Source organism: Amycolatopsis sp. cmx-11-51 (assembly GCF_047608665.1).
In the GTDB taxonomy this organism is placed as follows: domain Bacteria; phylum Actinomycetota; class Actinomycetes; order Mycobacteriales; family Pseudonocardiaceae; genus Amycolatopsis.
This window is the reverse complement of record NZ_JADNQO010000027.1, coordinates 1-46,164: the sequence shown is the minus strand read 5'-3', so window position 1 is coordinate 46,164 and position 46,164 is coordinate 1. Positions and strand designations below refer to the sequence as shown.

At 67.1% G+C, this 46,164-nt stretch carries 34 protein-coding genes, 1 tRNA gene and 1 pseudogene; 15 read left to right on the top strand and 21 right to left on the bottom strand.

The annotated features are described in order from the left end of the window. Nucleotides 1-257: 257 nt before the first annotated feature. On the top strand, nucleotides 258-626 hold the full coding sequence (locus tag ACM6LU_RS37835; RefSeq protein ID WP_414942679.1) for a hypothetical protein: 369 nt from the start codon (nucleotides 258-260) through the stop codon (nucleotides 624-626). Nucleotides 627-1,016: 390 nt separating this feature from the next. On the opposite strand, the gene ACM6LU_RS37830 is transcribed toward ACM6LU_RS37835, so the two are convergent. Together ACM6LU_RS37830 and ACM6LU_RS37825 are read right to left on the bottom strand one after the other, a co-directional pair. Continuing rightward, complete coding sequence (locus ACM6LU_RS37830) at nucleotides 1,017-1,685, bottom strand: S1 family peptidase (RefSeq protein WP_414942678.1); 669 nt, start codon at nucleotides 1,683-1,685, stop codon at nucleotides 1,017-1,019. Between the two features lie 78 nt (nucleotides 1,686-1,763). Next, nucleotides 1,764-2,786: an LLM class flavin-dependent oxidoreductase gene (locus ACM6LU_RS37825; RefSeq protein ID WP_414942677.1), complete on the bottom strand. Its 1,023-nt coding sequence runs from the start codon at nucleotides 2,784-2,786 to the stop codon at nucleotides 1,764-1,766. A gap of 272 nt (nucleotides 2,787-3,058) precedes the next feature. On the opposite strand from ACM6LU_RS37825, the gene ACM6LU_RS37820 reads away from it, so the two are divergent. The 3 genes from ACM6LU_RS37820 to ACM6LU_RS37810 all read left to right on the top strand — a co-directional run bounded on the left by ACM6LU_RS37820 (nucleotide 3,059) and on the right by ACM6LU_RS37810 (nucleotide 4,787). Then, nucleotides 3,059-3,142: transfer RNA gene (locus tag ACM6LU_RS37820), tRNA-Leu, on the top strand. Nucleotides 3,143-3,282: 140 nt separating this feature from the next. Beyond that, a complete protein-coding gene (locus ACM6LU_RS37815; RefSeq protein WP_414942676.1) occupies nucleotides 3,283-3,750 on the top strand; it encodes a hypothetical protein in 468 nt (155 codons plus the stop codon). After that, nucleotides 3,747-4,787, top strand: a complete 1,041-nt coding sequence (locus tag ACM6LU_RS37810; protein WP_414942675.1) for a tyrosine-type recombinase/integrase — start codon at nucleotides 3,747-3,749, stop codon at nucleotides 4,785-4,787. Before ACM6LU_RS37815 ends, ACM6LU_RS37810 begins: the two co-directional genes overlap by 4 nt. Nucleotides 4,788-4,872: 85 nt before the next feature. On the opposite strand, the gene ACM6LU_RS37805 is transcribed toward ACM6LU_RS37810, so the two are convergent. Together ACM6LU_RS37805 and ACM6LU_RS37800 are read right to left on the bottom strand one after the other, a co-directional pair. Next, entirely contained in the window at nucleotides 4,873-5,334 is a 462-nt protein-coding gene (locus ACM6LU_RS37805) for a hypothetical protein (protein WP_414942674.1), read from the bottom strand. Nucleotides 5,335-5,909: 575 nt separating this feature from the next. After that, a complete protein-coding gene (locus tag ACM6LU_RS37800; RefSeq protein ID WP_414942673.1) occupies nucleotides 5,910-6,320 on the bottom strand; it encodes a hypothetical protein in 411 nt (136 codons plus the stop codon). 398 nt (nucleotides 6,321-6,718) lie between these two features. On the opposite strand from ACM6LU_RS37800, the gene ACM6LU_RS37795 reads away from it, so the two are divergent. Then, nucleotides 6,719-7,960: an IS701 family transposase gene (locus tag ACM6LU_RS37795; RefSeq protein ID WP_414942680.1), complete on the top strand. Its 1,242-nt coding sequence runs from the start codon at nucleotides 6,719-6,721 to the stop codon at nucleotides 7,958-7,960. Between the two features lie 909 nt (nucleotides 7,961-8,869). Here the strand turns inward: ACM6LU_RS37795 and ACM6LU_RS37790 are convergent. Then, on the bottom strand, nucleotides 8,870-9,232 hold the full coding sequence (locus ACM6LU_RS37790; protein ID WP_414942672.1) for an NUDIX hydrolase: 363 nt from the start codon (nucleotides 9,230-9,232) through the stop codon (nucleotides 8,870-8,872). Between the two features lie 266 nt (nucleotides 9,233-9,498). Between ACM6LU_RS37790 and murG the strand changes: the two genes are divergently transcribed. After that, nucleotides 9,499-10,713, top strand: a complete 1,215-nt coding sequence (gene murG, locus ACM6LU_RS37785; RefSeq protein ID WP_414942671.1) for an undecaprenyldiphospho-muramoylpentapeptide beta-N-acetylglucosaminyltransferase — start codon at nucleotides 9,499-9,501, stop codon at nucleotides 10,711-10,713. Between the two features lie 26 nt (nucleotides 10,714-10,739). On the opposite strand, the gene ACM6LU_RS37780 is transcribed toward murG, so the two are convergent. The 4 genes from ACM6LU_RS37780 to ACM6LU_RS37765 form a co-directional block, all read right to left on the bottom strand. Then, a complete protein-coding gene (locus tag ACM6LU_RS37780) occupies nucleotides 10,740-11,390 on the bottom strand; it encodes a formyltransferase family protein (RefSeq protein ID WP_414942670.1) in 651 nt (216 codons plus the stop codon). After that, the gene (locus ACM6LU_RS37775) at nucleotides 11,387-12,598 is read right to left on the bottom strand and encodes a DegT/DnrJ/EryC1/StrS family aminotransferase (protein WP_414942669.1); all 1,212 of its coding nucleotides are present in this window, start codon (nucleotides 12,596-12,598) and stop codon (nucleotides 11,387-11,389) included. The genes ACM6LU_RS37780 and ACM6LU_RS37775 overlap by 4 nt, the downstream gene beginning before the upstream one ends. After that, nucleotides 12,595-13,599 carry a dTDP-glucose 4,6-dehydratase gene (locus ACM6LU_RS37770; protein WP_414942668.1) on the bottom strand — a complete coding sequence of 335 codons (1,005 nt, stop codon included), beginning with the start codon at nucleotides 13,597-13,599 and terminating at the stop codon, nucleotides 12,595-12,597. Before ACM6LU_RS37770 ends, ACM6LU_RS37775 begins: the two co-directional genes overlap by 4 nt. 67 nt (nucleotides 13,600-13,666) lie before the next feature. Continuing rightward, nucleotides 13,667-14,242: a dTDP-4-dehydrorhamnose 3,5-epimerase family protein gene (locus tag ACM6LU_RS37765; RefSeq protein WP_414942667.1), complete on the bottom strand. Its 576-nt coding sequence runs from the start codon at nucleotides 14,240-14,242 to the stop codon at nucleotides 13,667-13,669. A gap of 281 nt (nucleotides 14,243-14,523) precedes the next feature. Between ACM6LU_RS37765 and ACM6LU_RS37760 the strand changes: the two genes are divergently transcribed. Then, nucleotides 14,524-14,697: a hypothetical protein gene (locus tag ACM6LU_RS37760; RefSeq protein WP_414942666.1), complete on the top strand. Its 174-nt coding sequence runs from the start codon at nucleotides 14,524-14,526 to the stop codon at nucleotides 14,695-14,697. A gap of 172 nt (nucleotides 14,698-14,869) precedes the next feature. Here ACM6LU_RS37760 and ACM6LU_RS37755 read toward each other — a convergent pair whose 3' ends face one another. Beyond that, nucleotides 14,870-15,484, bottom strand: coding sequence for an HAD family hydrolase (locus tag ACM6LU_RS37755; protein WP_414942665.1), 615 nt, complete (start codon nucleotides 15,482-15,484; stop codon nucleotides 14,870-14,872). Continuing rightward, nucleotides 15,481-16,800 carry a helix-turn-helix domain-containing protein gene (locus ACM6LU_RS37750; RefSeq protein WP_414942664.1) on the bottom strand — a complete coding sequence of 440 codons (1,320 nt, stop codon included), beginning with the start codon at nucleotides 16,798-16,800 and terminating at the stop codon, nucleotides 15,481-15,483. Before ACM6LU_RS37750 ends, ACM6LU_RS37755 begins: the two co-directional genes overlap by 4 nt. A 182-nt stretch (nucleotides 16,801-16,982) precedes the next feature. On the opposite strand from ACM6LU_RS37750, the gene ACM6LU_RS37745 reads away from it, so the two are divergent. Beyond that, a complete protein-coding gene (locus tag ACM6LU_RS37745) occupies nucleotides 16,983-18,737 on the top strand; it encodes a tetratricopeptide repeat protein (RefSeq protein ID WP_414942663.1) in 1,755 nt (584 codons plus the stop codon). 873 nt (nucleotides 18,738-19,610) lie between these two features. Here ACM6LU_RS37745 and ACM6LU_RS37740 read toward each other — a convergent pair. The 3 genes from ACM6LU_RS37740 to ACM6LU_RS37730 all read right to left on the bottom strand — a co-directional run bounded on the left by ACM6LU_RS37740 (nucleotide 19,611) and on the right by ACM6LU_RS37730 (nucleotide 25,640). After that, on the bottom strand, nucleotides 19,611-20,162 hold the full coding sequence (locus ACM6LU_RS37740; RefSeq protein ID WP_414942662.1) for an SMI1/KNR4 family protein: 552 nt from the start codon (nucleotides 20,160-20,162) through the stop codon (nucleotides 19,611-19,613). Nucleotides 20,163-20,269: 107 nt separating this feature from the next. Then, nucleotides 20,270-24,334: a DNA/RNA non-specific endonuclease gene (locus tag ACM6LU_RS37735; protein WP_414942661.1), complete on the bottom strand. Its 4,065-nt coding sequence runs from the start codon at nucleotides 24,332-24,334 to the stop codon at nucleotides 20,270-20,272. Between the two features lie 343 nt (nucleotides 24,335-24,677). Further along, nucleotides 24,678-25,640: a hypothetical protein gene (locus ACM6LU_RS37730; RefSeq protein WP_414942660.1), complete on the bottom strand. Its 963-nt coding sequence runs from the start codon at nucleotides 25,638-25,640 to the stop codon at nucleotides 24,678-24,680. A 452-nt stretch (nucleotides 25,641-26,092) separates the two neighbouring features. Here ACM6LU_RS37730 and ACM6LU_RS37725 point away from each other — a divergent pair, with 452 nt between their 5' ends. Then, entirely contained in the window at nucleotides 26,093-29,131 is a 3,039-nt protein-coding gene (locus ACM6LU_RS37725) for an RICIN domain-containing protein (protein WP_414942659.1), read from the top strand. Between the two features lie 89 nt (nucleotides 29,132-29,220). On the opposite strand, the gene ACM6LU_RS37720 is transcribed toward ACM6LU_RS37725, so the two are convergent. Continuing rightward, nucleotides 29,221-29,634, bottom strand: a complete 414-nt coding sequence (locus ACM6LU_RS37720; protein WP_414942658.1) for a DUF6924 domain-containing protein — start codon at nucleotides 29,632-29,634, stop codon at nucleotides 29,221-29,223. A 279-nt stretch (nucleotides 29,635-29,913) separates the two neighbouring features. Here ACM6LU_RS37720 and ACM6LU_RS37715 point away from each other — a divergent pair, with 279 nt between their 5' ends. Continuing rightward, nucleotides 29,914-30,162, top strand: coding sequence for a hypothetical protein (locus ACM6LU_RS37715; RefSeq protein WP_414942657.1), 249 nt, complete (start codon nucleotides 29,914-29,916; stop codon nucleotides 30,160-30,162). 5 nt (nucleotides 30,163-30,167) lie between these two features. On the opposite strand, the gene ACM6LU_RS37710 is transcribed toward ACM6LU_RS37715, so the two are convergent. Further along, nucleotides 30,168-30,662, bottom strand: coding sequence for a hypothetical protein (locus ACM6LU_RS37710; RefSeq protein WP_414942656.1), 495 nt, complete (start codon nucleotides 30,660-30,662; stop codon nucleotides 30,168-30,170). Between the two features lie 182 nt (nucleotides 30,663-30,844). On the opposite strand from ACM6LU_RS37710, the gene ACM6LU_RS37705 reads away from it, so the two are divergent. Continuing rightward, a complete protein-coding gene (locus tag ACM6LU_RS37705; protein WP_414942655.1) occupies nucleotides 30,845-33,712 on the top strand; it encodes a BTAD domain-containing putative transcriptional regulator in 2,868 nt (955 codons plus the stop codon). Between the two features lie 674 nt (nucleotides 33,713-34,386). After that, nucleotides 34,387-35,607, top strand: a complete 1,221-nt coding sequence (locus ACM6LU_RS37700) for an AfsR/SARP family transcriptional regulator (protein WP_414942654.1) — start codon at nucleotides 34,387-34,389, stop codon at nucleotides 35,605-35,607. Nucleotides 35,608-36,850: 1,243 nt separating this feature from the next. Here ACM6LU_RS37700 and ACM6LU_RS37695 read toward each other — a convergent pair. Then, on the bottom strand, nucleotides 36,851-37,402 hold the full coding sequence (locus ACM6LU_RS37695) for a hypothetical protein (protein WP_414942653.1): 552 nt from the start codon (nucleotides 37,400-37,402) through the stop codon (nucleotides 36,851-36,853). 688 nt (nucleotides 37,403-38,090) lie between these two features. On the opposite strand from ACM6LU_RS37695, the gene ACM6LU_RS37690 reads away from it, so the two are divergent. Continuing rightward, on the top strand, nucleotides 38,091-38,327 hold the full coding sequence (locus ACM6LU_RS37690) for a hypothetical protein (protein ID WP_414942652.1): 237 nt from the start codon (nucleotides 38,091-38,093) through the stop codon (nucleotides 38,325-38,327). Between the two features lie 15 nt (nucleotides 38,328-38,342). Here ACM6LU_RS37690 and istB read toward each other — a convergent pair whose 3' ends face one another. Together istB and ACM6LU_RS37680 are read right to left on the bottom strand one after the other, a co-directional pair. Then, nucleotides 38,343-39,167 carry an IS21-like element helper ATPase IstB gene (gene istB, locus ACM6LU_RS37685; RefSeq protein ID WP_414942651.1) on the bottom strand — a complete coding sequence of 275 codons (825 nt, stop codon included), beginning with the start codon at nucleotides 39,165-39,167 and terminating at the stop codon, nucleotides 38,343-38,345. Beyond that, nucleotides 39,164-40,370, bottom strand: a pseudogene (locus ACM6LU_RS37680) (IS21/IS408/IS1162 family transposase). The gene istB and the pseudogene ACM6LU_RS37680 overlap by 4 nt, the downstream one beginning before the upstream one ends. Nucleotides 40,371-40,709: 339 nt before the next feature. Here ACM6LU_RS37680 and ACM6LU_RS37675 point away from each other — a divergent pair. Beyond that, nucleotides 40,710-41,633: a hypothetical protein gene (locus tag ACM6LU_RS37675; RefSeq protein ID WP_414942650.1), complete on the top strand. Its 924-nt coding sequence runs from the start codon at nucleotides 40,710-40,712 to the stop codon at nucleotides 41,631-41,633. 22 nt (nucleotides 41,634-41,655) lie between these two features. Here the strand turns inward: ACM6LU_RS37675 and ACM6LU_RS37670 are convergent, their stop codons facing one another. Both ACM6LU_RS37670 and ACM6LU_RS37665 read right to left on the bottom strand, forming a co-directional pair. Beyond that, the gene (locus ACM6LU_RS37670) at nucleotides 41,656-42,153 is read right to left on the bottom strand and encodes a hypothetical protein (protein ID WP_414942649.1); all 498 of its coding nucleotides are present in this window, start codon (nucleotides 42,151-42,153) and stop codon (nucleotides 41,656-41,658) included. Between the two features lie 449 nt (nucleotides 42,154-42,602). Continuing rightward, nucleotides 42,603-44,537: a hypothetical protein gene (locus tag ACM6LU_RS37665; RefSeq protein WP_414942648.1), complete on the bottom strand. Its 1,935-nt coding sequence runs from the start codon at nucleotides 44,535-44,537 to the stop codon at nucleotides 42,603-42,605. Nucleotides 44,538-45,123: 586 nt separating this feature from the next. Between ACM6LU_RS37665 and ACM6LU_RS37660 the strand changes: the two genes are divergently transcribed. Next, nucleotides 45,124-45,639: a hypothetical protein gene (locus ACM6LU_RS37660; protein WP_414942647.1), complete on the top strand. Its 516-nt coding sequence runs from the start codon at nucleotides 45,124-45,126 to the stop codon at nucleotides 45,637-45,639. The last annotated feature ends 525 nt before the right edge of the window (nucleotides 45,640-46,164 follow it).

Genomic DNA, 46,164 nt, shown 5'->3' with positions numbered 1-46,164 from the left:
TGATCGGTCAAACGACGCGCCCGAACTGGTTTTGCCATCCACCCAGACTGACGCCCCGACGATCACCCGCCACGAACGCCGACCGGCGTGTCGCCAACCCGGCCAACGTTCATGGACACAGCACTAGCCGCGCCGGGAATCCGGATGGGTGCCGGGGTGATTGTCATGGCGCGGCGTGGTCTGATCTTCCTTGTTCTTCGCATCACCTTGCTGGGGCTGGTGGCTCCGAATGCCTCAGCCGCCGGACCGGTCACCAGGTGCCGGAAGACTGGAACGGCACACTGGTGCTGTGGAGTCACGGCAGGTACTCCGTGGCCTATCCGGAGCCGGTTCGGATCGCGCTGGCCGCGTCCCAGTACCGCGCCGTACGCGGCTGGTCGATCGAGAAGGCACTGACCGACCAGATCCGGTTGCAAGGCTGGTTCGGCCGCACGGTCGGCCCGCCCCGCCGGACCATCGCGGCGGGCGAATCGGTGCGGGCGATCACCGCGACCTGCTCGCCGAGCGAAACCCGCGCCGGGCTGATGACCTTCTGCGGCAACCTTCCCGGCCGGGGCCGCGCTCTGGAACTCCGGGCTCGATCTCGGATACGCGCTGCCGCAACTGGCGCGGATCACCGATCCTGAGGCCAACGCGGGCAGGTTCGTCAAGGTGGTTCAGGCCGTCACCGAGAGGGCCGGGCCAGGCAAGCCTTGGCGAACGCGCTGGCCGAGATCCCCGGCTGACTGGACGCCACCCGACCCCGGCCGAAGGACGTCGCGGAGCAGGTTTTCTGGCAGGGCGCCTGGGATCGCTTCTCCCGTGCCGGCGCGCGTTCGGCATCGGCACCCGTCGCGGTGACCGGCGAAAGCTGGCCATCGACCGGCCCTGCCTCACTGAACGCCCAGGCGGGCAAGCTCGCCCCAGAGCACCAGACGATCTTCGACGCCGTCCGGGAAACACCGGTGACGACCGCCCTGGCGTTCGCGCGCCACTCCCCTCCCCCGTATCCGCGGGTCCTGCCCTCCCGACGACCGTCAGGAGGTTCCGGTGAGGAGAGTCAGCCGGTAGGCCGACAGGACCCGGTTGACCGGGAGGAAGTACGTGGTGCCGCCGCTGGAGCAGTTCCCGCTCCCGCCGATCAGCACGCCTTGGGCCTGCGTCCCGCTGACGAACGGCCCACCGTTGTCACCGGGCTCGGCGCAGACGGACGTCCGGGTCAGGCCGGTCAGCGTGCCCTCGGGGAAGGTGATCGTCTGGTTCTTCGCCTGGATGACGCCACACCGCCAGCCGGTGGTCGTGCCGTACTTGCACACCGAGGCGCCGACCGGGGCTTCGGTCGACCCGGTGATCGTCACCCGGCCGTCGGTGGGCGGGATCGATCCCACCAGCCGCCAGTCGGTCGTATTGGTCACCCGGATGACGATCGCGCCGTTCGGCGGGAACTGCGCCGCCGTGACCACCCCGACCACGCGGCCCGCGCTGCGGACGGTGTCACCAGGCTTGCCACAGACGGAACTCGCGATCAAGTAGCCGATGTTCCCCGAGACCGCGGCGAATCCGGCAGTGCACCGAGACGAGACGCTGGTCTGCAACAGGCTCCCGCCCCCGAGCGGAGCGGGAGCGTCCGCCCGAGCCAGGGGTGGCATAGCGAGGCAGAAGGCCAGGACCAGGCCGAGCAGACAGCGGAATCGGGGCAGTCTCATGGGACCCTCCGATGGGCAGGGAATACTTCGATCCTAACCAGGCCCAGCGCCCCTGCCCATCGGCCGAATCGCGCATTCTCAGCGCCAGCCGAGCTCCGGTGCAACGTGAGTGAGGATGCTCTCCAGCACGTGCGCGTTGTACTCGACACCGAGCTGGTTCGGGATGGTCAGCAGCAAGGTGTCCGCCGCCTGGATCGCCTCGTCCCCCTTGAGTTCCCGCACCAGCTCATCCGGCTCGGCGGCGTAAGAACGCCCGAAGATCGCCCTGGTCGTCTCGTCGATCATGCCGACCTGATCACGCGAGTCGCGGTCGCGGCCGAAGTAGGCGCGATCCAGGTCGTTGGTCAGCGCGAAAATGCTGCGGCTCACGGACACCCGCGGCTCGCGCGTGTGGCCTGCCTCTTTCCACGCTTCGCGGTAGGCCTCGATCTGCTTGCGCTGCTGGACGTGCAGCGGCTCACCCGTCTCGTCGTCCTTGAGCGTCGAGCTCTGCAGATTCATGCCCAGCTTCGCGGCCCAGACACCCGTCGCGTTCGAGCTGGAACCCCACCAAATGCGCTCACGCAGTCCCTCGGAGTACGGCTCGAGCCGAAGCAGCCCCGGCGGGTTGGCGAACATCGGGCGCGGGTTCGGCTGCGCGAAGCCCTCGCCGTCGAGCAGCTTGAGGAAGACCTCGGTGCGCTGCCGGGCCATGTCCGCAGCGGTCTCCCCCTCCGCCGGGCCGTACCCGAAGTAACGCCACCCGTCGATCACCTGCTCCGGCGATCCCCGGCTGACACCGAGCTGAAGCCTGCCGCCGGAAATGAGGTCGGCGGCGCCGGCGTCCTCGGCCATGTACATCGGGTTCTCGTAACGCATGTCGATCACGCCGGTACCGATCTCGATCTTCGAGGTCCGGGCACCGATCGCCGACAGTAATGGGAACGGACTGCCCGCCTGCCTAGCGAAGTGGTGCACGCGGAAGTAAGCGCCGTCGACACCGAGCTCCTCGGCCGCGACGGCCAGATCGATCGACTGATGCAGGAAGTCGGCGGCGGACCGGGTCTCGGAGTGCTCGCTCGCCGACCAGTGGCCGAACGAGAGGTAACCAATCTTCTTCACGCCACATGTAAGCGCCCGATGACCGGGTTTGATTCCCCTGCCCCGATGCCGTGTCACGCTCTGACCATCCGTGAATAGTAACCCTATGTAGCTGATGGTCACTTTAGGCTTTAATGGCTCTCGACCTGCAAACTACGGGCCAACTTCGCCGAACCAGAGGCCCTCACGCTGCCGGTCAGTAACTGATCATTGTCTCAACGTGAGCCGTCGTGACGATACGTACCCCCCCTGATTCAGGCCTCCTGGGCGACGTATACTCTCTTCATCAGCAAGTCCGAGTGGCGGAATGGCAGACGCGCTAGCTTGAGGTGCTAGTGTCCTTAACGGACGTGGGGGTTCAAGTCCCCCCTCGGACACACATTCATGGTGGATCTCCCACAGCACAGAGTAATTGGCCCGCTACGGCGGGTCTTTCTTGCGTTCCCGGCACGGCTAGGTCGGCTAGACTGATCATGGTCGCGCCCTCCCCGCGTGCGGTAGTCCGGGGAGGTGTGTCGTGACCCGACCGATCTCGTCGGTGTCCCTGCCCGGCACAGTCCCCTCTTCCGCGCGCGCCAGGCCATCGCTGTCGGCCCCGGTTCCAATGGAACTTCCCTCCCTGCGCACGCTGGACACGACCGGTGGTCCGCGGTTGTCGATCGCGGTGCTCGACGCCGGCGGTCGGCTGCAGGACCGGGGCGCGGTCGCGGCACTGGGCTGGAACACCGGTGACCGGCTGCTGATCACGCTCATCAAGACCACGGTGGTGATCCACCGGCGTGCCGACGGCGTGTTCGTCATGCCCCGCAAGCCCTATGTCTGCCTGCCCGCGATAGTCCGCAGGGCCTGCGGCATCGACGCGGGAGCCCGGATGCTCCTGGTCGCCGACGCCGAGCACGACGTTCTCGTCGTCCACCCCGAACCAGCGGTGCAGGCGATGCTCCGCACCTTCCACGCCACGCTCGCCACCGAAGAGGCGTCATGACCACCTCCGCCAGCCCGCAGGACCTCGAAACAGCCCGCCTGCTGCTGAACCGTCTCGGTGTCGACCCCGCCGAACTCCTCGCCGCCGGCCCACCGCCCGGGGACGAGGCGTCGCGGCCACGACCCATGCCGACCATCCGGGAATGGATCCCCGTCGTCGCCGCGCTCCTCTCGCCCAGCACCGCCGCCTCCTACGGCTCGTACTGGGCGAAAGCCGACGCGGTGTGGGGCGACCGGCCCATGGACACGATCACCGCCAGCGAGATCAAAGCCCAATCCGAGATCGCCCGCACCACCGCCGTGGTCCGCCGCAACTCCCGCGGCGGCCGCAACGCCGCCGAGAACTTCATCGCCGCGATCCGCTGCCTCTACAAGCACCTGGAGAACGACGGCCGGATCGATCAGCACCTCAACCCCGCCCGCAGGGTCACCAAACCACGGCGCAACGCCTCCACCCGCCGCGCCCTGCCCAACGCGCAACTGTCGGAACTTAACGACGTCGTCGCCAGCACCGGCGACGACCCCGAACTCGACGCACTCCTCTGCCGTCTGCACGAGGAAACCGCCTGCCGCCGCGGCGGGGCGCTCGCGCTGCGCCGCCGTGACCTCGACCCTCGGCAATGTGTCATCCTGCTCCGGGAAAAAGGCGGGACTGAACGCTGGCAACCCGTCTCCCCCACCCTGATGCGCCACCTCCTCGCCAACAGCGACGAGCGTGGCAGCGGCGACCCGGACGAACAGCTCCTGCGCTACGCCAACCGCAATCCCATCACCAAACGCCGCTACGACTACATCTTCCGCCGCGTCTGCGCCGAACTCGACTGGGCCCGGGCCCTGCAGGTCAGCGCCCACTGGCTCCGGCACACCACCCTGACCTGGGTCGAACGCAACTTCGGTATCGGGGTAGCCCGCGCCTACGCCGGACACGCCGACACCGGCAGCGACCTCACCACCACCAGCTACGTCAAAGCCGACATCACCGAAGTCGCCGCCGCGCTCGCCGCACTCACCGGCGAACCACACCCACTCGCCGTCTAACCCAGGCTCACCCGAGCGGCCACCGGTGCTAGAGGTGGTGCTGACGGACACGGATCATGCCTGTCAACACCACCTCCAGCGGCTGTCATTCGCCCTGCGGATCACGGCTACGGAGCAGCGACTGGTGAAAACCCGTGACCATCGTGTGCAGGACGTGCTGGGGATACACCACTAGCAGATCGTGCTCGATCAACGACGCCAGCAACACCTGCTCCCCCGTCCTCATCCGGCACCGCGACCGCAAACGCGCGGGCAGCACCACACCCATCTTCGACGGAATGCGCGCGGTCGCGTGCTCGCCCGCGCGTGCCACCACCAGAAGACCAGCGGACACCTCGAACCGGATCAACTGACCAGCGGACCAAGCCACCTGAGACAGAGCAACCTTCGCGGCCACAGTGCCCGTGTCATCGATCCGGACAAGACTGAACCCGACCGAGCCACTCTCGACCAACGCACCGAGCTCAGCCATCGGCGGAGGAACCGCGTCCCGACGGCCAGAATCTCTGACAGGCATCAGCAATGACGCCACGATCCTGTCACCCACCGGAACAGCCTCAGACAGTCGCCCGAGCTGAATCGACGGAAGCCCACCGGCCACGCCGTCATCCCGCCGAACACCGGAATCACACGAACGAAATGCAGTCATCACACATCCCAGATCCTTCGCCTGGGAGGGCACGACCAATACTACCTAGCTTGCCGAAACCTGACGGTCACCGCAACCAGCGTCCAAACACATTCGAACGCCTCAGAGGAAAGGCTGCTTTCGTCATCCGCCACGTTTCGCTCGACAACCACGCCAAACCGGTGTCAGCACACCTTCCTCCTCTTTGCTCCCGTCTTGCCAGGCCGTGCTGCTACGGATCATCGATGCGGCAGTGCTCGCGGTGCATGCACACGGCGTCGACCATCCGGGCCGCACTCACCCAGCGCGGCTATCCGCTGTCGGTCGATTATGAGTAATACGGCCGCTCCTTCGGCGGTTCGGACCACCTGTTCATCGAACCACTGAGCCGCCACGAACCCGAGGACTACACCCCAGTCCTGGGCCGGCTCTCTCGCCGAACTGGAGTTGCTTCGCCATGACCTCACCCGCTGACGACCCCAATGCCACGCTGCTCAAATGTCGCCGTCCACGTCCGGAATGAAGTCCAACGACGACATGCTGCCCCTGCTCACGGCCGAGCCGGACCCGACCCGCTCGCCGGCATCGAGCACACGGGCGACGAAGAGGACGACGCACCCGCCGAGCTCGACGCGCTGCACCGCGGCTTCCGCGAACGCACCGCCCGCGAGCTGGAACGGATACAGCTCGCGACCGAAAGCGAGTACTGGTTCTGCGTCTGCTTCAAAAGCCAGGACGACAAAGACGCCTTCCTCGCCGCCGCCGGTCTCGTCGTCATCGGGGACAAGTACCTCGACGGCTACGTTACCGCGGAACTCCTCGGCATCACCATGCCCGACCCCGACGAAGCGGAAAGGGGTGAACTGAATGCCTCCACGCAAGCGACAGACCGCCGCCGCAGCCAAGAAGCGAGGCGCCGCCCGCTAGAAGGCCACCACCGCCCCCAAGGCCAAGGGACGCGTCAAAACGTCCAGCGGCTCCGACTAGCGCACTACAGCGCTAGTGCGCTAGTCGGGTACGCTCCCGGTTGTTGCCAGTTCGCAAGCGGCACCGTTAGCGGGCTGGCCACGAGAACGAGTGAGGGCGACGCCCCTAAGGACGCCGCCCCCTGCCTAGCCCAGCAGGTTCCCAAACTCGTGGGCTAGTACTCCAGCCGGACTTCGTGATGTCGCTGGTGGGCTGCCTGGAGACGGGTGCGGCCACCAGTTAATCATGGTCGGTTGTGTGGACTAACCCTGATCGGCTGGTGGCCGCAGGCTTTAGCGTAAACCCTGACCGATGGGCGGTGATGTTCGAGGAGATGATCAGCCGGATCGCCGGCCGGTTCACTAGAGTCGAACCCCGCCGACGTGCGCGAGCACTGCTGCTCGGGCTGCTGTCGGACCTGCCGGACAAGAACTGCTGGACCATCTCCGAACACGCCGGCGACGACACCCCCGACGGGATACAACACCTGCTGCGCAAAGCAGTCTGGGACGCCGACAAGGTCCGCGACGACCTGCGCGACTACGTCACCGAACACCTCGGCGACACCGGCGCCGTGCTGGTCGTCGACGAAACCGGCGACCTCAAGAAAGGCGTCCACACCGTCGGAGTGCAACGCCAATACACCGGCACCGCCGGGCGCATCGAGAACGCCCAGGTCGCGGTCTACCTCACCTACGCCACCGACACCGGCCACGCATTCATCGACCGAGCCCTCTACCTCCCGAAATCCTGGACCACCGATACCGACCGCTGCGCAGGCGCCGGAATCCCCGACGACACCGCATTCGCGACGAAACCCGCGCTCGCGACCACCATGATCGGCCGTGCCCTCGACGCAGGGATCCAGGCCGGGTGGGTCGCCGGGGACGAGGTCTACGGCGCCGACCCCCACCTGCGCAAGAACCTCGAACAACGCGGCATCGGCTACGTCCTCGCCATCGGCTGCGACCGCCGCGTCAGCACTCCAGCCGGCGTGCTGCGCGCTGACGGTTTTGCCGCACGGTTGCCCAAGCACGTCTGGCAACGCCTCTCCGCCGGCACTGGAGCAAAAGGACATCGCTACTACGACTGGGCGTTCGCCGACATCGACACCGACGAGCCCGACGGGCACCGATGGCTGCTGATCCGCCGCCACCGCACCACCGGCGAACTGGCGTTCTATCGCTGCTACTCGCCCGAACCGGTGCCGTTGCGGATCCTGGTTCAGGTCGCGGGCCGCAGATGGACAGTCGAGGAGTCGTTCCAGACCGGCAAAGGCCTCACCGGGCTTGACCAGCACCAGGTCCGACGCTGGACCTCCTGGCACCGCTGGACGGTCCTGGCGATGCTCGCCCACGCCTTCCTCGCCGTCGTCGCGTCCACCGAACGAAACCCCGAACCGGCAACTGCCGGATGGATCTCATTGACCTGCAACGAAATCCACCACCTGTTCACCACGCTCATCAGCCGACCGATCCTCGATGTCACACACCGGATCCGCTGCTCGACATGGCGCAGACGCCACCAATACCGCGCCCAGCAAAGCCACTACCAACGACAATCAGCCCACAAACCATGACCCTCACGAACTGCGACTGGAGTACTAGGGCCTACCCGCCGAGTGGCGGTGCGCCGCGGGGCTTTCGCAGTCTTCCCTGAGAACGGACGGATGGCGGCAATCCTCTCGTGTCTTCTCGGGGGAGCCTGGGCAGAGTCAGTGTGTGCGGCAACGGATGCCTGTCCCAGGCGGTAGAATGTCGTTTGCCGCCTGGTGAAATGCCGGCCGCGCGTCGATGGCGTGGACCCGGTGGCGGGCCACCCGCAGATTGCGGGTGCGCAAACCGAAAGGTTCTCTCATGATCAAGTCCGGTTAACGCGTACATCGCAGGCGCGCTGGGATTGGGCTCCCTCGCTGCCGTAGTGCGACTGACCACGATGGCCCTGGCGATCTGGTTCCTCCGCTGGTTGATTAAGACCGGCGCCGAGAACGAGCGGGTCTTGAAACTTGCTCTCCCAATTCTCAAGGCATTGCCTGGTCTGCTGCGCGAGGACAGACGTTGGGCTGCCTCCCTCCGAGCACTGCTCCCCCGGCCTCCGAGCGCCGGCGAGAAGAATGGCGCCGATCGGGGTGATGTATCCCGTTGATCGACGCCCCGGCCCGGCTCCGACCGGGCAGACCCTCGATCCCGAGCTCATCGGTATCTCTTGGCGTGCGCATTGCCAGGGTGACTCGTTCGCTTCGTTCCCGCCGCCGGGGATCTCCCGGGTTTCGGCGCCGTAGGTGGTTTCGAGGAGCAAGACACAGGCCGCGTCGTCGCGGAAGATGACGTCCGCGGTCCCATGTGCTTGGACCATCCACGCGCCACGCCAGCTGGCATCGCCCCGGACCAGCACGACTCCGGTCGCGTGGGTGCAGTAGTTCAACCCGTCTGCTTCGCTAATCCGAACGGTAAGGTCGCGACGGGCCTGGCCACCAAGACCCGGGGCGCTAGTGGCCAGGCCCCGCGGGCATGACCAGGTCCGGGATCTCGTCGGCGGTGAATTCGCCGACGCGTTTGTGTTCATGGCTCAGGACAGGTGCGGCGTCGGTGATGGCACGGCAGCCGTAGGTCACGATGAACACGTTCTTCTTCGCCACGGTGATCTGGTACATCCACGAATCGAGGATCTCCACGACGTCGACGCTGATCCGTGTCTCCTCACGGATTTCGCGGGCGACGCATTCTTCGGGGGTTTCGCCGAGTTCGAGGCGGCCGCCGGGTAGTTCCCATTCGTCGCGTTCGTTGTGCAGGAGCAGTACGCGGCCTGCGCGCACGACGACGCCTTTGACGGAGATGGGGTAGTCAGGCATCGCCGGCAGACCTCCTTGCACAGGGTGGACGAGGTGATTAGCACCGTAGCAGCTGTCAGGCGACCGGAACCCTGACGACGTCAGTGGACACCCCGCCAGGGCGCGGTCGTGTCCATATTGGACGCCTAGCGCGGTACTGCACCGCATACGGTGAGTGGCTCCGAAACAGAATCGCCGACTATGGAACAATCAGCGTCGAAAGCTGGCGCCAGGCCGGGTCACAGTCGAGTCCTCTTTGACAGGTTGAGAAACTGCGGGTTTTGACAATGCACAAGCACGCCGCGGCTCACGCCGACGCTCGGCACCGCACGATGTCGGTCCAACGGCCGTTTCGGTTGATCGTCACAGGTGGTGGGACTGGTGGGCATACCTATCCGGCGCTGGCGGCCATTCGTACGTTGCGGGCCAGGTTGACCGATGAGGGCCGGGCCGTTGAAGTCCTCTGGGTTGGTACCGCGGCCGGTTTGGAGGCTCGCGTCACCGCAGCGGAGGGGATTCCGTTCCAGGCGGTCGCCACGGGCAAGATCCGACGTGCGCGCAACCCGTTGAAGATGCTGTCGCGGGCCAATCTGGCCGACATGGCCCGGGTTCCGCTCGGTGTGTTCCAGGCGCGGTCGGTTGTCGCGCGGTTCCAGCCCGATGTGGTGCTGGCGACCGGTGGGTATGTCGCCGTGCCAGTGGGCGTGGCGGCCCGGGTGTGTAACCGTCCGTTGGTCATCCACGAGCAGACACTGCGGCTGGGCCTCGCGAACCGCGTGCTGGCCCGGTTCGCGGCCAGGGTGGCGGTGTCGTCGGAATCGACGCTGTCGCACCTGCCGCCCGCAACGCAAAAGCGCGCCGTCGCCACGGGAAACCCTGTGCGCTCGGAACTGCTCGCGGGCGACGCTGACCGGGCGGTGGAGGCGCTCGGCGTTCAGGGATTCGATCGTGCGCTGCCGACGTTGTACGTCACCGGCGGCGCGCAAGGTGCCACCCAGATCAACGAGCTGGTCGCAGCGATCCTGCCGTGGCTGCTCGAGCAGGCGAACGTCGTACACCAATGCGGACCTGCCTCCGTGGAGACGCAGCAGGAACGCGCGGCCGCGTTGCCACCGGAACTCTCAGCACGCTATCTGCCTGTCGGGTTCGTCGGCTCTGAGCTGCCTGATCTGTTCGCACTCGCCGACGTGGTGATTTCCCGCAGCGGGGCCGGGACGATCGCCGAGTTGACCGCGCTGGGGAAAGCGGCAGTGCTCATTCCTCTGGCGTCCTCCGCCGGTGGCGAGCAAGCCCACAACGCGCGGCACCTCGCCGACCAGGGAGCCGCGGCCGCGCTGCTCGCCAACAGCGTCACCGCGACGGGCTTGCAGGACGCGGTGGCGCCGCTGCTGAACGATCCGCAGCGGCGCCACGCGATGGCTGCCCGTGCGCGCGACTTGGGGCGGCCGGACGCCGCTGATCGGCTCGTCGATGTCGTCCTTGACGGGGCTGGCGAGCGATAGGCGCTTCCGCTGGGCGTGCGGTGCTCTCAGTTGCCGGTGCCAGCACTGTTTCTGGTCCAGCCATCGCGATCGCCCAGCAGGTGGCTGTCTCGTCGGTAGTGGATGGTCGCCGTGGTCTCGTCCTGGGGTTGTGGGGTGATGGCGTCGAGCCGGGGCAGGGTGTCGGAGATGAGCCGCCGCCCGTGGTCCATGGCCCGGTCCCAGACGTCGGCGACCTCGTCGACGTCCGGCCAGATGGAGAACAGCGCCTCGGCGAGGACGGGGCCGGAGTCGATGCCGTCGTCGATGACGTGGATGGTGATACCGGCCAGTGTGTCGCGGTTGTGCAGTGCCCAGTTGACCGGCCGGGCGCCGCGATAGGCGGGCAGGCGTCCGGGGTGGCAGTTGATGATGTGCCGGGTGCCCTCGATCAGGCCGCGGCCGATGATCTTGTCGTAGAGCACGCTGAAGACGAGGTCGCACCGTCCTGGTTCGAGGTCGCGCCAGTCGCCGGCGTGCAGCACGCGTGTCTCCGGCCAGTTCTGTTCGACGAACCGGGAGAGCCGCATGTCCCAGTCGGGTTCGGGTGCGGTGGGAATCACGGTGTCCAACACCGTGCCTGGTAGCGCCGCGATCACCTCGCAGGCGTGAGCGGCGAGGCTGCCTTTCCCGAGCACGGCAGCGCGGCGCACGGTCATCGGGTTGCCTCCGTGGGTCGCGGCCCCTGGTTCCGGTCGTGATCGGGCGCGGGCCCGCGGACGTGGGACCGACCGCTAGCGAGGCGGAGTGCTCTGCGCAGGGCCGCGGCGACGGTGTGCACGTCGTTGTCGGTCATGTCGGGGTGGAAGGGCAGGTTGAGGATCCGCTGCCACAGCGACTCCGAGCTCGGTAGCGGAGTGGCACACGGGCTGAACGCGGGCTGGTAGTGGTTGAGCGGATAGTGCACGCCCACGGCGATCTCGCCGGCGCGCAGCCGCGTGTGGACCTCGTTCCGCAGTGGGGCGGGGATGAGGATCGTGCAGTTGAAGGGCACGGTGTTGGCGACGTCGAGGTCGACCACGGTGACATCGGTGATGTCCTGCAGCGCGGCCGCGTAGGCGTTCCAGAGGCCGCGTCGGCGCGTTTCCATCTCCGGGAAATGGGTGAGCTGGACTCGGCCGATCGCGGCGTGGAGGGTGGAGAGGTGGTAGCGAAACCCGACGCCGTCCACGGAGTAGGAGACGGCATGGCCGCGCTGGGCCCGGCCGCTGGTGATGCCCAGCGCACGCGCCCGGCGCAGCGCCGTGGCCTCACCAGCAGTGCGCGGGACGATCGCTCCGCCGTCTCCGCAGGTGAGTGCTTTGATCGCGTCGAAGCTGAAACAGGTCAGGTCGCCGGTGGCGCCGACACGGCGCGGGCCGGTGAAGGAGCCGAACGCGTGCGCGGCGTCCTCGACGACCGCGATGTCCTGAGCGGCGAGGTACTCGCGCAAGGCGGTGAGGTCGACCGCGCGGCCGCCGTAGAGGACCGGCATGACCGCGCGGGTGGCCGGGGTCAGTGCGGCGCGGACGTGGTCGACGGTGGTGCACAAGGTGGCCGGGTCGACGTCGACAAACCGGGGCCGGGCACCGGTCGCGACGATGGCCTGGACACTCGCGCAGAACGTCAGCGACGGCACCACCACCTCATCACCAGGCCCCACACCGGCGGCCAGGAGCGCCAGGTGCAACGCGGCGGTGCCAGTGGAGACCGCGACCACGTCCGGAGTGCCCAGATAGACGGCCAGCTCGCGTTCGAACGCCTCGGTTTCGGCGCCGTGCCCGTACTGGCCGCCCTCGAGCGCGCGGGCGACGGCGGTGATCTCGTCGCCGTAGAGGAACGGCCGCGCGTTGGCGCGAGGCCCGCTCGGCGCTGTCACGACCGTCATCCGCCCACCGCCGTCAGCTCCGCGGCCTCGACCAACATCCCCGCAGCCTCGGCTGCGGACCAGCGATCGACGTTGCCGCGATACCAGTGGACGGTCTCGGCCAGTCCGAACGCCAGATCGCGGCGGGGCTGGAATCCGAGTTCTGCGATCTTGGACCAGTCCATCGAGTAGCGGATGTCATTGGCCGTGCGGTCCGCGACGGTGGTGACCGCGTCCCAGCCCGCCCCGACCAGTTGCAGGAGGCGGCCGGTCAGCTCCAGGGTGGTGAGGTCCGTGCCGCCGCCGACGTTGTAGATTTCGCCGGGGACGCCGCGGCGCAGGACCAGGTCAATCGCCCGGCAGTGGTCCTCGACGTGCAGCCAGTTCCGCAGATGCTGCCCGTGCCCGTGCAGAGTGACCGGTTCGCCGGTGAGGAGCCGGCGCAGGAACAGCGGGATCAGCTTCTCCGGATGCTGGCGGGGACCGTAGTTGTTGGAGCTGCGGGTGATGCAGACCGGGACGCCGAAACTGACGAAGTAGGAGCTGACCATCAGGTCACTCGCCGCCTTGCTCGCCGCGTACGGGACCGTGGGACGCAACGGAGCATCTTCGCGGGCCGAGCCGGTCGGCATCGGTCCGTAGACCTCGTCGGTGGAGACGTGCACGAATTTCTGGACACCGCAGCGCATCGCGGCGTCGAGCAGTGTCTGTGTGCCCGTCACGTTGGTGCTGACCGAGTTGCCGACATCGCGCAGGGAACGGTCCACATGGGACTCGGCGGCCAGATGCACGACCGCGGAGTGGCCGGGCAGGAGATCGCCGACCAGGCCGGCGTCGCGGATGTCGCCTTCGACGAACGTCAGTTTCGGAGAATCCATGGCGGCCGCGAGATTCCGCCGGTCGCCAGCGTAGGTGAGACTGTCCAGAACGGTCACCTGGTCGACCTGGTCTGTCTGGATGAGACGGTCGACCAGGTGCGAGCCGATGAATCCGGCCCCGCCCGTCACGAGCACTCTGTGCATGATCAGTCCAATCTGTCTCGACACCATCGAGGGGGCAAACACCTGTGCTCAACTGATTTCTGGTTCGTCAACGCGTGTACGCGGGGAGCAGCCCGGCTCGTTCGGCTTCGGCGAGTGAGGGGGCCGCGAGATCCTTCGCCGACTGGCTCACGGTGACCTCGGGCGGCCAGGTGATACCGAGGTCGGGGTCGAGTGCCTGGACACGGAGTTCGCGGGCGGGATCGTGCGGCTGGGACAGCAGGTACATCACAGTCAAGTTCTCGGCGAGAGACAGGAACGCGTGCCCGAGACCGTCGGCGAGGTACAGCGACAGGTCGTGGTCCTCGTCGAGGCGCTCCAGGTGCCAGCGGCCGAACGTCGGGGACCCCGCTCGCACGTCGACCACGATGTCCAACACCGCCCCTCGCACGCACGTCACGTACTTCGCCTGCCCGGGCGCCCCGGTGACCACGCTGATCCCGCGGAGCACTCCCCTACGGGACACCGACCAGTGGGCCTGCCGCGGCTGCCAGCTCTCGCCGGTCGCGGCGCGCACGGTGTCGTCTCTGTACCACTCGTGGAAACTCCCCCGTCCGTCCTCATGGCGAGGGGTCTCGATCGTCCACGCGCCGGGGATCGGCAGCGCGCTGGCGGCATCGGACATGTTGGGTAGTCCTCCTACGCTGAGGGGCGGGGCATGATCATGCGGCCAGGGCCACAGTCGCTTTCGACGCGGGACGCGGATGTCGTCGTGCGTTCCCAGGAACGTCCAGCGTGCCGCGCACCGCCACGATTTCGTTGTCGACGAGGACTTCGTGTGGTTGAGTTCGCGCACGATTCGCAGCCCTCGAATCGGTTCTCGAGGTTGCGGAAGCTGGTGGGCCCGATTAGCTCCGCCAGGTGGGCGAGGCGGTAGCCGAACACCTGATTGCACACTGGGTGGACTTGGTAGTAGCCCTCCTGCACCAGGTCGACGGCGAGGTAGGCGTGGCGGCGTCCGTCGCCGCTGTAGACCCGCACGACAACCCGGTGCCGGACAGCTGCGGTCCCCGGTACAACATCGGCCGCCGGGTCGGAGAAACGCTGTACCCCTGCCATGCCGGCGGCCTCCATGAGTGAGGGAGACCGCGACGGGCTGGGCTGCGGTACGTGTGTCCGCGCCATCCGCCCGGCTCATCCCGCCGCGGCTCTCGTCGGCCCGACCCCACCTGATGTGGCACCGGGCCCGTCCCGAACGCTACGAGAATCGGCGGGGCTGGATCAGTAACCGGGTTACGGGGTAGGAACCCGGTTACTGGTCATGCAGGCCCAGCAGGCGCTCGATCTCGTCGACACCGCTGCGGGTGTCGGGAAACAGCACCGTGACCATGCCGAGTTCACTGGCCGGCGGCAGGTTCCGGGGAGTGTCATCGACGAACACACAGTCGCCGGTCTGGACACCGATCTGGTCAGCGGCCAGCCGGTAGATGGCCGGGTCAGGTTTGCGCATCCCGACCTGATCCGAGATCACCACCGCGTCGAACCGCTCCTCGAGGCCGTACCCGGCGTAGGGATCGAACGCCCCTGTCCCCCAGGAATTCGACAGCACCCCCACGGTGATCCCCGCGGCACGAGCCCGGTCGACCAGCGTATAAACCTCAGTCCGCGGTCGCAGATCCGCCAACGCACGCGCGAGCAGGCCGTCCGCGTCCAGGCCCAGCATGCGCGCCAACGTCTGCTCGTAGTCGCGCTGCGGCAGGACACCGGACTCCACCGCAGCGAGAGCCTCGTGCCCGGCAGGAGTGGCCAAGGCCGTCTCGATCGCGTTCTCCGGAAGCCGTTCCCGCAGGCAAAACGCTCGCAAAGCCCCGTAGAAGTCGGTGGTCACGACACCGCCGAAGTCCAGCAACAGGCCAGTGTGGGTCACGTGACGACGGCTTTGCACCCGATCAGCTTCTCACCCAAGCGGCGCGCCGCGGGCGCGCGGGTCATCGTGACCTTGCGGTGCAACACATCGACCCGCTTCAAGCTGTCGGCGTGCCGCGTCTTCTGGATGATGGTCAGAGCGCTGCCGGCATGCTCACAAGCCGCGTCGATGTCACCGGAACGGGCGAAGGACTCTGCCAGATCGATGAACGCCGTACAGCGATGCTTCCGCATGCTCGGGTCGAGCGCGTGCAGCGCCTCCATCAGGGTGGCCTGCGCCTGGCTGTGCTGACCCAGGCAGGACAGGTCACCACCCCGGTACGCGGTGAGCTTCGCCGTGCCGAACGCGCCGATCCCCAGCCACGGCCTGTCCCGTTCCGGCTGCCCCAGCAAAGCGGCCGAGATGTCGAGCGCACGCCGGCAACTGGAGTCTTCGCCCGCAGTGGCACGCATTTCCGAGGTCACCGCCTGAAGCCACGCATGCGTGCGCGGATGAATACCCGTCTCCGCCGCCACGAGCGCCCCCTCAGCGAACCGCAAACTTTCCCGCGGATCTGGTTCCTGACCGTAAGCTGCGTGGAAGGCCCTGCAGCCCAGCGCCAAAGCCGTCAGTTCAGCGTCGCGGGATTGGTGACCCGCGCGGGCGGAGACGGTCAGAAAATGCCGGGCGCCCTCGAAATCCGCCATGTCCAGCATCAGCATCGTCCCCACCAACGCCGACATCTGCCCAATCAGGGACACCACACGGTCCTGACGAGGACCGGCGTCCGGAGCCATCTCAACCAGCAGATTCAGGGTGCTGTGGGCAGGCCCCAGCAACGTCTGCGCGCTGGCCGTGCGATACGCCTGGCGCCACCCCAGAACCACCTGCTCCAGACTGGCAACGGTCTGCTCATCGACGCCATCCCGCTCGAAGACCGTTGCCAGAACAGCATCACTCGGGCCGGGCCGCAGCGCCTCCGTCACGGCGAGTGCGGCCAGCGCTGCCTGCGTCAGGAACCATCGGCGTTTCATGCTGTCCCACATCTCCCACTCACGTGCGTCGGTCACCTGCGGCACTGCGCTCTGCACGCGAGTATGCCCACCCGACACCGACGCTGCCGCCCCACCGGATACCGAGGTGTCGAGACCGAGCACGCCCGCCAAAGGCACGCCGAGCACGTCCGCGATCCGCTCCGCCAGGTCCAGGTCCTTCAACCGGATCGAGTTGGTCTCGATCTTCGACACCCAGCTCTCCGACCGGCCAATCAATTCGGCGAACTCCAGCTGCGACAAGCCCTTCCGCCCACGCGCCTTCTTCAACCACGCGCCCGACATCCGACATCTCGTGTCCATCGCCCTCGCCATCCTGGCCGCAGGAAAGCCCTGTCGCCGACAGTAGCGCACCGATCACCCACCTGACGGTGAACCGCACACGGATGAAGCGCCGTGACCCCAGCGGGCCGATGGAGATCCACCACGGGGGCGGACGGGGGGTACCCCGGCAGCTTCCCGGGTCGGTGCGGGATTTCACCGGCCGGGCGGAACACTTGGCCGCGCTCGACGCGCTGATCCCGCCCGACCCCGGCCAGGACGACGAGCGACCGCAGTCGGTGGTGATCACCGCTGTCGACGGGGCGGGAGGGATGGGCAAGACCGCCCTCGCGCTGCACTGGGCCCACCGGATCCAGCGCCGATTCCCCGACGGCACCCTGCACGTCAACCTGCGCGGCTATGGTCCCGGCGAACCCGCTACCGCCGCCGAAGCCCTCGGTGGTTTCCTGCGAGCCTTGGGGGTCGCGGCCCGCGCGGTCCCCGCCGACGTCGAAATGCAGGCGGGGCTACTGCGGTCGATGCTGGCGGACAAGCGGGTGCTGATGGTATTGGACAACGCCTACAGCGTCGAGCAGGTCCGGCCCCTCCTACCTGGCACCGCCGGCTGCATGGTGGTGATCACCAGCCGCGACAGCCTCACTGGCCTTGTCGTCACCGACGCCGCCTACCGCCTCACCCTCGACCTGCTCACCCCGCCCGAAGCACTCGATCTGATCACCGGCATCCTCGGCGCCGAGCGGGCCGCCGCCGAACGCGATGCGGTCAATGAACTGGTCCGGTTGTGCACGCGGTTGCCGCTGGCGCTGCGGGTCGCGGCAAGCCGTGCCGCCGTCCATTCTCATCTGACGGTCGCCGAGGTCGTCTCCGAGTTGGCCGACGACCGCACCCGGCTCGACGTTCTCAGTGAGTTCGCTGATGAGCGGGCCGCCGTCCGTGCGGTGTTCGACTGGTCCTACCGGCGACTCCCACCCGAGCAGGCGCAGCTGTTCCGCCGCCTCGGCCTGCACCCCGGCCCTGACCTGTCGCTCCCGGCCGCGGCCGCGCTAGCCGGACTGTCCCCCGCCGACGCTCGTCCTCTACTCGCCGCCCTGGCTGACGCGCATCTGATTGAACCCGTCGCCGGTGGCCGGTACCGGTTCCACGACCTGCTACGCACCTACGCCGCAGACCAAGCCCTGCACCACGACACCGGCGACGACCGGGACCAGGCGCTGGATGCTGTGCTGACCTGGTACATCCACACCGCCCACGCAGCCGACCGAAAGCTCTACCCCGCACAGACGAGGCCTTGGGACGTCGTGGCCGAGCCAGCCCGCCCGTACCCGATCGGCGACTTCGACCACGCGCTGGCCTGGCTCAGCACTGAACGCGACAACCTGATTGCCGCGCTGCATTATGCCGCCGAGCATCGGCTGGATCGCCGCACCGTCTCGCTGACCATCGCGTGCGCCTTCACCGCGACAACGGTCAGCTGGCAAACGTGGATCGACATTGTGACAGTCGGGCTCATGGCTGCGTGCAGGGTCGGCGGCCACATCCAGGAGGCGCAGCTGCTGGCGCATCGTGGGAGCGCGGCGACGTATCTGCATAGGTGGGAGCAAGCGGCCGTCGATCTTGATCGGGTGGAAGCGATGGCACGAGATCTGGGCGACGACGAATTGAGAGTTTGGGTGCTCAATGATCGCGGGCTGCTTCTTCTGAAGCAGCGGCGATTCGAGAATGCTCTGCGGTATCTCGACGAAGCGTTGTCACTCAGCCGTGGCATTGACACGGGACGCTGGGAAGTCGTAATCGAAGGCAATCTCAGCGCCGCGTACGTTGGCCTCGGCCGCTACCGGGAAGCCCTCGATCACGGTCAACGCGGGCTGAGTCTGCGTCGGAAAGCAGGAGACCGCGCCGGTGAATCAGGTGCGATAACTGACGTAGCCCGAGCGCAGTAGGGACTGGGGCACCACGAGACTGCCATCGCCCTGTGTCGGGAGGCGATAGCCATTGGTCGCCGTGTCGGCGTCAGCCGGGACGAAAGCATCGCGACGCCACTGGATGTCCTCGCAGCCTCCTTGCGCCAGCTCGGCCACATCAGCGAGGCCATTGCCTGTTGGAAGGAATCCGCTGCAATCCACGACGACTACGGTCTCCCGCACAATGCCGCCTATGTCCGCAAGCGTCTCCACGACGCTCAGAGCCGGCCCTGACACCCCCGCTCCGCAACAGGGAACCCGTGCTTCCCGCGTTTGCGGGAGCACCCGGTTGCCGACGACAAGTCGGTGCAGTACTCCAGATCATCCCCGCGCCTGCAGAGAGCACATGACCTCGGCCGATACCTCCGGGCTCATCGCCGGATCATCCCGCACCTGTGGGGAGCACGCGGTCATGTCCGCTCTGCCGTCGCGCAACCCCGGATCATCCCCGCACCTGCGGGGAGCACACCCTGCTGACCTGCGGTGATAGCGCGCCCGCAGCCCAATCTGCCTCGGTTTGCCTGTGAAGATCCCGCACAAGTCCAACCCCATCCTGGTGCGTCATGGAGTGACACGTCAGTGAAGGGATCTACCGGTCTACATAGGCCAAGCGTGACCGAGCTCCTCAGCACCTCGTCCAGGACCGTGAATTCCCTATCACGAACGGCATCCCGCCATCAGCGCCAGCGAGATCGCCTGGCGCTGACGCAGGAGGCAAGCCTCTGCACGCTAACGTCCAGGCCTGTCCTCCGCAGAATCCCCGAACTGTTTCCTGCAACAACTCGGTCATGGATTGATCGCAGGTCGCATGGCTGGCTCGTGCCCGGGGTTTGGTCCGACTGGGTTCTCGGTTCAGGAAACGACTTCGAAAGGCTCCAGTGATCGCTCTTTGGCGGCCATGTCCCATCCGAGAATATTTCTCTTGCTTCGACTGGTCGCGAGTTCGAGCATGACTTCTGTCATCGACCGTTTCGTCCTGGTCCAGTCGTCAGGGCTGTGTCGGCTTTGATACACGACATGCCACTCATCAGGGTCGTCTGTCCAAGGTAGCCACAACAGCGACCCTCCGCCGGAATCGGATGCGAAGGGGATCGCTCCCTTGGGTTCAGGAAACGGCGGAAAGGTGTGATATTCCCGTTCCCAACCTATCCTTACACCGATGAGAATTCGGTCGATCTCTTCCCTAAACCGAGCAAGGGACTCGACGCCCTGGATCGGATTCCAGAAGGTTACAACATCACGAAACGCGGCCGACGGAAACCGTTCCATGAATTCCTTGTAGTCTCCAGGAAGCGAAAAACCCAGAGTGCGCTCGACCACGCTCCAGTCAAGCGCCACAGAAACAGTGTCAGTCCACCCCACAGCGGCCGCAATACTGTCCACTACGGCGCGAGAATCAGCCATCGGCACATGAGACCTTTCGACACGGTACGGCACTTAACTGGACGATATCACGCTGCCTCGATGAGATCGAGACAGCGTGACACCCCGACTTCACTCGTCAGTCTCGATCATTGACATACGGCACGCGGCGGGTTGGGAACATTCTCCAGGATCGCGAGACAACGGAATGTCCCCTTCATGCCCCATGCCTTGATGTACAACCTGCTCGGCACGGCATCGCCAGGATTTGCATAGTAAGCACTGACTCGATAATACACCGTTTCTCCGCCGCGTACGGCACGCGCAACCGGCTCTTCGATGTCATATAGCATTACGGGGTTGTTCGCCTTCTTGAACAGCGGGACGATGTTCTGCACGTTGTGCAGCCCACCGAACATCGACGCGATGAGATGCCCCTTGTGCATCGTTTCCGGGTCATGGCCGACAGGCGTGTCCGGCTCTCCATCCTCTCGCGGCATCGTGCGGATGATGCACGCGGTCCCGCCGGTGGCACGGCTCGCGGGAACATTGCCATAGGTGAAGTTCTGCATGCGGTCGTTGATCACCCAGCCCGCCGTCCCGTCGGGGCAAGTCCTGTTCTTGTCTTCTTCCCCGGGGCTCGGAAGGGGCAGGGGGCCAGGGAACGGGTAGGGATCGCGCCGCGGATCGTTCACCGGCGGCCGGTGGGGATCGCGTGGGGGTTTGGTCGCCACCTCACAAGCAGGCCCGGCGAGACTGTTCGCCGCGACGGTCCGGCACTTAATCAGGCGCTGGGCCAGCTCTTTCAGTTCCTTGGCCACCCGCCGCCCCGTGACCACGGCGTCCTTGAATGATCCGATGCCTTTGACAATGCGGACGACAGCGGATACCGCGTCGGGGATCTTGCTGAGGACTGAAGCGATCTTGAGGATGGGCAAGGCATTGATGACGGTCATGACGCAGGCGATGAAGTCGCCTTCGGTGAAGCACCGTTTGGCGTCGGTGAAGCCGACGATGTCGAGGATGATCTGTCCGCCCTCGGCGACGATGAAGTCGAGCAGCGGCTTGTTGGCCTCGGCGCGAGCGCGGTTGTAGTCGTCGACAGCGGCTTGCCCCTTCTCGGTTCGCAGCGCATCGGCTTCTGCCTGCGTCAACTCAGGGATCTCGCTGTCGTCTGTGATGGCCTGTTCGACTTCGGCTCGCTGCCGTGCCTCATGCTCCAGGCGCAATTTCTCCTGGAGCTCGGCCAGCTGCTTCTGGATGTCGGCCGAGACGGCTGCGACGTTATTGGCTCGGGATTCTGTGTCTTTGGCGTAGTCCTCGGCTCTGCTCGCCGCTTGATCGGCGTCGCGGGCGTGTTCCGCGGCCCGGTTTGCGGCTGTACGGGCGGCGTCGGCGTCACGCTGGGCTTGTTCTGCTGCTTGCTGGGCGGCAGCAGCGTCCTGTTCGGCCCGGGTGGCGGCGGCGCTGGCTTCGTTCGCCGCCCGGGTGGCACTGTCGGCGGCTTGGCGTGCGGCGCGGGCATCGGCTTCAGCCTGGTCAGCGAGGCGTCCGGCGAGCGCGGCATCTGCAGCCGCCTGGTTCGCTGCCGCGCGGGCCGCTTGGGCGTCGGCTTGGGCGCCGGCGTCGACGACCGCGGCGTCCGCCGCGGCCTTGCGAGCGGCGGCTCCGTGGATGGCGGCGTCGGCCGCTGACTGCTGTGCCGCCGCGGCGGAGCGGGCGGCGGCCGCGGCGGAACTGGCTGCCTGGGCTGCTGCCTGGTAGGCGGGAGCGACGTCGGCGGCGGCGTTGCGGGCGGCGTCGGCGGCCCGCTGGGCTTGGGCAGCGGCGTCCACGGCGGCGGCCTGGGCGGTCTTGACTTGGGTGTCCCCGACGTCTTTGGCGCGGTTGGCGACCATGATGATGAAGTCGGCGTCGATGTCCGCGCCGGTGAAGGGGCTGACGATCGCGATGGCCTGGTCCGCCGGGGCGGCGATTCCGGACGCCGACTGCACCGACGCGGTCGCGGCGCGGGCGGCGATCCCGGCCTGCATGGCCGCGGTCGCTGCCTCGACGCCGGCGGCGTTGGCCTCGTCCCGGGTGCGATGCGCCGCGTCCAGGGTGATCGCTGCTTCCACGGCTGCCTGCTGAGCGAGGTTGGCGGCGTTGCGCGCGTGCTCCGCGGCACGGGCCTCGGCAGCGGTGGCCTCTTCGGCGGAGGCCCGTGCGCGGAGAGCTTCGGCGTGGACCGCGGCGGCTTCTCGTTCGGCGCGGGACGCGGCTTCGTTCGCGCGTGCCGCGGCGGCCTGGGCCTCATTCGCGGCGGTGCGGGCGTTCTCGGCCGCGACCTCGGCTTCGCGTGCGGCGGCGCGGGCCTGCGCGGCGGCTGCTTGGGCGGCGTCGGCATGGGCGCGGGCTCGTCCGGCGGCGGCGTCGGCCTCGATCGCGGCACCACGGGCCCGGCCCGCCGCTGCTTGAGCGTCGTCCGCGTGGCCACGGGCGAGCTGCGCCGCATCCCTGGCCCGGTTGGCGTCCGCTCGCGCTGCACGGGCCGCGGCCCACGCCTGGTCCTTGTCCTGCTGGGCGACCTCGGTGGACTGCTGCATCCGCTGCGCCAGGCCTTCGAGAGCGATGGCTTTCTTGTCCGCGGTGTCCGCGGACTGGGCGATCGCCGCGGCCTCGTCCCGAACCTGGAACGCTTTCGCTTCCTCGTTGCGTGCGCTGGTGTTGGCTTCTTGGGCGATCTTCTCCTGAGCGCGGGCGTCGCGGGAGGCGTCGGCGGCGATTTGTTCCTGGGCTTGGGCGTCACCACGTTTCCCCGCGGCGACCCGTTGCTGGGCTTCGGCGTCCAGGCGTTTCTGGTGGGCGACGGCGGCTTCGCGTTGCGCGGCGTCGCGGTGCTGGGCGGCTTCGCGTTGTTTGGCTTCGGCTTCCTGCCGTTTCGCGGCGGCCTGCTGACGCCACTGCTCGGCTTCCTCCCGTTTCGCGGCGGCGACATCACGTTCGCGTTCGGCGTCCACCCGGGCTTGTTTGACGTTCGCGGCATGGACCCGGGCGTTGCTGAGCGCGGCTTCCGCGTCGACACGGGCGCGGCGGGCCAGCTCGGCGGCCTCGGCGGCGGCGGTGGCCTGATCGCGGGCGGCCTGGGCGAGCTGCGCGGCCGCGGCGGCGTGGGATTCGGCGTTGAGCCGCCACTGGCGGGCGTTCGCCTCACGGGCTTCAGCCTTCTCGGCGGCGTCGGTGGCGGCCGCGTCAGCGTGGATCGCGTCGATGGCGTGCGCGGCGGTCTGCGCGGCGCGTTTCGCCGCGACCGCCGCGGCGGCCATGCCTTGCACGACCTTCGCCCACTGCGCGCCGTGCGGCATCCCGTTCTGCAGCAGGATGTCGACCTGCACCCCCGCCCCAGCGGCGGCGTTCTGCGCGGCTTGGGCATCGGTCACGGCACGGGAGACCTCACGCGCGACGTCGTCCTTCGCGCGCTGATACAGCTCCGGGTGATAGGTGTGCCCGGCCTGATCAGAGGCCAGCAGACGGGCGGTCTCGCGGGAGATGTTCGCCGCGGAGGTCATGTCGTTCGCGGTACGTTCGAGAGCCTTGGCACCGTCGGCGTGCGCGGCGAGCAGGTTGGTCCGGGCGCGCATCGCGCGTGCGGTCCGCTGCGCCAGATCCGATGCTGCGGCGGCTTCCTTGCGTTTGCGTTCAAGCTCGGCCAAATGAAGTTCACGGGCGTCGGCGTCGCGCTGGGCCGCGGCGAGATACCCGGTCTTGAGGAACTCCGCGATCGCCGCGTCCCCAGCGGCGAGCGCCGCCTTCGCCGCCGCGGACACCTCGGGGGTGCCACGGTCGGCGGCGATCTGGACGTGCATACGCCGCCGGTTCTTCAGTTCCTTGTCATAGGCCCCCTCGCGGCGGTCCTGTTCCGCGGCGATGTCACGGCCGAACGCCAGGAAGTCCTCCCGGTCGTAGGCATTGCCTGCCAGCGCACGGGCGACGGCCGCGTTGAAAACCGGGCCGCCGGTCCCCGCAAGCGGCTCGATCAAGGCACGGTTATGGGCGTCAGCCTCGGCTTTACGTTTCTTCGCTGCCGCCTTCGCGGCCTGATGACCATGGTCGAAAAACGCCGGGATGGCGTTCTCGTCACCCGCTTCGGTCTTCCGCAGCGCGTCGCTCGCGGCGGCACGGACTTCTTCGTCCTCGTCGAACGCGGCGATGTCGGCCATCAGGTCCAGCTGCATCTGCCGCAAGATGGCGTCCCGCTCCGGATCATCCTCCGGAACGTCCGAGGGCGGTGGCGGTTCAGTGGTCGCGGCGGGGCTGGTCGGTGGCTGCCACTGGGCATGGGGGGCGCCTGGCGCGGAGAGGGCGGCGACAGAGCTGCCCGGTCCTGCTCCCCCGGCCACCAAGGCGGCGGCCAGGGCCACCACCACGGTTCGCCGGCACCACCGGCTGGCCAGGATCCCTTGTCTCGCGCGGCGCATCCGTCTCGGCATTCGCACAATCCACCCCCACCATCGAAGAAAGTCCGTCAGAACACCTGGTCACGGTCGGGTCGCGGCCAGGCGAAGCGCGTCCGCCGGGTCAGGGGCGGGTGGTCATCCGGTCGTAGCCGAGCTGAGCCTGGTCGCGGGCTCCTGCCCACAGCCCGGCCTCGTCGCCGGCGAACGTCGTTTCCGTCGTCCAGCCGCCGCGCTGTTTCTCCGCGCCCGTCGTGATCGCCGCCCAGACCGGGTCGGTCTCGGCGGCCGCGCGGTCTTTCACCGTCTGCCAGTAGCGGGCCTGCTCGAGGCAGAGTTGCCGCTCGGCCTCCCACGCCTGGCGTGCTTCCTCGGCCTTCTCCCGGGTGGTGGTCCAGGCGCGGGCTGCGACCGCACGGGCTTGCTCCGCCGCGGCCTCACCGGCGTTGCGGGCTTCGAGCTCGGCCGCTTCGGCATCGGCCACCAGCCGCGGGATCAGTGCGTGGTACCGGATCCCCGCGTCCTGGGTGCGGAGCCGGAAGATCTCCACGTCCAGGGCCGCCGCCGCCATCCACGCGGTGGCATAGAACTCCCGCACATCAGTGTCAGTGCTGCCCGGTCGCAGCGCGTGCTGCGCGGCCAACCGCACCTGTTCACCAGGATCGGACTCCGCCAGCAGCCGAACAAAGTCACGCTCGGTCTCGGCGATCACCTGCCGTTCCTGCTCGTCGGCTTCCCTGGCCGCGGTATCGAGTGCTTTGGCTTCGGCAAACCCGGTACGCACGAAACGGTCGCAGTCTGCGTCACTACCTTGGGAAGCTTTCTTCGCGGCGTCATGAACACGCGGTGAATACGCGGCAGTATAGGCGCCCAGCACGCGTTGCACGAAATCCCGGTTGCGGGCGGAATTCTGCTGCGCCCTTTCTCGCGCTTCCCGATATCCGGATAACGCGAACCGCTGCAGTGCGAATTCCCCTTCATCCGACCAGATAGCCTGCCATGCCGCGGCACGCACCAGCGTTTCCCCGTGATAGAGAGCGACCTGGCGCACCATCGGATACCACGGCGACTGCTCGATCCCCGCCACCCGCTCCCCCACCAAGGAGGCTGAGCTGGCGGATGCGTTACCGGCCAAGGAAATTGTAACGATTAGGCCGATTGCGAGCGCTCTGCAGACAGCGGAGATTTTCGACATGGTCTCACTCCCCCAAGTAGCCGCGTGATCACGCAGCCGACGAACTATGGCACATGATCGAGAACGACCCACACTAAAAGGTGACTCCGATCACCGTAATTTCCGGTACTTGATCACAGCTGAGTCTCGGTTGTCCAGACCTGTTGACCGCAATTCGCCAATGGCGCTAGTTCTCGTCAGGCTCGCCGTTTTCTCCGCCTTTCACAACGGCGGTTCTCGCTGAGCGGTAATACGCCATTTGATCCATCGCCATTCCGTCAAGAGGGGGAATAGTTGTGAGACTTTCCGGTAGATCGACGGCGGTATCCCGCCCGCCGCGACCGCACACAAGAAGAACGGCGGCGGTGTTCACCGCGGCCGTCATGGCGTTCAGCGCGCTCGCCGCCGCACCGGCCACCGCCACGCCGTCCCCCAGTCCCAGCCCGACCCCCAGCGCGCCTGTACCCGACTCCCCCACGCCTGCGCCAGTACAACTGCCGACCCCGGTTCCCCTGATCGTCGGCACGCCGCCGGAGCTTCCCGAGGAGCCGGCACCGGCTGCGCCGAAGGCCACGCTGGCGCAGTCTACCGATGCCGAAAAGGGCAAAGCCGCTGCCATTCTCGGCATCGTCGCCGGGCCAGAGCTGATGATTCTCACCGACCGCAACTTCACCGCCGCCATGTACTACGCGGCCGACGACCTGGACAAGCAGCACCCGCTCGAGCCCGAACACCGGAAGGTCAAGGACGCCGCCGTCGCCGCGCTCGGCGACAGCGACGACGCCTGCACCACGTTCATCAAGACCGGCATGGCCGCGGCCCATTCCCAGGACCAGGCGATCGTGGCCGACCGCCGCGCCCGCCAGGAAGAAGACCGCACCGCCAAAGCCAAGGCCGCCGGGCTGCTCGGCGTCCCGGCCGACAACACCGACCTGGCGAAATCGGTCTACGACTTCATCGTCCACCTCGACCTTAACGCCGACAACCACAAAGACACCGCGGTCAAAGACGCCGCCAGGACCGCGCTGCGCGGCACCGCCGACGCACAGTGGACCTTCCTCACCGTTGGGATCTACGACGAGCACCGCAAAGACACCGAACGGCTGATCCGCGAAGACGAAGCCAAATCCGAAGCCGAGAAGGCTGCCGCGCTCGCCCGCGAGGCCAAAGCCAACGCCGCCTGGCACGCCCTCGGCATCCGCGGCGACGAGGCCCTGATCAACCTCAGCGACCAGGACTTCGTCATCGAGATCTGGAGCCGCGCCCCGCGTGACACCGAGGTCCACGGCGCCGCCGAAGCCGCCGTCCGCAGCCGCAACCCCGCCGACTGGAAAGCCTTCATCGACCGCGGCGCCAAAGACGCCCACCTGCGCGACATCGACAACGAACTCCGCAAACGCGACGAGGAATACGTCCGCCAAATCACCGAAATCCGCACCCGCGCCGTCAAGACCAGGGTCCACCCGGCATTGGTCACCGCCGCCGACGCGGCGCTGGCCGGATCGCCGACCGACCGGGAACGGTTTCTGCGCACCGGCCAGGACGAGAACCTGACCCAGTCGCTGCGGACCCTGACCCGCCAGGCGGACGAGGGCTACCTCACCGACTCCGGCGGGCAGGCGACCCTCACGCTGTGGCAACCGGGCAATCACCCGGAGCAGTCCTGGAAGATCGAACCCGGGCTCGCCGACCCCGCCTGCTTCTCCCTCCAGTCGGTCACCCGCCCCAACAACTACCTCCGCTGGGACAAGGACAGGAGAGGAGGAGGCGGTCCCACAGAGGCGTACGTGACCGTCTCCCCCACAGACGGCACGCCCGCGTTCAGGGACGAGGCCACCTGGTGCGTCCAGGGCACCACCATCACGTTCAGGCCGAGGGGCAACCCGGGTCTCGCCCTGTATCCGGAAAACGCGCTCGGAGCGGCCTGGCAGATCGACACCCCGGCCCCGCCCACGCCGTTCGACGTGCGCTACAGCCGTGACGAGAAGGTCCGGGCCAACCTCGGCAAACCCATCGCAGACCCGGTCCTGGACGCCAACAACCTCGGCTACCGCGTCTACGAGAAAGGCCGCCTCTACCTCACCCGCTACACCAACACCCAGGTCCACCCCATCTACAACGGGCCCATCCTCGACAAGTTCCTCGCCCTCGGCGGCCCCGGCACCCTCGGCGGGATGCTCACCGACCAGACCACCACCCCTGACGGCAAAGGCCACATCCTCCAGATCACCAACGCCCAGGGAAGCTACTACCCCCTGTCCATCATCTGGAGCCCCGCCAGCGGCGCCCACGAAATCCACGGCGTCATCGGCGACACCTGGAGCAAATCCGGTGGCGTGACCGGGCTTTTGGGCTACCCCACCACCGACGAAACCGCCTTCGGCACCGCAGGCGGCCAATACAACCGGTTCACCGGCGGATCCATCTACTGGATGCCTGCCATCGGCGCCCGCACCATCACCGGCGACATCCACACCAAGTTCGCCGCCCTCGGCTACGAAAACGGCCCCTTGGGCTACCCCACCGGCCAGGAAACCAGCTTCGCCGTTGAAGGAGGCGTCTTCCAGAGGTTCTCCACCGGATCCATCTACCGCACCACCGTCCACGGGGTCCGCGCCGTCACCGGCGACATCCACAAGAAATACGCCGAACTCGGCTACGAAGCCGGATTCGTCACCTACCCCATCAGCGACGAAACACCCACCTCCGACGGCGTCGGCAAACACATCAAATTCAAAACCGGCGTCGCGATCTACTGGCACCCCACCACCGGCGCCCACCCCGTCTACGGCAACATCCGCAGCAAATGGGACGCCCTCGGCTCCGAAAAGTCCTACCTCGGCTACCCCACCACCGACGAACAAGCCCTCCCCAAGGGACGCCGCAGCAACTTCCAAAACGGGCGCATCGACTGGAGCAACGACGGCGGCGGCACCATCGACTACAAAACCGTCACCATGACACCCGGCTCCATCGAACTCAAAAACGCCAACGGCGGCCGGTGCATCCAGGTCGCCGGCGTCGGCCAAGACGCACTGCGAGACAGCGCCGCCACCGAACTCTGGGACTGCGTCGCCGGCGCCAAACAGATCTGGAAACTCACCCACCTCGGCAACAACAAATACACCCTCAAAAGCCAGAACTCCGGCAAATGCCTCGACCTGCCCACCAACTACAACAACGGAACATCAATCGTCCAGTACCCCTGCCACGGTGACCTCAACCAGCAATGGGAATTCACCACCGCCGCCAACAACACCCTCGCCCTGCGCAGCGTCTACTCCGCCAAAATCGTCGAAACCCTCGGTAACGGCACAACCAACGCGACCCTCGTAACCCAGGGAGCCGACCTCGGCAACCCCAACCAACGCTGGACCCCCATCCAGATCAGCACCACCCCATAACACCCCCGGGTGCTGGCTCCACGGCGGTGGAGCCAGCACCCGGATCGCTAAGCCGGCGAGACAGTCCACCGCCCTTGGCGGAAAGTACGTCAGAAGCCGCGGAAGATCTCGTCTTCGGATACTGAGTCTGTAAAGTCCGACCGGTCCATGTTTGCCAGGTTAAGGTTCTCCACACTCCACAGCTCGGCAGGCAGCACCCGGAACGGCCGATGATCGCGTTCGTCGCCGTCCGAAAGTGGGATAAGCCGGACGGCCAAGACGGGCTGCTCGACATTAGTGAGAGTTACCTCGTCTACCAGAAAGGAAACAGTCGGCCCAGCCGTCTGCTTCACCTTCAACGCCTCGGTGCTCAGGCCCTCGAACATCGGATCGTTCACCAGAGCGACATTCGCCAGAAACCCGTCTTCGCTGGGCGTCTGAATCGCCACGACGAGTGACTCCCACGCACTGTTATCACCGAACCACGTGCGGACAACGACCGAGGCTGCCGGCAGCACTGTCACTCGCAGACCATAACGCTAGCGAAGGTACTCTCCGACAGGGCCAGGCCACCAGCTGAGCGTGCGCTTTGTGCATTGAGCGAACGGCGCTATTGCCCATACGCGCACGCCAGCGCCCGGACAGCATCGGTATTCATTCCGACCAACCCATGGCCAGGACCAGCACCGATGAGGGCTGTGGTGGTCCACGGGGAACGAGCCACCGGGGGTCAGCAACCGCATCCGCGGCCTGCTCGCCGGCACCATCCCGCCCTACATGGACGCCGCAGGTATAAGGCGGCGTTGACCATATTCAGTTCGGTCGCGTCGGCGTCCTGCTCCGACAGCGTGAACGCGGCGCCGAGCCGGACTTTCCGCCTCACCGTCGTCCGGCGACTGGTCATCGCACACAACAATGCTCTCCTGCTGCTCGGTGAACGACCCGGCGCACAGCCCGGATTCGCGCACCGCCAGGTCCGCTTGCGCCAGACCACCTCGACCGGCTGGCCGAAGCAGGGGACATCGACCAAGCGGACCTCGCGGCGGCCGTGACCGGCCTAGCAGACCCGCTGCTGGCTGGTCGTGACGGCGGTGGCGGTGGCGTTGCCGAGGCGGGCGAAGTGGTAGGTGGACGCGACGTAGGTGCGCGGCGCGGCGCAGAGGTACTCGCCCGTCGTCGACTCCTTGTTCTGCCCCGGTCCGCTGTCGTACTTGCCATACGACACCGGCTCCCACCGGCCCAGGTCGGGCGACCACTGGTACAGGGTCGTCTGCGCCACGAGGTTGGTCATCGCCACCGGGCACTTCGACGTCCCGGTCCCGTAGACGCTGTCGTCGAGCCCGTAGATGATCGTGGCAGTGGTCTTGGCCTGGCACACGATCGTCGCGGCCGCGGACGCCCCGTCCGCGCTCGGGAAGTGCAGGGTGAAGGTCGTGGTCCCGCCGGTCGCGGGCGCGGCCCCCGCCTGCGTTCCACCCGCCACCAGCGCGGTCAGCGCCGCGGCCACCGCCAGCAGCAGGGCGGCGGGCCGCCTGGTCCTCGTTCCGGACATCTACGAACTCCTTCCATCGGGTCCGCGGACGGGTGCAGTGATTTGCCCCGCCGCACGGAGAAGTCTGGGCGCCCGGCGCCTTGGGCCTGCAGGACATTCTGCGAATCGCCTGTTCAGTGGTGCCGGACACCGGTCGGCGGGCATAGACAGGACTCCTCCACGGCACGGGAGGGGGCCGCGCGATGGCGGTGGAGCTGCGGGTGCTGGGCCATGTCGAGGTCTGGGCCGACGGGACACGGGTGGATCTCGGGCACGCCCGGCAGCGGTGCGTACTGGCGGTGCTGGTGGCCGAGGCCAACCAGGTGGTCGCCACCGATCAGGTGGTGGACCGGATCTGGGGCGAGCACCCGCCCCGACGGGCCCGCCAGTTGGTCAGCAACTACCTCTCCCTCCTGCGCCACCTGCTGGCCGACGCCGGCGTGGACGAGATGGTGATCCAGCGTCGCGGCGGGGGTTATGTCCTGCTGGTCGACCCCGAGTACGTGGACCTGCACCGGTTCCGCTGCTTGGTCGGCCAAGCCCGCGCCGAAACCGACCAGGCCCGCGCGCTGGAACTGCTGAACCACGCCTGCGGACTGTGGCGGGGCGAGGCGTTGGCCGGTCTGGACACGCCGTGGATCACCACGGTGCGCCAAGGGCTGGAGCGGGAGCGGTTCGCCGCCGACACCGACCGCTTCGACCTGGCGTTGCGGGCCGGGAGGCACGCCGCGCTGCTACCCGAACTGACCGCCCGCGCCACCGCGCACCCGCTGGACGAACATGTGGCCGCCCAGCTCATGCTCGCCCTCTACCGCGCCGGCCGCCAGGCCGACGCCTTGGACCACTACCAGCAGGTGCGTACCCGGCTGACCGACGAGCTGGGCACCGACCCCGGCCCGGACCTGCAACAGCTCCACCAGCGGATCCTCACCGCCGACCCCGGCCTGGCCGACCTCGGCGCAGGGGCGGCCAGGCCACCGGTGGTGCCCCGTCAACTGCCCGCCGCGCCCGGGGTGTTCACCGGCCGTGTCCCCGAACTGGCCGAGCTGGACCGCGCCCTGACCACCGTCGCGCCAGCGCTCGCCGTCCCGGACGGCGAGGTCTGCGGCATCCAGCCGGGCGCGGTGCCCGGGAACTCCCCAGCGGCAGGGACGGTGGTGATCTCGGCGATCGGTGGGGCGGGCGGGATCGGCAAGACGTGGCTGGCGTTGGCCTGGGCGCACCGCAACCTGCACCGGTTTCCCGACGGGCAACTGTTCGTCGACCTGCGCGGCTTCAGTCCCACCGGGCCGTCGGCCGAGCCGGCCGACGCGGTGCGCGGGTTCCTCACCGCCCTCGGCGAAGACCCGGACACACTGCCGCCAGACCTGGACGCACTGGCCGCGCAATACCGTGACTTGGTGGCCGGGCGACGGATCCTGGTCGTGCTGGACAACGCCGCCACCGCCGAGCAGGTCGTGCCGCTACTGCCGGGCAGCCCGACCTGCACCGTGCTGGTCACCAGCCGCGCCAGGTTGGCTTCCCTGATCGACCGATACAGCGCCCGTCATCTGCCCTTGGACGTCCTCACCCGGGCCGAGGCCCGTGTCCTGCTGGCCGCGCGACTGGGCGACCAGCGCGTCGATACCGAACCCGCGGTGACCGACGAGCTGATCGAACTGTGCGGACGCCACCCGCTAGCACTGGCGATCATCGCCCGGCACGCCGCCACCCGGCCCGCGATCCCGCTGGCGGAGTTCGCCGCCGAGCTGCGCGAGCTGGGCCTGGAAATGCTGGACCACCACACCGATCCCACCGCCAGCCTGCCCGCGGTGCTGTCCTGGTCCCTGCACCACCTCACCAAACAGCAACGCACGGTGTTCGCGCTGCTCGGGATCGCCCCCGGCCCGGACATCGACCTGCCCGCCGCCACGTCCCTCACCGCCCTGCCCGAGACGCGGACGCGCAAAGCCCTGCGAGTACTGGAGGATTACTCCCTGCTCGACCGGCACCCGCACGGGCGCTACTCGATGCACGACCTGGTCCGCGCCTATGCCACCACCGCCGCCCGCGACCACCTCCCAAAGCCCGTGCGGCAGGCGGCACTGGAACGCGTGGTCGATTGCTACCTGCACACCGCCTACACCGGTGAACGTCTCCTGGACCCCTATCGCCCGCCGATCCAGCTCGCCCCACCCGGCCTCGGCGTCCACCCCCAGCCGCTGGCCGATCAACCGGCCGCGTGGGCGTGGCTGGACACCCACCACCCGCACCTGCTCGCCGCCCAGCACACCGCGGCCGCTCACCGCCGCCATCGCACCGTGTGGCGGATCGCCTGGGCCCTGAATACCTTCCACCGCCGGCGGGGCCGCCATCACGACGACCTGGCCGTGTGGGAGGTCGCCACCGATGCCGCAGACCAACTACCCGACCCCACCGCTCGCATCCTCGCTCACCGGCTCCTCGGCCACGCACATGCCGAGCTGGACCATCACGAGCAGGCCATTCTCCACCTGCACGAAGCCCTCGGGCTGGCCGAACTGCACCACGAGCCCACCCAGCAGGCCCACACCCACCACGCCCTCGGGTGGGCGTGGGAGCAGCGGGGGGACGACCGGAGGGCGCTGGAGCACGCCCGCCACGCCCTGGGCCTCTTCCGGGTCGTCGACTCACCGGTGTGGGAAGCCGTCGCGCTCAATGCGGTGGGCTCGTCCGCTGCCCGCCTCGGCAAGTACGACACCGCCCGCGAATACTGCGAGGCCGCCCTTGCGTTGCACCGACGCTACGAGGACCTCGACGGCGAGGCGGACGCCCTGGACAGCCTGGGCTTCATCGACCATCACACCGGGCACCACCAACGAGCTATCGACCACTACCAGCAAGCCCTCACCCTGTACCGCGCCGTCGGTAACACCACCGAAGCCGCCGACACCCTCGACAACGTCGGCCACCCGCAAGCCGCCCTGGGTCGACACCACCATGCTCGCAGCGCTTGGCGGGAAGCCCTCGAGCTATACCGCGAGCAAGGCCGCGATATCGACGCAGATCGGGTACAACGACAACTCGACAATCTGACCCCGGCGCCGGACTAGATCTGGACACCGGGCATGACCGAAACCGGGCGAGGCGCCGGACAAGCGGACTGATCGCGCCGACGCCCCACGGTCAACCGACCGTATGGACACACCGCCTTCCGACTCCGACTCACCCGATCGATTCTCAGGATGCGGTCGTTTCCCGCCAACACTCACTCCCTCCGGGAGACCGTGCGGTCGCTGCGGATCAACGCCCGCGGTCGCTTGTGAACGAAAGAAAGCAGTCGTCATCCCGCACCCCGCGGCGATCGATCAGGTGCTCGTTGGGCTGATGCCGTAGACCAGGTCGTCGTATGCGACTGGCCACGCACAACAGGTCGGCCCAGGCTGCTGCCACACCTCTACGACCAGCTTGTCCCGGCATCGACCATCCAGCGGCACCCATCCGCGCGTATCCCCTTCTCGCTTGGACAACTCCGCCCACAACCGCGACCGGGCCGTGTCGTACCTGGTTCCGCCGTGCCGCCGATCCCAGCGACGTATCCAGATCAGCCAACCCCAGGCACCAGCCGACACACATACTCGGCACACGAGACGCGTGCCACACCGGCCGATAGCCGGGCCGCCGGCTAATGGCGGTGGTCGCTGAACAGCCGATTCGCAAAACGCCGTGTGAACGGACGAAACCGGGCGCCCACGCTGTCCACAGACCCGTTAGATGGAGGTGGTGGTTGCGCATCCAGATTCTCGGTCCGATCCGGGCGTGGCGTGACGGCCAGGAACTCGACCTCGGTCCGGCAGGCAGACGCGCGGTGCTCGGTCTGCTCGTCCTGTTCGGTGGCCGGGCGGTGCCGCGGGCGGACATGGTCGACGCGCTGTGGAACGAGCGGCCGCCGCCGAGCGCGGCCAACGTTATCCAGACCCACATCAAGCACCTGCGGCGGCTGTTCGAACCTGGACGGGACCGCTACGCGCGTAGCACCAACATCCCCACCGTCGGTGACGGTTACGCGTTGCGGATGCCGGACTGCCAGGTCGACGTAGAGCGGTTTCGCGCCCTGGTGTCGGCTGCTAGGGCGACAAGTGCGGACGAGGAAGCCGCCGGACTTCTTGGCGAGGCGCTCGGGCTCTGGCAGGGGCGGCCGTTCGCCGACTATCCTGAGCTCACCGTCCACGCCAAGGTCGTCGCGCTGCTCGCCGAGCGGCGGAACGCGCTGTTGGCGTATGCCGATGTCATGATCGGGACCGGCAGGGCGGTGGACCTGCTGCCGCTGCTCGTCGAGAGTGCGGCCGGCCACTCGTTGGACGAGGCGGTGCAGGCTCGTCTCGTTGGGGCGTACGCGGCTGTTGGTCGACGGGCTGACGCGTTCGCCGTGTACGAGAACGCCCGGCGGGCGCTTCGGGACGAACTGGCGGTCGGGCCGGGAGCTGAACTGGCCGACGTGCACGCGGCGTTGCTCAGGGAGCCGCCGACCAGCCGCAGACCCCGCCGCGCTGGCCCCGCGCCGGCTCAGCTTCCCGCGAACGCACCCGGTTTTGCCGTTGGTACCACGGAACTGGCCGCCCTCGACGGGTTGCTCGCCGAGCGTGACCCTGTCGCGACGGCCGTCATCGCTGTGTGCGGCACAGCCGGGGTCGGCAAGACCGCTCTCGCCGTCCACTTTTGTATGGACGCGTCCGTCACGCTGACTCCAGCCGAGGCTACGGCTGTGCGCCGTGCGATCTCCGAGTACCTGCGAGAGTTGACGAATTCCCGCTATGGATTGGAGATCTCGATCAAGATGGAGGATCGGGATCGGCGCGGCGAGCCGCTCGAGGAATTCAAAGTAGATCTTGCGGAACTCAAAAGCGATGAGCGGGCGCTCCGTGGTCTGTTGTCACGGCTGGATGATACGGCGAATTCCGAGCGCAGCTCCTGCTGGTGCGGGGCTAAAGGTGATCGAGTGGGGTGACGTTGTCCTCGGTCTTGGTGTTGCGCTCGGACTGATTCTCATCATTGCCTGATGGGGCTACTTCGAGTATCGGGATGTTGACAGCCTCAGTTGTGGCCTGGCCTGGCGGGGTGCGGCATGGACGGCATCCCTGCTCAGCTTATAGGAGCGGCCAAGCTGCTTCCATGCTCGTTCGCGCTGCGGTTGCGGGCCTGCACTGCGGCAGCCGGTCGCCTGCCTCGCCTCGCTCTGCCCTTGTTACGTTAACGCCGCATACGCGGCCGTCAAACGATAAGGCCAACGCCTGCGAAACGCCCACACCACCACCGACATCGACGGCGGACGACTTATCCGATGCGCGGGCGACGACGGCGGACAACCCGTCAACGACTGACACGAATAATCAACCGCCAAGCCGATCTTGACGAAGACCGCCAGTTTCTCTGCCGAAGTCCCCTAAAGTGCCTGCCCAGGGCGGGTGATGCGGCGCAGCCTGTCCCCACCCCAGTTGCGGTGTCTGCAGGCGTGCACGAGCTCACCCGCGCGAGTACATCGCGACCACCCGCACCCGGCGGGGACAGGCGACCCCGATGCTCGACATGGACCGGCCCGGCCAATTGCTCACGACCGGGGTCACGATTTTGCTGGACGCGACCGAACTCGCACGCGCTGCGGCGACGGGCACGCAGACCGACCGGGACCGGCTGCGCCGCCTGGCGCCGAGGCGGCCGCTGCAGCGAACGACGAGCCGCAGGTCGTCTGGCCGAGGACTGGAGCAGGCTAACCAAACCAGGTCACCTGTCAACTCACCATGCCCTCCACAAAGGACTCCGCGACCGCGTGCAGGGAGGCACATCAAGGCTGGAAGCCGCCGCCTACTGACCCGCCAAGAGGCTCCGGCGCTGACCACACCACCGCCTCGGCCGACCGCACGATCTGCCTGTCGCGGCCAGGCCCCTCACCGTCGAGGTGGGGCCCTCCCGAACAGCGGGAGGGCCCCACCTCGAAGGCCGATCCTTGCCACCACCCGCGGGAAGGCGACCGGACTCGGGTCGGACGAGACCACGGACCTCGAACCGAGCTTGCGGCACGTCGTTCCTGGTCAATTCATCCAGGACCCACGCGGCACGTCTGGCCTCCACGGGATCGCTGGACCCCGCCCCGCGTTCCAGCACGTCGGTCCACGTAGCCACCACGTTCTTGATTCTCCCGGTCTGGTCGCCGCGGAGTTCACCCGCGACCGCGGGTCCTGTGCGTCACTGGTTTAGCAGTTCACGCCGATCGGGGGCGTCTCGGTCTTCAACGAGACCGAGGGTGGCGAGTACCCTGGCGGCGCGTAGAAGGTGTGCCGCCCAACGGCCTTCCAGTACGCGAGACGACCCTGGCAGATATCGTAGGCGGTTGATGTCAGGGGGCCCGCGACGTTGAAGTTGACGGCGAGCGAGCCGATACCGGTCTGGGTGTAGCCGTAGCCCTCCAGGTACCGCCACAGTTCGGCTTGTGCGCGAATCTGGGTGATCGGCGCGGTGCAGGAGCTGCGCGACTTGCCTGTGACAGCGCTCGGGGTACCGATAGAGTTGTGCGGGTAGGCCGTTTCTGCGGTGCAGGTGATCACGTTCATGGTGCCCAAGCCGTTGGCCTTGGTGAAGACGATCGGGTCGTTGCCGGACCTGATCAGGCTGGCGTAGGGCAGCGCGGCGCGTGCCTGGGCGGCGGATACCACGGCAGCGGGCGCCGAGGTGTCTGCGGTCGCAGGCGGGGCCATCGTGAGCGCGGCGACAGCGGCCGTTGTCAGCGCTGTCGCCAGTGTTGCCACCAGTCGCCGGTGTCGAACCCTCATGTGGAATACCTCCGATGGGTTGGATGTGAGCAGAACACACAGTCGTCTGGCGAACTGGACGCAGGTTGAACCGCGACTGGAATCCGGACTGGTCGTCATCGGGGCCTGACCGTTGCCGATCACCGGTGAGATCTCCGCGGCAAGCAGACGCGCGGTGCTCGGTCTCCTCGTCTTGTCCGGTGGCTGGCACCGTCGCCCACCGGAGTGCGGCTCAGTACCCGCCGATCCGGCGGTGAGAGTTCGACAAGAATTGTCCGCACTCACGCGAAATCCCACTCGCCCTTCACCGCGTCAGGCGTCGTGGCCCGGTACTTTATATCGGCACGAGCCGTGTCCAGCTTGCTGATGTTGCAATTCGACTCGCTGTCTCTTTTGCGGGACAGTGGGTGCATTCTGGGGCCTGGTGTCTCGTTGGCGGCAGGTCAAGTATGGCGGCGACCGGCCAGGCAGGTGGAACCGCCGCAACCGATGACGATGATCGTCTCCATGCGAAGGATGCGTGCCAACACGGGGGAGTTCCGCTTAGCGCCGTCACGAGTACGAGTTCACCCCGAAACGCGACATCGACCTGACGTCGGTCAGCCCCGAGGGCGGGCTGCGGTTCGACAGCGCGTTCTACCTGCGGGACAAGCAGGGCAGCATCTTCGACCGCGCCGTGCCGGGCATGTCCTACTCCAAGAGCGACCAGGCGGTGGCCGGGCACGCCGTCCACGTCGAGGAGGCCCGCGCCAATCCCGATGCGACCGTGCCACCGAAGCAGGGCAAACGGCTCCTCGACGGGTCGGCGGCTCCTGGGGACACGCTGCACCGGCTGGCCAGCGGCCGTAGTGACGCCTCGAGAACCCGCGCCGCTTGTCAACGCTTCTTCAAATTTGACCCCCAGCGGGTCTCCGAAATTTGACCCCTTGGGGTTGGGTCAGTCCTGGCTGAGGGCGTTTTGCTGGTCTTTGGTCAGCAGGTTGCGGCGTTGGCGGGTCCGGTAGGAGTCGCCGGTGAGGGTGAGGACTTCGGCGTGGTGGACGAGCCGGTCGATCATGGCCGCGGCGACGACGTCGTCGGAGAAGGTCTCTCCCCAGCGTCCGAAGGGCAGGTTCGAGGTGACCATGATCGAGCCCTGTTCGTAGCGGGAGGCGACGAGCTGGAAGAACAGGTTCGCCGCGTCCTGGTCGAACGGGATGTAGCCGACCTCGTCGATGATGATCAGCTTGTAGCGGCGGATCTTCTTCAACTCCGCCTCCAGCCTGTTGGCCTGGTGTGCGGCGGCGAGGCGGGCGATCCAGTTGCTGGCGGTGTCGAACAGCACCGAATGGCCGGCCTGGGTCGCTTTGACCCCCAGTGCGATCGCGAGGTGTGTCTTGCCGAGGCCAGGCGGGCCGAGCAGGATCACGTTCTCCGCCTTCGCGACGAACGTGCTCGTTGCCAAGTGCGCCAACAGATCCCGGCGTAGTGAAGGTAAGTGGTCGAGGTTGAAGTCCTCCAACGTCTTGACCGCTGGGAAGTGCGCGGTGCGGATCCGCATCACTGTGCCCTTGGACTCACGATCGGCGACCTGGCGTTGCAGCAGCGCGGCCAGATACTCCTCGTGCGACCAGTTCTCGTCGCGTGCCTGCTCGGCCAGTTGTTCCCAGAACGTGCCGATCGTCGGGGTTTTCAGGACACGAGTCAGATAGGCAATCATCGATGGCAGACCATCTTTCGGCGACGTCGCGGAAGTCGCAGGTTTCGTCTTGGTGGCCCTCACGTGTTGCTCGCTTTCGTTGCAGGGGCGGTGAAATCGACGCCGAACAGCGCGTCATAGTCAGGCAGGGCCCGCAGTGCGACGACGTGTCCGTCGGCGTGCTGACGGTCTGCTCCGGTGCGTTGTTTCCTTTCTGCGGCAAAAGGCTTTACGCAGGTTCGCCGCGATGGCCTGGTGGGCGGGATCGGTGACCACGCCGTGCTTGGCCCACGACCGTTCGTGTTGTGCGACAACGTCGCCGTTGCAGAACACCGTCACCTCTCGCGCGGAGGCGGTGACGTCGACGAACTTGCCGATCACCCGCGGGTCGACCGAATAGTCGACGGTGTCGGCACGGACGTAGTAGTCTCGTCCCAGCCGGATCCGGTTGTTCAGCCCGATCGGCGGTGCCACCGGTGGCAACGGAAGCATCGCCAGGTAGTCGGTCTCCAGCAGATCCACCGGCCGCCCCTGGAGGGAGCGGACCGTGCGGGCGTTGGCGCGGCCCAGCCAGTCGCCGAGCTGGGTGTTGAAGTCGGCCGGCGAGGTGAAGATCCGGCCAGGCAGAAACGACGTTTCCAGGAACTGATTGTTGCGCTCCACCATGCCTTTGAACTCCGGATCCCGCGGTGGCGCCAGCAGGATCTTCGTCGCCAGCGTTCCGGCGAACGCCGCCGCCGGGGCGCTGACCCGCCCGATCCCGTTGATCAGCTCCCACATGCCCGACAAGATGTCCCCGGCCTGGCGCGACGGGATCATCGTGGCGGACAGGAACCGCGAGAACCCCAGCGTCATCACCAGCACCGGCAGTATCCGATCCTGGCCCGCTGCGACCGGGATTCTCGGTTCCGGGAACCACAGGTCGCATTGGGTGATCTGCCCCGGTTCGTAGACCACCCGGTCGACCGGGTCGATGCCGACATACTCCGGCCGGATCGCTGCCAGCCGTTTCTCCAACGGCGACATCGAGTGCGGCCAGCCGATCTTCTGCGCGGTGACCGGAGCGGGCATCTTCGGCCACTCCACCAGCAACGCCCGGATCTGCGGCTCGAACGCATCCGCCACCGAACCCCGAGCGGCTCGCTGGTACTTCGGCGGCCGATCCGAACTCAACGCCGCCCGCACGGTGTTGCGGGCCACGCCCAGCCGCCTGGCGATCCCCTTGATGGGCACACCCTCCGCACGATGCAGACGGCGGATCTCAGCCCAGTCCTCCACGTTCAGCACCCTCCTAGCATCGGAGGGGGTCAATTTTCAGAGGTCGCCTGGGGGTCAGTCTTCACGAACCGCCGACACAGCCCGCGGCAGGGCGGTGGCATTCTCCTGGCGGTGTGACTGATCGCCTCCGCGCGCAGGGTTCCGGGTAGTCGGTGAGAAGCGCAACTCCGGGTACTGGTTCGGTCTTCTTCCCCCAGTTCAGCGGCAGGCGCGGCTATGGGATGGACGCCTCGATCCGCATGGCACGGTGAGATCACGATCCTCGTCCTCTGCTAGGGAGTCGTTAACGAACTACCTGGTTAGAAGCGACTGATTCTGGTGGGCAGCACGGACGAGGGAGACACCACCATGAGCGAGGGCACTGTCAGTGACGTCGGCCAGGCCGTTACCGGGCTGGTCATCCGAGCAGACCCACGGGCTCAAGTCGAAGCAGCAGGCAAGGACCTGCAGGCATTCGAGGACCTCATGCTCACCATGATCGAGCAGTGGGGCCTGCCCACCGAGGACATCATCATCAACGTCCGGGAGCGGGAAAAGCTGCTCCGGAACACGCCCGACGCTCTCGAAGGACTCGACGACACCCAGCGAGCGCGTGCCTCCTACGTCGCGAAGATGATCCTTGCCGCGTCAGTGGGGCTGTTCGACGCCGCGTTGAACTACCTCTGGAACGAGACAATCAACGAGCTGCGCGCCCGGGTCGCCTCGTTCGACGTCGCCTACTTCTTCGAGATCGCCGAACCCGACTCTACCCGCCGCAACGACCTGCGCACCGCGGACGACCTGGCCAAGATCGACGACGCCAAGCTGATGGCAGCGGCCAACCGCATCAAGCTGATCAGCGACATCGGCTACAAGCAGCTGGACCACATCCGCTATATGCGCAATAACGCCAGCGCCGCGCACCCCAATCAGGTCGCGCTCACCGGCCTGAAGCTCGCCGAATGGTTGGAAACCTGCATCCGCGAGGTCATCACCCTTCCCAAGGACCCACGTCGCCGCCGCGATCAGCCAGCTTCTGAGCAACGTCAGGAAACAGCGCCTCACGAAGACCGAGCTGACCAATGCCGCGGCGTTCTTCGACAACCTCCCGCCAGACCAAGCCGACAACCTCGCCGCTGGTCTGTTCGGCATCTTCAACCCGCCCGACGCGACCCCGGACACTCAGGACAATGTCCGCAACCTCTGGCCGGAACTTTGGCCTTACGTCGGCGAAGACCAGCGCAACGAATGCGGGCTCAAGCTCGCGAGGTTCCGCGCCAACGGCGACGCTGACCGGGCCCAACGCGCCCGGGACCTACTCGACCTCGTCGGAGGGACCGCCTACCTGCCCGAGTCCGATCGAGAGGCCGAGCTCGCCCAGGCCGTCGAGGAGCTCACCAATGCCCATGAAGGCTGGAACAACTTCTACGAGGAGACACCCGTCGCGCAACGCCTGTTGAACCTCGTCGGCAAACACGGTCAGGTCCCAGCGCGCGTCAACTCGACCTATGTTCGCCAACTTGTCTACGTCTTCCTCACCAACGGCCACGGCACTGCCTTGAGCGCCGATCCCATCTACAGGGAGCTGATCGGCAAGTTCGATCCAAGCCAGGCCGAGATCGCGCTTCGCCTCTTCGCCGAAAGCAAGATCGCCAGCCGGCTTCAGCACGATCTGCCGCGCACCAAGTGGGCTGAACTCATCGACCTCATCGCGCCGAAGCTCACCGGCCGCAGTGATCTGAGGCTTCTTGATGCCGTCCGCGGCTTCACCGGCACCCCTGACCAGCTCAAACTTGACAGTGGCATCAAGCAACAGCTCAACCTTGGCGGTCCACGCGCGAAGGCACACTAGCCACGGTTAGCCTGGCCAATCCGGCGGACTGCCGTACTTGGGCGGCTCCACCGCCGCCTCGTCACACGTCGGCGGCGCCGCATCTACCGGGGTCGGTGCGATCGACCGCAGCATCGTCGGTGGAACTGCCGGCGCGTCCGACGTCCACGACCTCTCCGGCGCCCGCGACCGAACCAGCGGGTGTTGACCTCCATCGCGCACCGGAGGAGCGGTGCTGCCCTCTGAGCGTGAAGTTGATCTTCTTGACTGCGTCAAGTCGTCGAAAGTACGGGTCGAGCTCAATGAACTCGTCCGCTGCGTCGTGCAGGCGAGCTGATCGCGTGCGACCACGACACGCCCTCCGCCCCCGAGGCCGCGGGGCTGCAAGGACTCGATCGTCGGCGGGAAGTCGCCGGTCGCCGGAACCGCTGCTACTCGCCGGGGTCGTCCTGGAATGGCAACGACCCGTCACCTTCGGGGATGCCGTGTGGCGAGTCCAGGTCCTTGATGAATCCGTCGCCGTAGTCAAGCTTGTGCGTCCTGCTTACGCCTTTAACCTTTGGTCGGTCGTTGTCGATGATGATCAGCTGGAAGGGGCGTTCATAGCGGCCGTCCCCGATAGTGCCGCGAATCTGCAGGGCGTCGAGAAACTTCTGGTACACCCGGCGCGCCAGTTCCCGGTCGGCGGTGTTGGTCCCGAGGTTCTTCTGCGGCGAGTCGATGATCAGCAGGCCCGGAAGGCTCGACTTGTCCATCTCCAGGGTGTAACTGAGCAGAGTCAGGCTGTAGGCGACCGAGACAGCCACCCGAGCACCTCCGCCGCGCCCTTCGAAGGGCTGTTCGTCCACCAACGGCAACAGGGTGTCCGCGTCGATGCGTGCCCGGCCAGTGGCGTTGGGCAACCCGATGTCAGCGATGGTGCTCCGGAAGATGTCGGTCAATGTCTCGGCGACATATTCGCGATGTTCGCGGTCGGACTCAGCGACGCGCAGCTCCTCGTGGCGCTGTCGCTGTTGCGCCTTCAGCTCGTCGATCGCGCGTCGTTCCTCCTCTAGGCGGCGCAGCGCTGCGTCGACCTGCCGCAGATCGGTCAGGCGTTGCCGCAGCGCGGCCAGTTCGGCAGTGGCGGCCGCGATGGCGTCCACGTGCGGGGCGACCGCGTGTTCAGTCTGTGCGTGGTGGGCGGCCAGTTGCGTGGCAAGGTCGGCGCGGGCGGCCTCGACTGCCTTCTGCGTCAGCTCGTCGGTCTCGCGCAGTTTGGTCAGGTTCTGCTCGATCATCTGGCGCTGCTTCTGCAACGCGATTCGGGTCGCAAGGTTCTGCTGGCCACGCAACGGCCGGCAGCAGAGGTTGCAGTGTCCAGGTGGTGGCACGTACTCCAGCAGGTTCGCCTCGCACTCGGGGCACGTCCTCTCCGAGATCAGCTCAAGGGTGACCCGGTCGGCGGGGTCGGCGGCCTCCAGCTGTCCTAGCACGTGCATCGACTTGTCGACCTCTTCCAGGTCAGCCTCGGCCTCGCCGAGATCACGACGCGCGAGCAGCAGTTTCTGCTCGGCCACGTTGACTGCGTCGTAGGCGGCACGACGGCGTTTGTGCCACTGTTCAGCACTGTCCAGGGCAGCGTTGGCGGACTTGCGCAGCACGGCCAAGCGGGCCGCAGATGCCGTTTCGTCCGCGGACAGATCGGTCAGAGCCGCGCGCACCGCCGGCGGGTCGGTCGCCTGGGAGGACGCCAGGAACTCCGCGATGCCGGAACACTTGCGGTGCCGCTGATTGATTTCGCGGTCGATCCTTTCCAGCTCGGCCCGGCGCCTGGCCAACTCGGTGTCGGTGATACCGGTCATGATCTGCAGCGCGTCCAGGCGAAGCCGGTCGGAGGAGGACGGCAGCACAATGTGCCGGTCGATGTCGAACTGGCTGCGGTGCAGGTAGGGCCACACTGCAGAATGGAACGTCGGCTTGGAGCCGAGCACGGCGAACTCCTCAGCCATGCCGAGCTCCTCGAACAGCCAGTCCGACATCGTCGTTTCCCCGCTGCGCTGCTTTACTGGAAAACGCCCCACCAGGTCGCCGACCTCGTCGGTCACCTCCACCCGCGAGCTGGACGAACGCAGCCGCCGCAGCGTGTAGGTGCGGTTGCCCAGCCTGATGGTGAGCACGACCTCCAGGAGATGCAGGTCCACAGCGCCACGGAAATGTACGTTCTCAAGGCCCATCGCGAAGCCAATCGCGTCGGGGATCGAGCTCTTGCCGGTGTCCGCCGGGCCATAGATGACTACGACCTGGGCGTCCAGGTCGTACTCGTGGGCCTGCCACCCGCGTGTAGTCCTGATCTTGAGATTCAGGACACGCAGCACCCGCGCCATGGGTGCTCCTTCCTCCGCGGCCATAGCCGCAGGCGTTCGACGACGCAGCCGTGGGCCGCTGTCCTGAAAACCCTGCACGAGAAGCGGAGCGGTGCAGGTTCACCGCGCCGCCGCACTACCCATTCGGCCGTACAAGACCCCTCGAACGGCCGCACTGCACAATCACGTGATTCCAACTTGCGTGAAGTTATAGCGGATAGAGGGAGAGTCGCGCCAGTCGGGCCCCGATCGACACGCTGCGCGGTGCGCGATGGAAACGCCGAGGCTCGTTGGCCCCTGTCATCATTGTTTCGCAACATCCTTGGACTCGCTGATGCGTATGTCGCACTCGACTGACACAAAGGACTTGACCGGGCCTATTGCGTTACAGGCGACACGCGAGCCCTAACCCAAACTCGAAAGTTGGATTCCAAGTGTGTAGAGTTTGCCAACGAGTAGATCGTGCACGAACGCGACGGAGGTGGTGTGCGTGGTCGGGACGCAACACGCTGACGACGGGTCACCCCCGCCGAACGTGGACGTTTTGGTCGAGGGCATCCGGAAGTTCCTGGGCTTGACGCAGACGTTGCGTCAAGCAGGAGCAGTCGTGCAGCTTCCGCCGCAGCTGGTGCAAGTATGTCGTGAGGTTCTGCATGAGGTCGAGAGCTCGCCCGCGAGCAGTCCGCGTCCCCCGTCCAGCGTCAACTCGCAAATGTCGGTCGCGGACAAGGCGCTACAGGAGTTACCTCTGAGGCGCCTGCTGCTGCAGGTGATCGCTCCAGGGGAGACCTTCACTGTGACGGAGGTGGTCAACCGCCTCGCAAAGCTGGGCGTGACTGCCGACTCGGCCAAGGTCAGCAATGCCCTTGGCTACCAGGTAGACCGTGGGCAACTGGTCCGCGAACACAGGGGCCTCTACACCTACCCGGTGGAAACCCTCTCGGCCAACGCCACCGGCACCACCGTGCCTGGCTACGCGCCATCGCCGGACGCGGTCGGCGGATCCACTCACGACGATCGTCGCCAGTCGGGCAACGATCACGGCCGCCGCACCGTGGCGGTGCGGGGACAGGAGGACCGCCGTGGCAAAAGCACGGCGCAGGAGCGGAAGAAAGCCGTGTAGATCAGGAATCTACCGGCCCCTACTACGACGAAGGAGCCCCGCTTCGCCGGGCTGCCACCCGGCGGGGACTCCTCGTCACGTCCAGTGCCCTCAAGCACGTAAGACTCGATCTCACGGTACCAGTAGCGCCTTGCAGCGTCTATCGCTGCTGGCCCGCTGGTGCGCTGCGATCGTCGGGTTCTGGTGGAGTTTGCCACCCGAGGTACACCTCTGGGTGGCTAACCGAATTCAGGAATTGATCAGCTAGAGCTGCTGGTGGGGTGGCGCACGACCGGCCACCTCACCACTTAACGACAGTATGATCCATACCAGATGGATGTCGAGAAAATGGGACACGGAGACGTGCAGATGGTGTCCCGCTCGTCGTGGCCGCGAGCCACACGATCAGGGCACGAACCCCTCTAGTGCTGTGACCACATAGGTTGGCCGGGTTGGTTTAGGCGGCGTGGGTGGCGCGTTGGCCCCAGATGTGCTGGCGTTCGCTGCGGACGCGTGCTCGTTCGCGGCGTTGGGCTGCGAGGACGT

Excerpts from the sequence above, each read along its gene's own strand:
- ACM6LU_RS37830 (WP_414942678.1), bottom strand. The coding sequence starts at position 1,685 with ATGAGACTGCCCCGATTCCGCTGTCTGCTCGGCCTGGTCCTGGCCTTC.
- ACM6LU_RS37810 (WP_414942675.1), top strand. The coding sequence starts at position 3,747 with ATGACCACCTCCGCCAGCCCGCAGGACCTCGAAACAGCCCGCCTGCTG.
- ACM6LU_RS37790 (WP_414942672.1), bottom strand. The coding sequence starts at position 9,232 with ATGCCTGACTACCCCATCTCCGTCAAAGGCGTCGTCGTGCGCGCAGGC.
- murG (WP_414942671.1), top strand. The coding sequence starts at position 9,499 with ATGCACAAGCACGCCGCGGCTCACGCCGACGCTCGGCACCGCACGATG.
- ACM6LU_RS37780 (WP_414942670.1), bottom strand. The coding sequence starts at position 11,390 with ATGACCGTGCGCCGCGCTGCCGTGCTCGGGAAAGGCAGCCTCGCCGCT.
- ACM6LU_RS37775 (WP_414942669.1), bottom strand. The coding sequence starts at position 12,598 with ATGACGGTCGTGACAGCGCCGAGCGGGCCTCGCGCCAACGCGCGGCCG.
- ACM6LU_RS37770 (WP_414942668.1), bottom strand. The coding sequence starts at position 13,599 with ATGCACAGAGTGCTCGTGACGGGCGGGGCCGGATTCATCGGCTCGCAC.
- ACM6LU_RS37765 (WP_414942667.1), bottom strand. The coding sequence starts at position 14,242 with ATGTCCGATGCCGCCAGCGCGCTGCCGATCCCCGGCGCGTGGACGATC.
- ACM6LU_RS37750 (WP_414942664.1), bottom strand. The coding sequence starts at position 16,800 with ATGTCGGGCGCGTGGTTGAAGAAGGCGCGTGGGCGGAAGGGCTTGTCG.
- ACM6LU_RS37740 (WP_414942662.1), bottom strand. The coding sequence starts at position 20,162 with ATGGCTGATTCTCGCGCCGTAGTGGACAGTATTGCGGCCGCTGTGGGG.
- ACM6LU_RS37735 (WP_414942661.1), bottom strand. The coding sequence starts at position 24,334 with ATGCAGCTGGACCTGATGGCCGACATCGCCGCGTTCGACGAGGACGAA.
- ACM6LU_RS37710 (WP_414942656.1), bottom strand. The coding sequence starts at position 30,662 with ATGTCCGGAACGAGGACCAGGCGGCCCGCCGCCCTGCTGCTGGCGGTG.
- ACM6LU_RS37705 (WP_414942655.1), top strand. The coding sequence starts at position 30,845 with ATGGCGGTGGAGCTGCGGGTGCTGGGCCATGTCGAGGTCTGGGCCGAC.
- ACM6LU_RS37690 (WP_414942652.1), top strand. The coding sequence starts at position 38,091 with ATGTCCTACTCCAAGAGCGACCAGGCGGTGGCCGGGCACGCCGTCCAC.
- ACM6LU_RS37675 (WP_414942650.1), top strand. The coding sequence starts at position 40,710 with ATGAGCGAGGGCACTGTCAGTGACGTCGGCCAGGCCGTTACCGGGCTG.
- ACM6LU_RS37665 (WP_414942648.1), bottom strand. The coding sequence starts at position 44,537 with ATGGCGCGGGTGCTGCGTGTCCTGAATCTCAAGATCAGGACTACACGC.